The 57,162-nt window shown below is 68.8% G+C and carries 52 protein-coding genes and 2 CRISPR repeat arrays (1 of these 54 cut by a window edge); of the genes, 21 read left to right on the top strand and 31 right to left on the bottom strand.

The window, feature by feature from the left end:
• Positions 1-49: 49 nt before the first annotated feature.
• Positions 50-565, bottom strand: coding sequence for a CGNR zinc finger domain-containing protein (locus SM418_RS26805; RefSeq protein WP_371943881.1), 516 nt, complete (start codon positions 563-565; stop codon positions 50-52).
• A 37-nt stretch (positions 566-602) separates the two neighbouring features.
• Here SM418_RS26805 and SM418_RS26810 point away from each other — a divergent pair, with 37 nt between their 5' ends.
• On the top strand, positions 603-1,262 hold the full coding sequence (locus tag SM418_RS26810) for a GNAT family N-acetyltransferase (protein WP_371943880.1): 660 nt from the start codon (positions 603-605) through the stop codon (positions 1,260-1,262).
• A 127-nt stretch (positions 1,263-1,389) separates the two neighbouring features.
• Here SM418_RS26810 and SM418_RS26815 read toward each other — a convergent pair whose 3' ends face one another.
• The 5 genes from SM418_RS26815 to SM418_RS26835 form a co-directional block, all read right to left on the bottom strand.
• Complete coding sequence (locus SM418_RS26815) at positions 1,390-2,010, bottom strand: dihydrofolate reductase family protein (protein WP_371943879.1); 621 nt, start codon at positions 2,008-2,010, stop codon at positions 1,390-1,392.
• On the bottom strand, positions 2,010-2,516 hold the full coding sequence (locus SM418_RS26820) for an SRPBCC family protein (RefSeq protein ID WP_371943878.1): 507 nt from the start codon (positions 2,514-2,516) through the stop codon (positions 2,010-2,012). The genes SM418_RS26815 and SM418_RS26820 overlap by 1 nt, the downstream gene beginning before the upstream one ends.
• The gene (locus SM418_RS26825; RefSeq protein ID WP_371943877.1) at positions 2,513-2,860 is read right to left on the bottom strand and encodes an ArsR/SmtB family transcription factor; all 348 of its coding nucleotides are present in this window, start codon (positions 2,858-2,860) and stop codon (positions 2,513-2,515) included. The genes SM418_RS26820 and SM418_RS26825 overlap by 4 nt, the downstream gene beginning before the upstream one ends.
• Before the next feature lie 50 nt (positions 2,861-2,910).
• Positions 2,911-3,234, bottom strand: coding sequence for an oxidoreductase dimerization domain-containing protein (locus SM418_RS26830; RefSeq protein WP_371943876.1), 324 nt, complete (start codon positions 3,232-3,234; stop codon positions 2,911-2,913).
• Positions 3,235-3,504: 270 nt separating this feature from the next.
• Complete coding sequence (locus tag SM418_RS26835) at positions 3,505-4,536, bottom strand: quinone oxidoreductase family protein (protein WP_371943875.1); 1,032 nt, start codon at positions 4,534-4,536, stop codon at positions 3,505-3,507.
• A 182-nt stretch (positions 4,537-4,718) separates the two neighbouring features.
• On the opposite strand from SM418_RS26835, the gene SM418_RS26840 reads away from it, so the two are divergent.
• Complete coding sequence (locus SM418_RS26840) at positions 4,719-5,345, top strand: TetR/AcrR family transcriptional regulator (protein ID WP_371943874.1); 627 nt, start codon at positions 4,719-4,721, stop codon at positions 5,343-5,345.
• Positions 5,346-5,360: 15 nt separating this feature from the next.
• Here the strand turns inward: SM418_RS26840 and SM418_RS26845 are convergent, their stop codons facing one another.
• From SM418_RS26845 to SM418_RS26855, 3 genes are read right to left on the bottom strand one after another with little or no spacing between them, the layout of a single operon-like run.
• A complete protein-coding gene (locus SM418_RS26845; protein WP_371943873.1) occupies positions 5,361-6,125 on the bottom strand; it encodes a class II aldolase/adducin family protein in 765 nt (254 codons plus the stop codon).
• 1 nt (position 6,126) lies between these two features.
• The gene (locus SM418_RS26850) at positions 6,127-7,140 is read right to left on the bottom strand and encodes a methyltransferase (protein ID WP_371943872.1); all 1,014 of its coding nucleotides are present in this window, start codon (positions 7,138-7,140) and stop codon (positions 6,127-6,129) included.
• Between the two features lie 14 nt (positions 7,141-7,154).
• Positions 7,155-8,561 carry an NAD(P)/FAD-dependent oxidoreductase gene (locus tag SM418_RS26855; RefSeq protein WP_371943871.1) on the bottom strand — a complete coding sequence of 469 codons (1,407 nt, stop codon included), beginning with the start codon at positions 8,559-8,561 and terminating at the stop codon, positions 7,155-7,157.
• A gap of 539 nt (positions 8,562-9,100) precedes the next feature.
• Between SM418_RS26855 and SM418_RS26860 the strand changes: the two genes are divergently transcribed.
• From SM418_RS26860 to SM418_RS26870, 3 genes are all read left to right on the top strand, one after another.
• Positions 9,101-10,246 carry a type III polyketide synthase gene (locus tag SM418_RS26860; protein ID WP_371943870.1) on the top strand — a complete coding sequence of 382 codons (1,146 nt, stop codon included), beginning with the start codon at positions 9,101-9,103 and terminating at the stop codon, positions 10,244-10,246.
• A complete protein-coding gene (locus tag SM418_RS26865) occupies positions 10,243-10,770 on the top strand; it encodes a cupin domain-containing protein (RefSeq protein ID WP_371943869.1) in 528 nt (175 codons plus the stop codon). Before SM418_RS26860 ends, SM418_RS26865 begins: the two co-directional genes overlap by 4 nt.
• 457 nt (positions 10,771-11,227) lie before the next feature.
• On the top strand, positions 11,228-12,175 hold the full coding sequence (locus tag SM418_RS26870; RefSeq protein WP_371943982.1) for a LysR family transcriptional regulator: 948 nt from the start codon (positions 11,228-11,230) through the stop codon (positions 12,173-12,175).
• A 60-nt stretch (positions 12,176-12,235) separates the two neighbouring features.
• Here SM418_RS26870 and SM418_RS26875 read toward each other — a convergent pair whose 3' ends face one another.
• The 3 genes from SM418_RS26875 to SM418_RS26885 form a co-directional block, all read right to left on the bottom strand.
• Entirely contained in the window at positions 12,236-13,474 is a 1,239-nt protein-coding gene (locus tag SM418_RS26875; RefSeq protein WP_371943868.1) for an MFS transporter, read from the bottom strand.
• Positions 13,475-13,855: 381 nt separating this feature from the next.
• Entirely contained in the window at positions 13,856-14,743 is an 888-nt protein-coding gene (locus tag SM418_RS26880) for an NAD(P)-dependent oxidoreductase (RefSeq protein WP_371943867.1), read from the bottom strand.
• A gap of 33 nt (positions 14,744-14,776) precedes the next feature.
• Positions 14,777-15,769 (bottom strand): aldo/keto reductase, encoded by a 993-nt coding sequence (locus tag SM418_RS26885; RefSeq protein ID WP_371943866.1) that lies wholly within the window; start codon positions 15,767-15,769, stop codon positions 14,777-14,779.
• Positions 15,770-16,230: 461 nt separating this feature from the next.
• On the opposite strand from SM418_RS26885, the gene SM418_RS26890 reads away from it, so the two are divergent.
• The 3 genes from SM418_RS26890 (at position 16,231) to SM418_RS26900 (ending at position 20,135) form a co-directional block, all read left to right on the top strand.
• Positions 16,231-17,727, top strand: coding sequence for a class I SAM-dependent methyltransferase (locus tag SM418_RS26890; protein WP_371943865.1), 1,497 nt, complete (start codon positions 16,231-16,233; stop codon positions 17,725-17,727).
• A gap of 59 nt (positions 17,728-17,786) precedes the next feature.
• Positions 17,787-19,214: an MFS transporter gene (locus SM418_RS26895; protein ID WP_371943864.1), complete on the top strand. Its 1,428-nt coding sequence runs from the start codon at positions 17,787-17,789 to the stop codon at positions 19,212-19,214.
• 186 nt (positions 19,215-19,400) lie between these two features.
• On the top strand, positions 19,401-20,135 hold the full coding sequence (locus SM418_RS26900; RefSeq protein ID WP_371943863.1) for an SDR family oxidoreductase: 735 nt from the start codon (positions 19,401-19,403) through the stop codon (positions 20,133-20,135).
• 201 nt (positions 20,136-20,336) lie between these two features.
• Here the strand turns inward: SM418_RS26900 and SM418_RS26905 are convergent, their stop codons facing one another.
• Positions 20,337-21,578, bottom strand: coding sequence for an NAD(P)/FAD-dependent oxidoreductase (locus SM418_RS26905; RefSeq protein ID WP_371943862.1), 1,242 nt, complete (start codon positions 21,576-21,578; stop codon positions 20,337-20,339).
• Positions 21,579-21,825: 247 nt separating this feature from the next.
• Here SM418_RS26905 and SM418_RS26910 point away from each other — a divergent pair, with 247 nt between their 5' ends.
• Positions 21,826-23,328 carry a cryptochrome/photolyase family protein gene (locus tag SM418_RS26910; protein WP_371943861.1) on the top strand — a complete coding sequence of 501 codons (1,503 nt, stop codon included), beginning with the start codon at positions 21,826-21,828 and terminating at the stop codon, positions 23,326-23,328.
• A gap of 317 nt (positions 23,329-23,645) precedes the next feature.
• On the opposite strand, the gene SM418_RS26915 is transcribed toward SM418_RS26910, so the two are convergent.
• The 7 genes from SM418_RS26915 to SM418_RS26945 all read right to left on the bottom strand — a co-directional run bounded on the left by SM418_RS26915 (position 23,646) and on the right by SM418_RS26945 (position 27,612).
• Entirely contained in the window at positions 23,646-24,386 is a 741-nt protein-coding gene (locus tag SM418_RS26915; RefSeq protein ID WP_371943860.1) for a class I SAM-dependent methyltransferase, read from the bottom strand.
• 129 nt (positions 24,387-24,515) lie between these two features.
• On the bottom strand, positions 24,516-24,821 hold the full coding sequence (locus SM418_RS26920; RefSeq protein WP_371943859.1) for a hypothetical protein: 306 nt from the start codon (positions 24,819-24,821) through the stop codon (positions 24,516-24,518).
• Positions 24,818-25,003: a hypothetical protein gene (locus SM418_RS26925; RefSeq protein WP_371943858.1), complete on the bottom strand. Its 186-nt coding sequence runs from the start codon at positions 25,001-25,003 to the stop codon at positions 24,818-24,820. The genes SM418_RS26920 and SM418_RS26925 overlap by 4 nt, the downstream gene beginning before the upstream one ends.
• Before the next feature lie 197 nt (positions 25,004-25,200).
• Complete coding sequence (locus tag SM418_RS26930; RefSeq protein WP_371943857.1) at positions 25,201-25,500, bottom strand: hypothetical protein; 300 nt, start codon at positions 25,498-25,500, stop codon at positions 25,201-25,203.
• Positions 25,501-25,859: 359 nt separating this feature from the next.
• Positions 25,860-26,063, bottom strand: a complete 204-nt coding sequence (locus SM418_RS26935; protein WP_131737330.1) for a cold-shock protein — start codon at positions 26,061-26,063, stop codon at positions 25,860-25,862.
• A 189-nt stretch (positions 26,064-26,252) separates the two neighbouring features.
• Positions 26,253-26,540: a MerR family transcriptional regulator gene (locus SM418_RS26940; protein WP_371943981.1), complete on the bottom strand. Its 288-nt coding sequence runs from the start codon at positions 26,538-26,540 to the stop codon at positions 26,253-26,255.
• Positions 26,541-27,324: 784 nt separating this feature from the next.
• Positions 27,325-27,612, bottom strand: a complete 288-nt coding sequence (locus tag SM418_RS26945) for a hypothetical protein (protein ID WP_371943856.1) — start codon at positions 27,610-27,612, stop codon at positions 27,325-27,327.
• A 543-nt stretch (positions 27,613-28,155) separates the two neighbouring features.
• Here SM418_RS26945 and SM418_RS26950 point away from each other — a divergent pair.
• Positions 28,156-28,785 (top strand): hypothetical protein, encoded by a 630-nt coding sequence (locus tag SM418_RS26950; protein WP_371943980.1) that lies wholly within the window; start codon positions 28,156-28,158, stop codon positions 28,783-28,785.
• Between the two features lie 983 nt (positions 28,786-29,768).
• A CRISPR array of direct repeats spans positions 29,769-31,870; the repeat unit is 28 nt; unit sequence GGAGCATCCCCGCGGGCGCGGGGCCGAC.
• A 44-nt stretch (positions 31,871-31,914) separates the two neighbouring features.
• Here the strand turns inward: SM418_RS26950 and cas2e are convergent.
• The 10 genes from cas2e to SM418_RS27000 all read right to left on the bottom strand — a co-directional run bounded on the left by cas2e (position 31,915) and on the right by SM418_RS27000 (position 44,193).
• Positions 31,915-32,217: a type I-E CRISPR-associated endoribonuclease Cas2e gene (gene cas2e, locus SM418_RS26955; RefSeq protein ID WP_371943855.1), complete on the bottom strand. Its 303-nt coding sequence runs from the start codon at positions 32,215-32,217 to the stop codon at positions 31,915-31,917.
• Positions 32,214-33,236: a type I-E CRISPR-associated endonuclease Cas1e gene (cas1e, locus tag SM418_RS26960; RefSeq protein WP_371943854.1), complete on the bottom strand. Its 1,023-nt coding sequence runs from the start codon at positions 33,234-33,236 to the stop codon at positions 32,214-32,216. Before cas1e ends, cas2e begins: the two co-directional genes overlap by 4 nt.
• Positions 33,237-33,240: 4 nt before the next feature.
• Positions 33,241-33,993: a type I-E CRISPR-associated protein Cas6/Cse3/CasE gene (cas6e, locus tag SM418_RS26965; RefSeq protein WP_371943853.1), complete on the bottom strand. Its 753-nt coding sequence runs from the start codon at positions 33,991-33,993 to the stop codon at positions 33,241-33,243.
• Between the two features lie 5 nt (positions 33,994-33,998).
• Complete coding sequence (gene cas5e / locus SM418_RS26970) at positions 33,999-34,793, bottom strand: type I-E CRISPR-associated protein Cas5/CasD (protein ID WP_371943852.1); 795 nt, start codon at positions 34,791-34,793, stop codon at positions 33,999-34,001.
• The gene (cas7e, locus tag SM418_RS26975) at positions 34,793-35,932 is read right to left on the bottom strand and encodes a type I-E CRISPR-associated protein Cas7/Cse4/CasC (RefSeq protein WP_371943851.1); all 1,140 of its coding nucleotides are present in this window, start codon (positions 35,930-35,932) and stop codon (positions 34,793-34,795) included. Before cas7e ends, cas5e begins: the two co-directional genes overlap by 1 nt.
• 54 nt (positions 35,933-35,986) lie before the next feature.
• Positions 35,987-36,601, bottom strand: a complete 615-nt coding sequence (casB, locus tag SM418_RS26980) for a type I-E CRISPR-associated protein Cse2/CasB (RefSeq protein ID WP_371943850.1) — start codon at positions 36,599-36,601, stop codon at positions 35,987-35,989.
• A gap of 71 nt (positions 36,602-36,672) precedes the next feature.
• The gene (gene casA, locus SM418_RS26985) at positions 36,673-38,313 is read right to left on the bottom strand and encodes a type I-E CRISPR-associated protein Cse1/CasA (RefSeq protein ID WP_371943849.1); all 1,641 of its coding nucleotides are present in this window, start codon (positions 38,311-38,313) and stop codon (positions 36,673-36,675) included.
• 195 nt (positions 38,314-38,508) lie between these two features.
• On the bottom strand, positions 38,509-38,682 hold the full coding sequence (locus SM418_RS26990; RefSeq protein WP_371943848.1) for a hypothetical protein: 174 nt from the start codon (positions 38,680-38,682) through the stop codon (positions 38,509-38,511).
• Positions 38,683-38,926: 244 nt separating this feature from the next.
• Positions 38,927-41,836, bottom strand: coding sequence for a CRISPR-associated helicase Cas3' (gene cas3 / locus SM418_RS26995; RefSeq protein ID WP_371966117.1), 2,910 nt, complete (start codon positions 41,834-41,836; stop codon positions 38,927-38,929).
• Positions 41,837-41,940: 104 nt separating this feature from the next.
• Positions 41,941-43,740: a CRISPR direct-repeat array (repeat unit 28 nt; unit sequence GTCGCCCCCGCGCCCGCGGGGATCGTCC).
• Positions 43,741-43,953: 213 nt separating this feature from the next.
• Complete coding sequence (locus SM418_RS27000; RefSeq protein WP_371943847.1) at positions 43,954-44,193, bottom strand: hypothetical protein; 240 nt, start codon at positions 44,191-44,193, stop codon at positions 43,954-43,956.
• 13 nt (positions 44,194-44,206) lie between these two features.
• Between SM418_RS27000 and SM418_RS27005 the strand changes: the two genes are divergently transcribed.
• From SM418_RS27005 to SM418_RS27055, 11 genes are all read left to right on the top strand, one after another.
• Entirely contained in the window at positions 44,207-44,563 is a 357-nt protein-coding gene (locus SM418_RS27005; protein ID WP_371943846.1) for a hypothetical protein, read from the top strand.
• 890 nt (positions 44,564-45,453) lie between these two features.
• Entirely contained in the window at positions 45,454-46,038 is a 585-nt protein-coding gene (locus SM418_RS27010; protein WP_371943845.1) for an SAF domain-containing protein, read from the top strand.
• Between the two features lie 2 nt (positions 46,039-46,040).
• Positions 46,041-46,856: a hypothetical protein gene (locus SM418_RS27015; RefSeq protein WP_371943844.1), complete on the top strand. Its 816-nt coding sequence runs from the start codon at positions 46,041-46,043 to the stop codon at positions 46,854-46,856.
• A gap of 98 nt (positions 46,857-46,954) precedes the next feature.
• Positions 46,955-48,229, top strand: coding sequence for a TadA family conjugal transfer-associated ATPase (locus tag SM418_RS27020; protein ID WP_371943843.1), 1,275 nt, complete (start codon positions 46,955-46,957; stop codon positions 48,227-48,229).
• A complete protein-coding gene (locus SM418_RS27025) occupies positions 48,229-49,110 on the top strand; it encodes a type II secretion system F family protein (protein WP_371943842.1) in 882 nt (293 codons plus the stop codon). The genes SM418_RS27020 and SM418_RS27025 overlap by 1 nt, the downstream gene beginning before the upstream one ends.
• A gap of 2 nt (positions 49,111-49,112) precedes the next feature.
• A complete protein-coding gene (locus SM418_RS27030) occupies positions 49,113-49,997 on the top strand; it encodes a type II secretion system F family protein (protein ID WP_371943841.1) in 885 nt (294 codons plus the stop codon).
• Between the two features lie 35 nt (positions 49,998-50,032).
• The gene (locus SM418_RS27035; protein ID WP_371943840.1) at positions 50,033-50,257 is read left to right on the top strand and encodes a hypothetical protein; all 225 of its coding nucleotides are present in this window, start codon (positions 50,033-50,035) and stop codon (positions 50,255-50,257) included.
• Complete coding sequence (locus SM418_RS27040; RefSeq protein WP_371943839.1) at positions 50,254-50,649, top strand: TadE family protein; 396 nt, start codon at positions 50,254-50,256, stop codon at positions 50,647-50,649. The genes SM418_RS27035 and SM418_RS27040 overlap by 4 nt, the downstream gene beginning before the upstream one ends.
• Positions 50,650-50,675: 26 nt before the next feature.
• The gene (locus tag SM418_RS27045) at positions 50,676-51,098 is read left to right on the top strand and encodes a TadE/TadG family type IV pilus assembly protein (protein ID WP_371966118.1); all 423 of its coding nucleotides are present in this window, start codon (positions 50,676-50,678) and stop codon (positions 51,096-51,098) included.
• A 62-nt stretch (positions 51,099-51,160) separates the two neighbouring features.
• Complete coding sequence (locus SM418_RS27050; protein WP_371943837.1) at positions 51,161-51,556, top strand: pilus assembly protein TadG-related protein; 396 nt, start codon at positions 51,161-51,163, stop codon at positions 51,554-51,556.
• A 62-nt stretch (positions 51,557-51,618) separates the two neighbouring features.
• A complete protein-coding gene (locus SM418_RS27055; protein ID WP_371943836.1) occupies positions 51,619-54,294 on the top strand; it encodes a BTAD domain-containing putative transcriptional regulator in 2,676 nt (891 codons plus the stop codon).
• Positions 54,295-54,305: 11 nt separating this feature from the next.
• Here the strand turns inward: SM418_RS27055 and SM418_RS27060 are convergent, their stop codons facing one another.
• Positions 54,306-57,162 carry the 3' portion of a trypsin-like peptidase domain-containing protein gene (locus tag SM418_RS27060; RefSeq protein WP_371943835.1) on the bottom strand. Its footprint extends 227 nt past the window's final position, so only the last 2,857 of its 3,084 coding nucleotides appear in the window; the start codon falls outside the window, past its right edge; the stop codon is at positions 54,306-54,308.

A 57,162-nucleotide genomic window follows, 5' to 3' on the forward strand; every position in this document is an offset into this window, starting at 1 on the left:
GGCGGCTACAAGGGCCCGGCGGTCGATCTGGCGAACCCCGTCCGCAGGGTCATCGCGTGGTGCCCGCCTTGCGGCGGGCGCGGTGGTTGGCGACGGTCGTCCGGCTGGCACAGGTGTTGGAGCAGAAGCGGCGGCTGCGGTTGCGGGAGTCGTCGACGTAGAAGCGAGCGCAGCCGTCGGCCTGGCAGCGGCCTACGGTCACCTCCGGGTCTCCGCAGATCGCGTGTGCGAGGGCTGCGGCGCAGCTGCGGCCGAGCCAAGTGACGGGCTCCTCTCCGTCGCGGGCGAAGTGCAGGTGCTGCTGGCCCTCCCCGTCGTGCTCACTGACATAGATCGCGGGCGGGAAGCGCTGCAGTAGCAGGTTGACGGGGGCGGCCGGTCCGCCGTCCGCGACGGCCGCGACGGCCTCGCGCAGGGGCCGAAGGAGACCCTGCAGTTCGTCGGCGTCCGGTTCGGCTATGTGGTGCTGGCCGAAGAACTCTCGCCGCAGCTCGCTGGGCTCGTCACCGTTGACGAGTTCGACGGCCAGCCGGGTCAGATTGCCGATGTAGGCGACATAGCGCACTTGACCACCTACCTCCTCTGCTCTCATAGTAGGCGGCATGGACATGAACGCCGACTACACTATGACGCCTGCCGGAGATGCCGGGCGGGCCCTGGAGGACAGTCCGCGAACTCGTCCCGACCTGGCCGATCAGGGCCATGAGGAAATGATCGCCGAAATCGACCTGGGCCACGGCCTGCGGTTGCGCACCTTGACGACGCATGACGTGGCCCTCGTGGTCGAGGCCACCAGCACCGAGACGGCTCGGGCCCTCTGGGGGCCGCACCTGGGGCCTTACACGTCCAGGGACGCGCGCGCGGCGCTGAGCGCCTGGGATCCGGCCGCAGAATCCCAGGCGTCCTACGGGATCCTCAAGCACGACCGCCTGCTCGGTGCCCTGGGGCTGATGATCGACGGTCCGCGCAGCGCCGAACTCGCCTACTGGGTGCGACCGGAAAGCCGTCGCCAAGGCCTGGCCCTGCGCGGCATCACCGCGCTGACCCGCTGGACGCACGACGAACTGGGGATAGACCGGGTCTGGCTTGAGATCGAACCCGCCAACACCCCCTCGCTAGGTCTGGCCGGCCGCGCCGGCTACCGGTTCGAGCAACGCATCCCAAACCACTGCCGTGCCTGGACCTCACCCGACCCCGGCCACGACACCTGGCATGACTGCATGATCTGGGAACACACCGACCCCAGGACGTCCGCCATCTGAGCTCGACCACACCCGCCTGAAGATCGCGTGGCTGGGTGAGACCACTGGACGTCCAACTGGCCAACGAGCTGATCGAAAAGGCGGAGGCCGGGGAGCCTCGTCGATCCGGACGGGCTGCTGTTCGGTGTCACCGCTCCCGGACGGCGTAGGTCAGGTGCGTCGCTCTCGGAGAGGGCTCCGCGCGGACCTGCTCCAGGGCCACGCGGCCCGCGTCCACGCCCTCGAACAGGCGGATCCCGGAGCCGAACAGCACGGGCGACAGCGCGATCGAGAACTCGTCGACCAGGCCGGCGTTCACGTACTCAAGGATCGTGGCGCCGCCGCCCGCGATGCGGACGTCGCGGTCGCCGGCGGCCTCGCGGGCCTGGTCGAGCGCGGACTCGATGCCGTCGTTGACGAAGTGGAAGGTGGTCCCGCCCGGAGGCTCCCAGGGGTCGCGCTTCTCGTGCGTCACCACGAAGACCGGCGTGTGGAACGGCGCCTCCTCCGGCCACATCTGCTCGCCGGCGTCGAACATGCGCTTGCCCATGACGCTCGCGCCGGTGCGCTCGTAGATCTCTCGGACGATGTCGTTGTCGCGCCCTTCCTCGCCGCCCTCGCCAAGCTTCAGGTTCTCCCGGAAGAACCGCTGCGGGAATATCCACTGCTGCAGTTCCATCCACTGCTGCCCCATCAAGTCCCCGAGGGACTCGGGCGCGATGAACCCGTCCAGCGACATCGACACGCTGAAGAACACTTTCCCGGCCATCAGCCCTCCGCTCCCTTCTCAAGGGTCTCGGTGACGTAGGCGGCCAGGTTGCTCAGGGTCTGCTTGCCGCCCTCGATCGCGTGGTACTTCTCGACCGCTTCGTCGCGCAGTTCCTTGGTGGGGAACACCGTGCGCATCTCGATCCGGGTCGCCGCACCGGCGGGCGCGAACGTCAGGACCGACTCGAAGGCGTTCGGGTCGTTGCGGGACTCACCGTGGAGCAGCGCGATCCGCTCCGGCGGGGCGATCTCGGTCCAGGAGATCCACTCGTCGTAGTCCGTCCCGTCCGGTCCGTGCATCACGAAGTCCCACTCCCCGCCGACGTGGAACTCGAACGACTGCGTGGTCGTGGTGAACCCCTCCGGTCCCCACCACCGCGACAGGTGCCGGACCTCGGTGAACGCCTCGAACACCAGCTCTCGTGGGGCGTCGATGACCCGGGAGATGACGATCTCTCGGTCGGCCGTCGCGGACTGCGTCGCCGCTCCTCGTTCCGTCGCGCTCATGGCTGCTCCTCCTGACTTGCCTGCTTCAGTTCCTGCACGTATGCGTCCAGCCGGTCGAAGCTCTCGCTCCAGAACCGCTCGAACCCGCCGGTCCACTCGTGGACGGGCCGCAGCCCGCGGGCGTCGAGGCCGTACAGGCGCTGCTTGCCTTCCCTGCGGTCCCGCACCAGCCCGACCTCCCGGAGCACCCGAAGGTGTTTGGACGCCCCCGGCTGGGTCATGCCCAGCTCCCGGGCCAGCTCGGTCACCGGCCTCTCACCCGCCCGCAGCAGCGCCAGGATCTCCCGGCGCTGCGGCTCGGCGATCGCGTTGAATACGTCCGACGTCGTCGCTGCTCGTGCCATGACCTCATCATATGCCTATATCGGTATGCGTCAACTGAGAGGAAGCCCGGCTACCCGGAACTGGTCGCGCGGTAGGTCTCCAGGAGGCGGAGCCAGATCTCGCTGAGAGTGGGATAGGCGGGGACGGCGTGCCACAGGCGAGAGATGGGCACTTCTGCGGTGACCGCGACAGTGGCCGAGTGGAGCAGCTCGGCCACGCCCGCCCCGACGAAGGTGACGCCGAGAAGCGTCTCGCGGTCCAGGTCCACGACCGCCCGGGCGCGGCCCTGACAACCGTCGGCGTGCAGAGCGGCTCCGGCCACGTCGCCGAGGTCGTAGTCGACCGCACGCACCCGGCGTCCCTCCCGGGTCGCCTGCTCCGCTGCGGGTTTCATAGCGGGCGCAGACAAGGGGTCCAAACGGGAGATAACGAGGGGCAATCAGGCTCATCCGCGACGCGGCCGACCGGCATCCGGGTTGCAATGCCAGGCATGGCAGTAGGCGCTCGCCCATCGCGTTCCGTCCGGGGATCCTCCCTCAGGTAAGGCGATCGCGGAGCGGTTCGGGCGCCGCCAGCGGCGGGGACGCCTGGTCGAACAGGCTGGAGCAGCCGGCCGCCCGGCTCCCGGGGCCACGCCGTAGTCTTCGCCGTCAATTCGTTCTGGTCAGGAGACTTCGAGGACGGTTTGGCCTCGGGCTGTTCCGGCTTCTACCCGGTGGTGGGCCAGGGCGGTGTCTGCCCAGGGCAGACGTTGGAGGTGGGACGCGGGCGGGCGGAAACCGTGCTGGACGTCCCGCCACAGGGCCGAGATCTGATACCGGTTGCCGGTGCGGACTCCGATGATCGACTGGCCGCGGAGGTAGAGCGGGAGCAGCGGGACGGGGACGGGGGAGTGTTCGACCGCGCCGGAGACGACGACGCGGCCGAGGGGGGCGAGCGCGGGGAGATAGGACTCCGTCAGGTGTGTGATGCCCAGGTTGTCGATGACGCAGTCGATCCCGTTCTCTCCTGCGGCGTCGCGGATCTGGTCGGAGAGGGTGTCGGCGTCCAGGGCGGCTGTGAGGGGGAGGCCGTCGAGGGCGGCCGGGCGGCGGGAGACGCCGAGCACCGTGGCGCCTCGATGGGCGGCCAGCGCTGCGACCGTCGAGCCGAGCGAGCCCGCCGCGCCGAGGACGAGGACGACGGTTCCCATCCGGACGTCACCGGCGTCGAGTTGGGCGCGGGCGACGGGGCCGTTGGCGGCTAGGGACGCCGCCTCTGCGTCGCCGACGTCATCGGGGAGGATGTGCACGTTCTCGGCCGGGGCGACGCAGTGTTCGGCGTAGCTGCCGGCGCGGTGCACGCCGATGAGCGCGAGGCTTGGACACGCCTCCTCGTGGTTCTGGCGGCAGGCGCGGCAGCCGCCGCAGGGCAGGATGGCCGATACCGCGACGCGGCGGCCGACCAGGGCGGGGTCCACGGCCGTGCCGACCGCGTCGACCGTCCCGGCGTGCTCGGTGCCGAGAATGTGCGGGAAGGTGGTGATGAGGGGGCCGAACGGGGGGCGCCCGGCACGCGTGGCGACGTCCTTGGTCCTGGCCACGGCGATCGCGCGGACCTTGACCCGCACCTCGCCGGGGCCGGGTTCCGGCGTCGGCGTCTCACTCAGCCGCAGGACGTCCGGGCCGCCGAACCCGGTGAGGAGAATGGCCTTCACCGGACGCGGCTTTCTGTGGGAGGGAGTTTCGCCGACGTTGCGCCGGGCTTGTGGGCCACCGGTCGGTGTTCCTTTCCTGGAGGGGACGGGTCGTTTCGATTGCCGGAGGTGGCTGGCGGTAAGGGAAAACGCGGTTGCTTGGGGGCGATTCGGCGACTAGTTACAGGTTGTAGCATGAGTGCGTGAGCGAAAGGAGCGCGAGCGAGGCCCCGCAGGGGCTGCGAGCGGCGGGGGTCACGCGTACTCGGCGCGCCATCGTGGCCGCCGCGCGCAAGCATCTGATCGAGGCCGGTTATCACCGGCTGAGCCTGGAGCAGGTGGCCGCGGACGCCGGGATCACCCGGGTGACGATCTACCGTCAGTTCTCGTCCAAGCTCGGGCTGCTCGACGCGGTCGCCGAGGACCTGGCCCAGCGTGCGCGGCTGGTCAGCGGCGTCGAGGCGGCGCTGACCGTCGACGATCCGGTGGCGGCGTTCCAGGAACTGGTAGTGAAGCTCTGCCGATTCTGGGACACCGACCCCGACCTGCTTCGCAGACTGCTCGGCCTCGCCACCGTGGACCCTGAGGCCGGGCACGTCGTGCAGAGCCGTGAGCAGTGGCGCTTCGACCAGATCGCTGCGTTCGTCCGCCGGCTGGATGCGGCCGGACGGCTGCATGACGATCTGGACGTCGAGCAGGCCGTCGCCGTCATCGGGGCCGTCACCGGTTTCCCCGCGTGTGACGAGATGGCGACACGTCTCCGTCTCAGACACGCCGAACTGGGCCCGTTGGTCGTCACACTCCTCAGCGGCGTCATCCGGCTCGACTGAGCGCCTCCGCACCACCTATTCGAGGAGATCCGGCTGGCGGCTGACGATATCGCGGTAGATCGGCTGGAAGTTCAGCCAGCCGACATATTCGCTGCCGAGTTGCTGATGGGTGCGGGCCGCGTTCTGGTCGTCGATGCGGATCGGTTCTCCGGCGGCCTTCGCGAGCAGTTGGGCCTGGCACGAGCGTTCCATGGAGATGAACCACCACGTGGCCGCGTCGACCGAAGCGCCCACGGTGAGCAGCCCGTGGTTGCGCAGGATGACGGCCTTCGCCTCGCCGAGCGCCGCGGCGAGGCGCTTTCCCTCGGCCTCGTCGAGCACGACCCCGGTGTAGTCGTCGAGGTAGCCCTGGTCGCCGTAGAAGGCGCACGAGTCCTGGGTGATGGGCTCGACCGGTTCGCCGAGCGAGGAGAGCGCCCGGCCGTGGATCGAGTGGCTGTGCGCGGCGGCCTGGATGTCGTTTCGCGCGCGGTAGATCGCCGAGTGGATCGAGAATGGGGCCTCGTGGGTCTGGTGGTCTCCCGAGACGACCTCGCCCCGGTCGTCGACCAGGATCAGGTCACTCACCTGGACGAGCGAGAACGGCATGCCGACCGGGTTGATCCAGAACTGGTCGCGGTGCTCCGGATCGCGCGTGGAGATGTGGCCGGCCACGCCGTCCTCGTACCCGTGAAGCGCGAACACGCGCAGCGCGGCGGCGAGCCGTTCCTTGCGGTGGAGGCGTTCGGCCTCCACCGAGTCGAACGTGGGCGGGCGCAGGTCGATCCTGCGGTTGGCCATGTCAGCCCTCCTCGGGACGGCGGAGCGCGATGACGGAGATCTCGCCCGCCGCGTGGACGTTGGACAGTCCGAGGCCACAGTCCTCGGCGAGTTCCAGGACCTCGCTGGCGCGGCGTTCCCGCCCGTCCACCAGGACGAGCATCCGCAGGTCCATGGCCGTGCTCGGGGACTCGCCGTCCGGGCCGAACTCGCCGATGACCAGCACCTGCCCGCGGTCGCCCGCGGCCTCGGCGCAGCGCCGCAGGATGATCTTCGAGGTGGAGTCGTCCCAGTCGTGCAGGACGTCGGAGAGCAGGTAGGCGTCGGCGCCGGGCGGGAGCGGGTCGAAGAAGCTGCCGGACACGACTTCGACTCGGCCGGCCAGCCCGGCGGCGGCGAAGGCGCTCTCGGCCGCCGCGGCCGGTTTGGGGAGTTCCACGAGGGTGCCGCGAAGGTTCGGGTACTCGATGAGGAGGGCTCTCAGCAACGCCCCGTTGCCGCCGCCGACGTCCACCACATGGTCCAGGGACGCCCAGTCATAGGCCGCCAGGATCGAGTCGATCACCCCGCTGAGGTTGAACGCCATCATCTCGTCAAAGGACTTCGACAGGGCGGGGTCGGCGGCCAGGTCCTCCCAGAGGGAGCGGCCGTACCGCGTGCCGTAGGCGTTCTTTCCGGATCGGATGGTTCCCAGCAGTTCCACGAACGCCAGCTCCGCCCGGCCGAGCGCACCGTCCATGTCGAAACGGGCGCGCAGCCGGGCCGGATGGTCGTCCCGGAGAGCCTCGCCGATGGCGGTCAAGGCGTAGCGGCCCGTGTCATCCCTGGTGAGCACGCCCGCCGACGTCAGATGCCGCAGCATCCGGTCGAGGGGCCCAGCGTCCACGTTCGCTCTGTCCGCCAGGTCGGTCGCGGTGAGCGCGCTGGCGGCGATGTGGTCGGCGACGCCCAGGGTCGCCGCCACGCGGATCGCCATCGGGACGGTGAAGTCCGCCATCGATCCGAGGGCGGTGCCCGGTCCGTTGTGCTGGGTCATAGCGGTCGCTCCTGTCATGTGTGCCGGGCCGGTCGGCCCGCGACGAGTCGTTCGAACTCCGGTCGGCCGGGTCCTTGGGAGGGGTCCACGGGATCTCCATGGGCGCTGAGGTAGTCCTGGACGCGCGGTGCGGCGACCGGGTCGTCGACGAGGGCCCGCGGCGTCATCAGCATGTTGAAGAAGCGCAGCTGGACCGTGTTCACCTCGGGGTCGGCCTCGCTGACGGCGGCCAGCGCGGTGACGAACCGGCCGATGCGGTCGCGTGGCGGCGGGATCGGCGCTCCTCGGACACCCGCCTCGATGTGCTCCCGCTGTTCCCGGGTGCTGGCGACCTGGGCGTTGTACCAGACCCCCAGGTTCCGTCCGGCCCACTCCTCGAAGCGCGCGACGAATCCGGCCGGGTCGGCGGGGGCCGTCTCCACGGTGTCGGCGAGGTGCTGGGCCTGGAGGAAGGCGAGCGGGACGCCGCGTCCGAAGGCCGGGTTGGTCTGTAGCGCGGCGTCACCCAGCAGGACGTAACCGGCGACGAGCGGCGCGCCCTTGTCGGTGAGCCGCCGCCACCTGTCCTCTAGACGGCCCATCGGGTGCGGGTCGTCGATGGGGACGCTGCGCTCCAGCCACGGGGCGGCCATCGGGACGGTCTCCAGAAACCGGTGGTAGACGCCGGGATCCCGGAGCCGGTGCCGCAGTGGGTCGTTGGCCGCCACCGTCATGGACACCTGGAAGCAGCCGTTGTCCCCGGCGAACAGCACCAGCTTGGTGAAGTCGAGCTTCACGTAGATCGGGACGCTCAGCACGGGGAACTCCTGGCCGTCGCGGAGCCGGAAGTGCTGAGTGAGGTAGTGGAAACCGCACGGCTGGGCGATCTCCACCGGAGGCCGGCCGCCCACCTCGGCCAGCCACCGGGCGGAACGCGTCCGGCGGCCGCTCGCGTCGACGACCAGGTCGGAAGTGAGGTCGGCGGCACCGGCCAGTCGCACGCCCACCACGTGAGGGACACCGGAGCGCTCCCCGCACACTCGCAGTCCTTTGACGGTCACCCCCGACAGCACCTCGATGCCGGGTTCCGCTTCGACGATCCGGCGCAGAGCGCCCTCGTAGACGAGCCTGCGGGACAGCACGTTCTCGTCGCCGTCCTCGCCGGGGATGGGAATCCGCGGTGCGCCCCGGGCGGCGACCGCGTCCAGGACGTCCGGTGCCTCGGAGCGCATGATCCTCGTGGAGAGGCCGAGGAAGTTGTGTCCCTGGCGGGCATGCGGCACGCCACCGCGCTCCCAGGATGTGAAGTCCTCGTCGGCCGTCGCGTCGGGCTTTGGCCGTCCGTCCCGTTCGATCACGGTGACCGTGTGGCCGCGCCGGGCGCAGAACAGCGCTGCGGCCAGTCCGCCCATTCCAGCACCGATCAGCACTATTTCCGCCATCGACCTGGCCTCCCTTTTCTCGCACGAAGGTGGTTCTGACCAGCCGGTCCCCGTGTTCCACGAGAGGCCGGCATTCTGCGTTGGCGAATCGGGCGGGGTGACGGTTGTGCGCAGTTTAACTGCTATCAGACGGCGCTGGAATGACGCAAGATTCTCATCTCGGATGCGCGGCGGCTGAGAAGCCATCTGATTTCACCGCGCGCAAGGCCGGGACGCTGAATGCACATGTCCGGCCCCGATTGCCGCGGCGTCAACTATTGCCCGTGATCGTTGTGTGCGGATCAATTCTCCTTCTCAGCGTCCGATTCCGCTGTCCGCCGTGTGATCCGTGCCACAAAACGACGGCTGCCGGGGCGGATCAGATCTGAGTCGATAAGGGTTGACTGATCAACGAATGCGGATGTAAAGATGATTTTGTTATGTGTGCGTCCCCAGCCGAATGGGATCGGCCATCGGCGTTCCAGGGGCAGTCCGATGCAGGCGAGGCCAGGCTCAAGCGGAGCGGGCCGCCGCCCCCTCCCTCCCGGGGTGATTTTACGATGCCAATCCTCTGCAAGCCGGCGGTCGATGTGCCCGAAAACATCGTCACGCTGGACGACACCCTCCGGCTGGCCAGCCGACTGCACGCCGATCACCCTCGACTGGATCTGGCGCTGCGTCTGATCCGCAATACCGGTGTGTTGAAAAGGCACACGATCCTTCCGCTGGAGGAGACCCTCCGGCATCCGGGCTTCGAGCAGCGCAATCTCGCCTATGAGCACCACGCGAAACTGCGGGTGCCGGCGGTGGTGGAGCGGGCGTTGAAGAACGCCGAACTGGACGTCTCCGAGATCGACGTCATCATCTACGTCTCCTGCACCGGCTTCATGATGCCGTCGCTGACCGCCTGGATGATCAACTCCATGGGGTTCCGCCAGGACACCCGACAGATCCCGATCGCCCAGCTCGGCTGCGCGGCGGGCGGGGCGGCGATCAACCGGGCGCATGACTTCTGCACCGCGCACGCCGGCGCCAACGCCCTCATCGTGTCCTGCGAGTTCTGTTCCATGTGCTATCAGCCCACCGACGACGACATCGGCACCCTGCTTTCCAACGGGCTGTTCGGCGACGCCGTTTCGGCTGCCGTCGTACGCGGCCAGGGCGGCACCGGAATGAGACTGGAACGTAACGGCTCCTATCTCATTCCCGACACCGAGGACTGGATCTCCTACGCGGTGAAGGAGACCGGATTCCATTTCCAGTTGGACAAGAGGGTGCCGGGCACCATGGAGCCGCTGGCACCGGTGCTGCGAAAACTGGTGGGGGAGCACGGATGGGACGCGTCCGGGCTCGACTTCTATGTCATTCACGCAGGCGGCCCTCGGATTCTCGACGACCTGTGCCGCTTCCTCGACGTCGAACCGCAGGCGTTCCAACACAGCAGGGCCACTCTGACCGAGTACGGGAACATCGCCAGTTCCGTCGTCCTGGAGGCGCTCCGCCGCCAGTTCGAGGCGGGCGGCCTCAGGAGCGCGGACACCGGAATCATCGCCGGGTTCGGCCCGGGAATCACCGCAGAAATGTCGGTGGGCAGCTGGGTCGTCGACCCGAAGAACGAAGTAGCGGGTGACCGGGACCGGAGTGGTCCCGTCCCCGTCTCCTGGTCATCCGCCGTCAGTTCGACCCGCACAAAGGAGCGTGCATGACCGACGGTATCGTCCTACCCCCCGGCGGCGGCCGAAAGCTTGTCACGGAGGCCCAGGAGGTGACCTTCAAGGTGACGGGCGACTCTTCACGCACCGGCTCGCTCTTCGAAGTGCTCGTCCCTCCGGGATTCGACGTCGGCGCGCATGTCCACACACGCAGCGAGGAAATCTTCTACGTTCTCGAAGGAGATCTGGAACTGTTCGCCTTCGAACCGGACGAGCGCACGCCGGACGACTGGCAGCAGTGGCGAGGGAGCGGCGGCCTCAAGCCGATCCAGGCCGGTGCGGGGAGTTGCATGTTCGTGCCTGCCGGCTGTCCGCACGCCTTCACCAACCTCGGGGACGAGCCCGCGCGGATGCTCTTCCTCTCCGCGCCGCCGCCGGACCACGAGCGGTACTTCGAGGAATTGCTCGAGATCCTCGGCGTGGGTGCCGCCGACCACGAGTCCGTGGCGCGGCTCCGCGAGAAGTACGACATCCACCAGATCACTCCCCTGCGGTACGCCGCCCGACAGACACCGTGACAGCGCACTGAACCCGAACCCGGACGCGCTGCACGGTTCGCCGGGACCGTTCCACCGGAGCTCTCTCGACGAACCCGCGCCGCCGTCAGCACCACGAGCGCACGGCCGTATCACCACGAGCGCGCGGCAGACACCTGCAGCTCGTCATCGGGCCCGGACACGCCCTGTCCGGGCCCGATCTCATGTATCCGTGAATGCACGCGCCATTCGCGCAGCAGCTTCACTCCACTCGGGCTCCCGGTCAGTCATTGCATCTCAGTGGTTTCCGAGTCTGTAATCTGCTGGAAACATTGGCTCGGCTGAATCGGCTTTCACGGTCACCCGGTCGATCGCGAATTTCTGATTATGTGATTCTGGACCGATCCACGGTATCGGTTAGGGGTGATCCGAAACAACATGGAACCAAAATATGAGTTAACGTGGTCAGGTGCTCCCGGTGTAAGGAGACTCGTTGATCATGGTCACGTCGAATGACAAACCCGAGTTGTCGCTCATCAATGATTTTCGGCTGCTCGTTGCGCTCGATGCGCTTCTCCAGACGGAGAGCGTCACCAAGGCGGCGAAACGCCTACGGCTCTCACCGTCCGCCATGAGCCGTGCACTCCGCCGTATCCAGCAACGGCTGGGGGATCCGATACTGGCACGGGCCGGACGTGGCATGGTGGCCACTCCCAGGGGCACGGAACTGCGGGAACGTGTCCACCAGCTGGTCCAGGAGGCCGAGGTGCTGCTCTCCTCGGGGGAGCCGGACGCATCGACCGGCGCCTGGCGTAACTTCGCGTTGATCATCGAGGACGGATACGCGGGCGTTCTCGCCCCGCATCTTCTTTCAGACGATCATCCACAGGCGTCGCGTGCGACATTCTGTTTTCTGCCGGAGGGGCAGGCGGGTGACACCGCACTGCGGGAGGGAACGGCGGCGCTGGCAATTGGCAGAGTCCACTCGCCCTCTCCCGAGCTTCGGGTGGAGAATTTGTTGTTGAGTCGTTACGTCGGATTGGCTCGGGCCGGACATGAGCTCGTTCACTGCCCACCGGATATGGAAGTGTTCGCGGACGCCTCGCACATCGAGATCCTGGAGGCCGAGTCGGTGACCGAAGCCGTCGACGCGACCCTGGCGAAATACGAACTGCGTCGCCGGGTGGCCGTCGCGACCCGCGATTACACCTCCGCCTTCTCCATGATCAGCCATACCGACCTGGTGGCGGTCGTGCCGGAGATCATGATCCATCCGGGGCTGCTCGCGGCGGGGATTCGCCCATTCGAGCTTCCTCTCCTGGTGTCGTCCGTCACGGTCCGCATGGCATGGCATCCGCGTAGCGAAGCCGACCCGCTGCACGCCTGGCTCCGCGCTCGCGTCCGGGACACACTGCGCAACGCTCCGGCGAGCATCGCGTCCGACTGACCCGTGCCAAGTCGGCCGGCCATGTGGTCCGTGCGGTGTCCGGGGCGGTGCGGGGCATGGTCAGGCTCGTTCCGTGCTCTCGGCATCGCCTTCGGGACGGCGTGGTTTCCAGAGCGCCCAGACGGCCAACGCCAGGGTCGCAAGGGCGGCGCCGAGGACGCAGATCCCGGACCAGCCGCCCGCGTTGTAGACGATCGCGGCCAGTGTCGATCCGGCCACCCCGCCGAGGAAGAAGGCGAACATGTAGGCGGTGTTGACGCGGCTGCGCGCCGCGGGCTGGAGCGCGAAGACGGTCCGCTGGTGGTTGATGTGGGCGCCCTGGAAGCCGGCGTCCAGCAGCACGATCCCGGCGATGAGCGCTATCAGCGAACCGTCGCCGAGGGCGATCAGCCCCCAGGCGGCGAGCATCACGACCAGCGACACGGTGACGGTGAGCCCGCTGCGGCCGCGGTCGCCCAGCTTCCCCGCCCACGGGGCGGCCAGCGCTCCGGCCACGCCGAACAGTCCGAACAGGCCGATGACCGTCGGCTCGTAGTGGTACGGCGAGCCGGACAGCAGGAAGGCCATCGGAGCCCACAGCACCGTGAACCCTGCGAACTGGAGGAACGCCAGGGCCATGCGCCTGCGCAGTTCGGGCTCGCGGGCCACCAGCGTCAGCACCGACCCCAGCAGCGCGCGGTAGCCGGTCTGCTGGGCCGACGGCAGGGCCGGCAGGGCCCGGTGCAGCAGCAGCGCGAGCACGACCATCGCGACGGCCGCGACGACGAAGATCAGCCGGAACCCGGCCACCCCCGCCGCGAACCCGCTCACGGCGCGCGCGCCGAGCGTGCCGACCAGCAGCCCGCTGGTCACGAAGCCCACGACGTGGCCGCGCTCCTCTGGAGCCGCCAGGGTGGCGGCGAGCGGGATCAGGATCTGTGCGCAGACCGAGAGCATCGCAAGGCCGGCCAGCGCCAGTGCCAGCAGTGGCAGCCCTGGCGCGGCGGCACACCCCAGCGCCAGCACCCCGGCGCCCAGGAACATGCCCGTCAGCAGCCGACGCCGCTCCAGCAGGTCGCCGAGCGGCACCAGCAGGATGAGGCCGAGGACGTAGCCCACGTTCGCACTCGCCACCAGCAGCCCCGCCGCGGTCGGGGACACCTTGAACGAGTGCGCGACCAGGCTGAGCAGCGGCTCGATGTAGAACCGGTTGGCCACCGCCGCGCCGACCGCCGTGGCCAGCAGGATCATCAGCAGTCGCGACAGCCGGTCCTGTTCGACCTTGGTGGTCGGGACCGACTCCTGTTCGCTGGTCGCCATGGATGAATACCTCCGGATGATACAGCCAGTATCATACGTTACTACTTGTATCACATCCGGGTCGAGCGGGGAAGCTGGGGCAGCGGCCCACTGCGCACGCCACCAGACGACCTGCGGAAACCTCCACGAATGGGCTGCGAAAAGCGCCACGAACATTCGTGGAAGGTGGTTATCGCCCCCGGCGGCGAGCGCCCCTGGGGGCTACGGAAGCGTCACGCTCCCTGCGGGAAGCGCACCGGGCCTGCGGAAGCGTCCGGAGTGCAGGAAACGCACAGAGCACCTGAAGGAACGCCCAGAGCACCCACGGGAAGCGTTATGGGGTTCCGCGGGAAGGGCGTGGCCGGGTGCACGAGGCGGCCGGGGGCGGGGCCGGCCGTGTGGTCAGGCCGGACGAGGGGCGTCGCGGTTCCCGACGCGCAGGAGGGCGAGGGCCTCGGCCAGGTCTTCGGCGGGCCGGTCTTTCAACGGGGCCCATCGTGCGAACACGTCGGCGACCGCTCGGGGGAGTCCGTCCGGCAGATCGGTGGCGTCCAGGGAGCCCGCGATCTCGTCCATCTCCAGTTCCCAGCGCCAGCCGCGCGTTGCGGCGGGCAGCACATAGCCCTCCGGGCTGCTGAAGGGTGACCGGCCGGTCCGCTCGGCCTCCGCGTCGGCCTCGGTCTCGGCCTCGGCGCACAGCCGCTCGGCGACCTCGTATCGGTCGGCCAGGGCGTAGGACACCGCCGCGAGTGCGCGGGCTCCCTTCTGCCACAGCGCGAAGGCCAGTTTCAGGGCAGAGGCGGTGCCGACCCCGCCGTCAAGCGGGATCGCCGCGACGTCGGTGCCGTCGAACAGCCGCGCGACGGCGGAGACCCCCGGAGCCGGGCCGGAGAGGTAGAACCGCATCCTGGTACTCGCCGCGCCGAGGATCCCGGCGTCCACGACCGTGGCCCCGTTCGGTTCGAACAGCTTCGCGATTTCCCCGACCCGTTCCGGCCCGATCGCGTTGGCCTCGACGAAGGTCCCGGTGAACCCCTGGCCGGCCACTGACCTGGCGACGTCCTCGGCGGCGTTCGACGGGCAGATCGAGATGATCACCAGGCTGGTCTCGACCAGCGTCCCGATGTCGGGCACCGGTCGCAGCCCGGCGGCCTCGGCGCGTTCGCGGGTGGCCGCGCTGCGTCCGGTCGGAAGCCAGACCACGTCCACGTCGTTGCGGCGTGCCTGACGGGCGAACGCGGCCCCCATCTGCCCCGGGTGCAGGATCGCTGTCGTCGGTCGGTCGGCCATCTGCTCCTCCTTCTGACGGGGCGGGGTGTCCCGTCACTGTTCGTTGTCGGACGACACCATGGGCCGGCTGGGGTAGCGGTCGCCCACGGCCGCTCCGGCGGGCAGCGCCCGTTCGACGGCTTCGAGATCGTCTCGGGTGAGGTCGAGTCGCCGGGCGAGCAGCGATTCCGTGAGCTGCGCGCGGGTGCGGGCCCCGATCAGCGGGACGATGTCCTCCCCCTGAGCCAGCACCCAGGCGATGGCGAGCCGGGCGGCCGTCGTGCCTTTGGAGGCCGCGACCTTGTGCAGTTCGCGGGCCAGGGACAGGTTGTGTTCCAGATTCGCGCCCTGGAAACGGGGGAACCCCCCGCGAATGTCTTCGGCACCGCCTCGGGGACGGGTCCAGCTCCCGGTCAGCAGGCCGCGTGAGAGCACCCCATATGCAGTGATACCGATGCCATGCCGACGGCAGAACGGCAGCACTTCCGCTTCGATATCGCGGGAGAGAAGCGAGTACTCGACCTGTAGGTCGGAGATGGGGTGGGTGGCATGCGCCCGGCGAAGCGTCTCCACGTCGACCTCCGACAATCCGATGTGCCGCACATATCCAGCGGTCACCAGGTCGGAGATCGCTCCGACGGTTTCCTCGATGGGCACCTGCGGATCAAGGCGGGCCGGTCGGTAGACGTCCACGTGATCGGTGCCCAAGCGGTGCAGCGTGTAGGCCAGGGAGTTGCGCACGGCCTCGGGGCGGGCGTCGAGCCGCCCCCATCCACCTCCGGGTTCGCACATGACCCCGAACTTCACACTGACCGTGATCTGGTCGCGCTCACGACCGCGCAGGGCCTGCCCGATAAGAGTCTCGTTATGGCCCACGCCGTAGAAGTCGCCCGTGTCGAGCAGGGTGAGGCCGTCGTCCAGGGCCGCGTGGAGCATCGCGAGGCTCTCCGCGTCATCGGCGGGGCCGTAGCGTCCCGACAGGGCCATGCAGCCGAGTCCCAGGGCGGAGACCAAGGGCCCGCCCGCGCCGAGCCGACGTTGTTCCATTTTTCCTCCGGATGTCCGTCAAGGCGGCGGTCAAACCGACTAGTCACCCTAGCAATATCGCGCGTGACTTGGTGTTCGGGAGCGCGACTATCGTCATCCGGTCAATATTCAAAGACCTGTGACCAGTATCACAAAACGGTCCTCGAAACGTCTCTGACAGGCGGATTTCATCTTTCCACAACAATGCCCCCGATCCGTTGACCAATCTGCAACTCAGCAACTGACCTGCCCGGTTCCGGCGACTCGCCGCAGCGCCTCGAATTAGGCCCCTTGCACGTCGTCGACGCGCCCTGTTATAAGTGGGCGAAACCATCCAACCTTGGTATTTCCTCTGCTGGCTTCCAGCGGCGTCCGGCATATCCGTTCGACGCTTTTCTCCCGCGGCTCGCCCGGCATGGTCGGGCGTGCGCTCGTCATGACGCGGACCCACCGCGTCACCGGTGCTGAGGGGAAACACAGGCATGAGTCCACAGTCCGCCGCGTTCGGCGAACGACTGGGTCGGTTCTGCCGGACCAACGTGGAAGAGATCCATCCGCAGTTTCTCGACCTGCTCCACACGGTGTGGGCGGACGGGAGGCCCCGGCCCGACGCGTCCGAGTTGGCGCGGCAGACGGGGGAGCTCTTCCAGTCCGTCCCGGACGGGCGGCGCGGTCATCTCGCCGTCCTGCTCGGTCTGCTGACCGAGACGGCCGAATCCGACGACCACGGCCTGCGCGGGAGCGTCCGCGCCGGGCTGGACGGGTACCTGCGGCAGTTGGCCACGCTGCGGGAGGGCGACCCGTCCGGAGCCGCCCTGGTCTACCTCCTGGCGCACTTCCCCGAGGACGCCGCGCGGATCCTCCGCGTGGCCAGGAGCGCCGCCCTGGACCAGGACGATCTCTCCCGCCTGGAACGATGCCTGGCCGCGTTCGACCCGGACGCGCCGGCCATCGGCCGGACCTGGCCCTCCCCGATCCGGTGGGCGCTCGACGACGCGGAGCGCGACCAGGAACGGAGATGGTTCACGGCCCTGGAACCCGACGCGGTGTCCACGTTCTGGGAGAAGGACACCCGGACGCTCCTCGCCTACATGGGCGGCAGGGCGTGCGCTGCGATCACCACCGGGCGCGTTCTGCCGGAGGTTCCACCTGAACCGGGGCCGGAGGTTCACCGCGAGCCCGCCGGACCGGCCTCTCCACCACCCGGCGCGCACGCCGACCTGTTCCGGTGCCCGGCGTGCGGCGGACGGCTCGCGCGGGACGCCGCGATGCTGGCCTGCCGTTCCTGCGCCGTCGACTATCCGTCCCGGGACGGATACCTCGACCTTTCCGGTGAGCCGGTGGGGGCCGGAGACCAGATCGCCGGGAACTCCCCGCTCTACCTGTCGAGATACGAGTCGCTGCTGCGCCCGGCCTTCCTGCGCATCAACGGGACGAACTGGAACGGCGCGCTGTCGGTCGCCGATGAGGACGGGTACCTCGCCGAGCACGTCCGTCCGGCCGACGGCCCGCTGCTGGACCTCGGAGCGGGGACGGGCCGCTGGACCCGGGTGCTGGCCGACCGGCTCGGTGGCGAGCGGGTCATCGCCTTCGACCTGGCGGCCGCGATGGTCGGCCGCCTGCGGGAGGTCGTGCCGGAGTCCCTGGTGGTGCGCGGCGCGGGCGGGCGGCTGCCCTTCGGCGACGCCTCGCTCGGCGCGGTGAACTGCTGGAACACCGTGCAGTCGATCGAGCGCCCAGACGCGACGCTGCACGAGGTCGGCCGCTGCCTGCGACCGGGCGGCACGTTCACGATGCTCACCTACCGGCCCTCGCCCGACCCGCTCTACCGGTACTTCCAGCGCTGCCACGAGTCGTGCCTGGGCGTCACCTCGTTCGACCAGAAGGACATGGAGGAGACGCTCGCCTCGGCCGGAATGACCGTGGTGGACGAGTACACCCCCGGCACCTTCCTGATCGTCACAGCGGTGCGCCGTTGAACTCCCCGGACGGACCAGCGGCGACCCGCCGGAGGAAGCGGTCGGTCATCGCGGTGGTCATGACCGGGGTCTTCCTCTCCGGGATGGACACCACGATCGTGGTCTTGGCGCTGCCCACCCTGGAGCGGAGCCTCGACGCCGCGCTGACCTCCCTGGTGTGGGTGGTCATCGGCTTCCTGCTGGTCAACACGCTGCTCACGACCCAGGCCGGACGGCTGGGCGACCTGTACGGCCCGACCCGCGTCTACCGGGCGGGATTCTTCCTGCTCACCCTGGGGTCGCTGCTCTGCGGCCTCGCCTGGGACCCGGTCTCCGTGGTGGCGTTCCGGCTGCTCCAGGGCACCGGCGCGGCCTGTGTGACCGCCACCAGCGGAGCGATCATCGCGGCCGTCTTCCCCCCGGACGAGCGCGGCCGGGCCTACGGCCGGACCGGGGTCGCGTTCAGCCTGGGCGCGGTGCTCGGCATCGGCCTGGGCGGCCTGATCATCAGCTACGTGTCGTGGCGCTGGGTCTTCCTGATCAACGTGCCGGTCGGGGTGATCGTGATGGCCTGCGCCCGGGGCGTCCTGCACGGCGGGACGGGACGCCGCCGCGTCGGGCTCGACCTCGTCGGGATGGGCACGCTGGGCGCCGGCCTGCTCTGCCTGCTCTGGGCGATCATTGAGATCGCGACCGCCGAGCCCGGCCCCGTCCCGCGCGGAGCCGCGCTCGGCGGGATCGCGCTGCTCGGCTTCTTCGTCGGGCACGAGCGGCGGCAGGACGACCCGATGCTGCGACTGTCGCTCTTCCGCATCCCGGCGCTGTCCGCCCCGCTGCTGGCCGCGCTCTTCCAGGGGCTGGCCAACTACGCTGTGCTGTGGCTGGCGATCATGTATCTCCAGGGGCCCGAGGGGCTGTCCCCGCTGCGCACCGCGCTCGCGATCATGCCGGGCTATGTCATCGCCGGGATCATCTGCCTGTTCAGCGGTCGGCTGGCGGACCGGGCGGGCCCGCTGCTCCCGGTCGCCATCGGGCTGGGCGCCGAGGTCGCCGCCCTGGCCGGCTACGCGCAGATCACCACCGGCAACGGGCTCTGGCTCGTGGTCGCGGCCAACATCGTCAACGGGATCGGGCTGGGCTTCTTCATTCCCGCCAACAGCTCGGCGGTGATGAAGGCCGCGCCGCCCGAGTTCGTCGGGATCTCCTCCGGGATGCTGCGGACCTTCGCCGGCTTCGGCTGGGTCTTCTCCTTCCCGCTGGCCATCATCGCCGCGTCGTTGTCCATCCCGCGCGACCGTGCCATCGCGATCTTCGTGGGCTCGGCGGATCTGGACGGCGCGCTGGCCGTGGCGTTCACCGACGGGCTGCGCCACGTCTTCTCCACCCTGGCGGGGATCATGCTCCTCGCCCTGCTCGTCTCATTCGTCCGGCTGATCGGCGCGGACCGGCGAGAACGTCCCGTCCCGGCGCCCTCAGCGGAACAGCCGCAACTCAGCCGGGACGCGTGACCAAGGGGCCTGTGTACGACTACTGCTTGGCGACGATCCCGCGCGTCCAGGCTTCTCCCTCCCTCCCCTTACGTCCCCGCCCCTTCCACGCCCGCGCGACTCCGGATCGCATGCGATGTGATATAGCTTGTATCAGATGATACAGGCCGTATCATCTTCGAGTGTTGTCAAGGAACGGAGTGCGCTATGACCGACCGCCCTGTGGCGCTCGTGACCGGGGCGAACAAGGGGCTGGGCAAGGAGACCGCCCGTCAGCTCCTCGGGCACGGCATGACCGTGGTGATGGGGAGCCGCGATCCGGAACGCGGCGTCGCGGCCGCCGAAGACCTGTGCGACGACGGGTCGGCCGTCCCGGTCCAACTCGACGTGAACGACCAGGCCGGCGTTGACGCGGTCGCCGAACGGCTGCGCCGCGAGTACGGCCGCCTCGACGTGCTGGTCAACAACGCGGGAGCCGTCGTGGACCGGCTCGCCGCAGACACCACGGCGGCGGAGATGCGACACGTCTTCGAGGTCAACGTCTTCTCCGTCGCCACGATCGTCCACGCGATGCTGCCGCTGCTGCGCGCCTCGGCGGCCCCGCGCGTCGTCAACGTGTCCAGCACCACCGCCTCCCTGGGGCTGACGAGCGGCGGCACCGACTTCGGCGGGGACGCCGACCGCCGGATGGCGTACTCGGCGTCGAAGACCGCGCTGAACATGCTGACCGTCCAGTACGCGCACGCCTTCACCCGCGACGCCGCGCTGTTCCACATCAAGATCAATTCGGCGACCCCGGGCTACACCGCCACCGACATGACCGGTCACCGCGGCACTCGCACCGTCGAGGAGGGCGCCCGCGTCATCGTGGATCTGGCCACGCTCCCCGACACGGGCCCCACAGGCGGCTTCTTCAATGACCAGGGCCGCGTCCCGTGGTGACCGCCCCAGCGCTCTGACGACCAGAGCCTGCGGCCCACGAGAACCACGCCAGCCGAGTCCACCCGCGCACGGCGCGAAGACCGCCCCTCGGTGACACGGCCGGCCGTTCCACACGGGGCCGGAGGGGAGAGTTCTCCCTGACCTGCAGCTACGGGTGCTCAATGCTCAGGGAGCCTGGGAGCGCCGCCCGGCTGCCCTCGCTCATCCCGAGATCGGGACGGTCGCCCGCAGGCGGGAGTCGGCGAGGACGGCCTGCGCGGCGCGGCGTCCCGACACCAAGGCCCCCTGGATGGAGCCGGTGTCGCGGTGGTCGCCGCAGACGTACCGTCCCGGCCGGAGCCGCACCGGCTGCCGCATTCGCAGCGGGGGCGGCATCGCGGGGAGCGCCGCCTCGACCGGATAGGTCCCGATGAGCCGCCATCCGGAGGTGTCGCCGTAGATCTCGGTCAACCGCTCCAGCACGCGTGATTCGTCCGCACCGAGGCCGAGCACGGACGTTGAGATGAGCGCGCGGCTGTCCGGCGAGTAGCGCGGGGCCGCGTCGGTGAGGACCAGCGTGTCGGCGATGATCCCCTCGGCGTCGATGATCTGGATCGGCTCACGCAGCGGCGAGGAGGGAGCCGCGTGGTAGAAGGTCGTTACCGCGCGCATGACGGGTGCTTCGACCTCGGGCAGCAGCCTGGCCGCCTGGACGGGGTCGGTGGCGACGACCACGGCGCGGGCCTGGACGGTGGAACCGTCGCCGGTTCGCACGCCCGAGTCGGTGATCTCGTGGACGGGTGTGTTGAGCGAGATCGTCCCTTCGGGCAGCCGGTCGGCGAGCTGCCGGGGGATGCGGCCCATTCCCAACGCGGGGAGGCTGATGGTGCCGCGGACGAACGACCGCCAGATCAGGTGAAAGAACCGGCTGGAGGTCTCCAGGTCGCGTTCCAGCAGCACGGCGGCCAGGAACGGGCGCAGCAGCCGGTCGATCATCACATCGGACAGGCCCCGCAGGCGGAGTTCGTCGTAGGTGCTTCGTTCGGGACAGTCGCGCAGCCAGGAACCGGAGGCGGTCAGGTCCCGGGCGGTCATCGCCGCCAGCGCCGCCTTGTCGCCGATGGTGCCGATATCGGCGAAGGCACCGCTCAACGCGTGCTCGGGATGCTTCCATGGCAGCATCACCCGCTCCCGGCGGCCTCGGTGGAACACCAGCAGACCGGACGAGAACGGCTGGAGGTCCAGAGCCGCAAGGTCCAGGACCTGTCGGGCCTCGGGATAAGCGGTGTTGAAGACCTGAAAACCGCGGTCCAGGCGGAACCCTTCCACCACGTCAGTGCGCACCCGGCCGCCGATCCCGTCGGACGCCTCCAGCATCCGAACCGGCACACCGGCCTGGTGCAGTCGCACGGCACAGGCCAACCCGGCCAGTCCCGCCCCAACGATGATGACGCTTTCGGGCATCGCTTCTCCTCCCCCGGAGCGATTGTCCCGGCCACTTGGCGCCGGTTTCTCCTGCTCAGCACGACCGACGTGGCAACATCCGTTCATGGGGACCATGCCCGCCGTGTCCGTGGTCACTCCGAACCAGGCCCCGACAGAGGAACCCGTGCAGGTCTTGCCGGCCTCGCTCGTCAGCGCGCCGTCTGTGCCTGCGGCGGCTCGTGCGCCACACTGAGCGGACGTCCAGGCATCTCGGGGGAGGATGCGCGTGGGGACGCACGACCGCTCGAAGGCCGCGTTCCACTGGCTCTTCGGGGACCAGATGGGCCCGCACTTCCTGCGGCCTGACAGCCAGATCGTCATGATCGAGTCGCGCGGGGTCTTCCGCCGGCGCCGCTTCCACCGTGCCAAGGCGCACCTGGTGCTGTCCGCCATGCGGCACCGCGCGGCCGAACTCGGTGATCGGGTGCGCTACATCCAGGCGGAGACCTACCGTGACGGCCTCACCCGAGCCGTCGGCGACGCGCCCGTGACCGTCCATCACCCCACGTCCCACGGCGCCCTTCGCTTCGTGCAGGGGCTGGAGCAGGTGGAGGTATTGCCGCCGCGTGGTTTCCTCGTGCAACCGGACGCGTTCGGCCGATGGGCGGACTCCGCCGGGCACCTGCGGATGGAGGACTTCTACCGGCACGTGCGCCGAGACCACGACCTGCTGATGGACGGCGAACAACCCGCGGGCGGCAAGTGGAACCTGGACACCGACAACCGCGAGGCCCCGCCCAAGGACGCCGTGGTACTGCCGGTGCCGGCACCCTACCGGCCGCGTGAAGACGCCATCGACCACCAGGTCAGGGCCGACCTGGACCGGTGGGAGCGGCGCGGGGACGTATCGTTCGTCGGCCGGGACGGACCACGCCGGTTCCCCGCCAGCCGCGCCGAGGCCCGGCGAGCCCTGCGCGCATTCGTGCAGAAACGCCTGCCCACCTTCGGCCGGTGGGAAGACGCGGTGCTGGCCGAGGACTGGGCCATGAGCCACAGCCTGCTGTCCGCCTCGCTCAACCTTGGGCTGCTGGATCCGGCGGAGTGCGTCGAGGCCGCCGAGAACGCCTACCGTGCGGGGGAGGCACCGCTCAACTCCGTCGAGGGCTACATCCGGCAGGTCGCCGGATGGCGAGAGTACATGTGGAATCTCTACTGGTACCTCGGCCCCCGCTACCGCGAGTCCAACGCCCTGGGCCACCACGCGCCACTGCCGGACTGGTTCGCCCACCTGAACGCCGACGCCGTGCAGGCGCGCTGCCTGTCAACCACTCTGGCGCAGGTCCGCGACCGGGGCTGGGTACATCACATACCCCGGCTGATGATCTTGGGCAACCACGCCCTCCAACGCGGCTGGGACCCGGCGGCGGTGACCGACTGGTTCCACCGCTGCTTCGTCGACGGATACGACTGGGTGATGCTCACCAACGTGATCGGCATGTCCCAGTACGCCGACGGCGGCCGCATCACCACCAAGCCGTACGTCTCCGGCGGCGCCTACATCAACAGCATGAGCGACCTGTGCGGCCCCTGCGCCTACCGGCCCACCGAACGCGTCGGCGAGCTGGCCTGCCCCTATACCGCCGGCTACTGGGAGTTCATTCACCGCCACCGCGAACGGCTGGCGCGCAACAACCGCACTGCTCGCGCCGTCAAGCAGCTTGACCGCCTCGGAGACCTGGACGACGTGCTGCGCAACGCCCGGCGCCGCGACCCGGACGCGCCACCCTGACCGACTGAGGTGCCCAAAATCTTCCGGACGGCTCCTCGGCCAGGATCGGGGTGCCGTGCCAGCCCGGCCGACCAAGCGATCTCCAGCGACGGCTGGAGGAACTGTTCACCAGACCGGCGCACCCGCTCACGCCGTCGTCAACGCACACCCTGACGACAATTCGAACCTGTACCGGAAGCTCGGGCTCAAGACACGACGGGCTTGATCTCGTCGACGGGACGACCATGCACGGAGACCGTGCCGTAAATTCGATGCAACCGGCTAATCTCAACGCCGCTGACTCGATGGTAAACATTCACGTCTCGGTGCGGCGGCGTTTATGGCTTGTGGGTTATCCAGAGCATTTCTGCAGGCCAGTGGTGTGCCCAGTCGGGCGGATCGGTTTCGTTGTACCCGTTGGGTGTTCCGGGTCCGGGCCGCGGCTCGATGAGGTCGTCGATGACGAGGCCCGCGCCGCGCAGGGTCTTGATCCAGTCGCCGTAGGTGAGCTGATAGCTGGCCGCTCCGTGGTCTTCGGCGATGGTGTTCAGCCCGAAGTAGTCGTGGTGCAGCGTGGTGGTTACGCGGCGGGCCTCCTCGTCGTAGCAGGCTTCGAACCATGGGCTGGCTGTGTTGAACACCAGGCGCCCGCCGCGGCGTAGGACGCGTGCGGCCTGCGGGACGGCCAGATGCGGGGGCGCCCAGTTAAGCCCGCCATGGTCGCAGAACACCAGGTCGAAGCTGCCGGCGCGGAACGGGAGCAGTTCGGCGGCGCCTTGCACCAGCGGGTAGCGGGCCGCTCCCATCGCGCGGGCCGCTGCGGCGAGTTGGGCTTCGGACAGGTCGAGCCCGACCACGGTGGCGCCCTCGGCGGCGAGTGACCTGGACCACTGGCCCGCGCCGCAGCCGAGTTCGAGGACGCGCTTGCCCCTAACGTCGCCCAGGGCCCGCAAGTGCGCATCGGGGATGGCGTACATGCCCCACAGCCGGGGCGCGGCGCCGATCTGCGGGTTGTGCTCGTGCTGGTAGGCGCTGCTGATCTGGTTCCAGAACCGCCGGTTGGCGGGGATGCTGTCCACCTGCCGACTCCAGCACCGTCTGCCGGGGGCGGTCAACACGATTAGGGCACGGGCCGGGATCACTGCAGTCGTGGTCACACCGCGCACGTTCCCCCAGCAAGATCACTTTCCGCACCTGGGGGATACCTTCTAGTCCGCTGGTCGGCGGTAGGTGGTCGTTCGGCCTCTTCCGCCGTGTTGTTCGATGAGTCCCCGGTGACGCGACCCTCGGAGGGCCTGGCGGATGTTGGGGGCGGTCAGGTTCAGTTGGCCCTGGAGTTCTGCCACGGTGCGCGCGCCGGTCGCCAGTGCGTCGTAGACGCGCAGTTCTGTCTGGTTGAGGTCATCGCCGGGCCGAGTGGTGGAGGTGGTCCTGCGAAGGAGGACCGTGAAGCGGATGCCGACGTCGATGTAGTGCGCGGGCGGGAGTCCCGCTTCGGCCAGTGTCTTGGTCACGATGGGGATGCCGGTGGCGAGGGCTTCGATGACGCATGGTCGCGGTGCATGAGCGCGTTGGCGATGATCTCGCGGAAGGCGATGAGGGGGAAGGCCGGTTCGTCGTGGACGGTGCCGCCGGGTGCCGAGACGATCGCGGTGTCGAAGGTTCGTCGTGCCCAGGCGAGTGCCTCGTCGAGCATGCGGGGGATCGGGCCGGTGATCGTGGCCTGGTTGCGGGCGCGTGATCCCGCAGGGTCGTTCGGCAGTGGTTCGGCTGAGCGCTAACCCGCTGGGGCCACGCGCGACGCCCGTCTGGCAACATGCGGGCTCGAAAGGGAGCCGGCAGGACACCGTCGGCGAGGCGGAACTTTCGTCGTGCTGCCCGGTGCAGGCGTGTTCAGCCGCCCAGCTTCACGATCAGCGAGCGCAGGTGAGGTGCTGCGGCGTTCTCCTGGCCGCGCTTCACCCACGCTGCGATGTGTTCGCTGACCAACGCGGCGAGGCTCGCGCGCTCGTCGTCGCTGAGCTCGACCGTGGTCGTGGTGCTGGTCCGGCAGTCGTAAGCCGCGAAGAGGATGTCTCCGACCGCCTGTTCGGCCGCAGAGGGCTTGCGGTTGTGCTGAGCATGCCAAGCGGCACTGTTGTTGACGACGCCCCAGCCGTACAGGGCCTCGTAGTTGGTGAGCTCGAGCCTCATGGGGCCGGTACCTCTCAGTGCACGGGGGTGGCCACGCCCTATGCAGGCACCCTATGCAGGCACCCTATGCAGGTGCGGCCGCACTGACCGGCCGGACGAACGCCCGCCAGGCCGCCGTCCGTGCGGTTCGCGGGCCGACTTTCTCCTACACGCGGCAGTCCCCCGCGGGGACGCTTGCACTAGGGATCTGCCCGATCTCATTACCTTCGAGGAGGAGGGAGCTATTTCGATTGCTCAGGTGGGCACGGGGGCAATGCCCTGAATGGTCGGCGCGACCGGAGGTCGCCCCTTGGCTGCGCCGACGGGCAGGGCCGCTTGCGCGGTCCTGCCCGTCGGCGGTCTGTTCTTGGTGCGCGTTGTTAAAGCGCGCGGACCAGGTCGGCCTGCATGCCCTTGGGGCCGCGGATGGAGGTGAACTCCACCTTCTGGTCCTCTTCCAGGGTGCGGAAGCCGTCGCTGTCGATCACGGACTGATGGACGAAGATGTCGGCGGTGCCGTCATCGGGGGCGATGAACCCGAACCCCTTGTCGGCGTTGAACCACTTCACGGTTCCCTGAGTCATTTGGTGTCCTCTCATCGGGCGACGGACCACGCGGCCGCGTGGTCCGGGCTGCTGGCCGTACGCCCGCCTGGAGTCGCCCCCAAAGACAAAACGCCCGCCGGAGGAACTCCGCGGGCGTTCTCACGTTCGCAAAACTCGACTACAACCATTGATCCCCACCGTACACCAGATCAGCGGAATCCGCCGAGGTCAGCCCCCTTCGGTTGCCTGGGCGGGGTTCTGGTCGAGGCGTGTTCGGAGTTGGGCGTTGATGCGCTGGGCTTCGGCGAGCTGGTCTTCCAGGATGATGATGCGGCAGGCCGCCTCCAGGGCGGTGCCCTGATCGACCAGGTCACGGGCGCGGTGCGCCAGGCGCAGCTGGTAGCGGGAGTAGCGGCGGTGGCCGCCGGCCGAGCGTTGCGGGACGAACAGTTTCGCGGCGTCCAGGCCGCGCAGGAACCCGGGAGTGACGCCGAGGATCTCGGCGGCCCGGCCCATGCTGTAGGCCGGGTAGTCCTCATCGTCAAGCTTGTCTTCGAGCTCGCTATCGATTTCGGTGGCGGGGGTGCTCTGCACCGGACCCGGCTCGGCGGGACGCGGGTCGCGGTGTGCTGGTCGGGTACCGGGCTGAACCGGCTGGGGTGCTCTCACAAAACCTTCCGTACTGTTCGTCGCTGCACGTGCGTCGGCTGTCGGTGGCGGATTTGGTCGGGAAGAACGACGAGGCCCCGGCGCCCAAAGACGGCGCCGGGGCCATGAGGTACAACACCATCTATCCGGCGCTGCGGCCGGGTGTCTTCCGCGCCGGCCTGTTCTTGCAGGGGCGCGGGGATCGCGGATGCGTGACCGTCAACCACCGTCCAATCCGTGGGGCTGCGGTACCCGCCCGGCATGACTGAAACTGCCTGCGACGGGCGATCCCGATGGTGCCGAGACCCTCCTTCCATGTTCTCTCTACCGATGTTTCCCGCGTTACCTGTGTTGTTGCCACTTGCCTTGGTGCTCACGACGACCCGTTGGCCGCCGCCCGCAAGACCGGCTGCCGGAGTCCCTTCCACTGCGTTGACCCCGGCACGCCCGGCCTGCGTCATCCATCTGTGCGGGCAGTTCGTCCTCTGCCGCGCCTGTCGGACTCGTTCCTTTCGATGACAGGAACGATACCCCACCCTGCCGCGAATATCTACCTCGACCATCATAGGTTTTCGGAGATCCGCCGGTGCGGTTGTATGCGTGGGGTCGCTCCATGGCCGCGCGGTGACCGGGGCGTCGCCGCTGGGAGGGTTCACTCACCGACACCGGCCTGTACATCGGCGGCGTCGGGGCCGTCCGCGTCGGAATGGGTGGCGTCGGCCGCGGCCAGCGCCCGGTTGAGGCTGGTCAGCGCGGCCTCGCATTCATGGTGGCTCATCAGCCAGCCCGTGCCCCAGTGGGAGACCAGGAACCGAGCCCGGGTCATCAGTTTGCGGCGGGTTCTGGCGTCGGTGGCGGCGCCGCTGTCGAGGTACTCCTCGATCGTCAGCTCGCACAGCTCGGCCGCGCGAAGCCACGATCTGGCGCCCTGGGCCGACATCCCGGACGCCCGCCGCCGGCGGCGGCCCTCCGGAGGAGGACCAGGAAGCGGATACCGGAGCCACGGCCTCCCGACGCGCCGAAGAACCTCTACCTCCGTGAAGACCACCTGCTCGCCGAACTGACGCAGCAACTCTCGGAAGTCCACGAAGCCGAGTCACCGCACGGTCTCGTCTCTTATCTCAGAGCGAACGGCCTCGCCGTCGTCTGCGCCCGGTCGTCCTGCGCTGTGATCCGCGCGAACGAGAAAGAGCCCGCCCCGGGAAAGACCTCCCAAATCGAGCTCTTCGCGGTACCTATGGGGCAATCCTGTGTCCGAGACGGTACGAGGCCGCTACCCCAAAGCCGGGTTCCCTTATCCGCCACCCTGCCGTTTGAGTACGCACGGTAGCCACACCGGCACGGCGCTCAGGCGCGGGTCAGGGAAGTCTCGGTCCACATGACCTTTACCTGCAGCCCTGATCGTGCCGCTCGGCGGGATCACGTCCGCGGAAAACGTGAGGTGCCGCCGGGGGGTGTGAGACAGACTTCAAGGGTGATTGAGATGCAGCCGGTCTTGGAGGTGTACCGGCCAGAGGACTTCACGCTCTGGCCGGTCGCCGGGTCGGAGCCGTTCGGCTACCTGCCGCTCAGCGGCACTCTCCTTCCGATCGAGGTCGGCACGGCGGTGATGAGGATCGCCGAAGCTAACGACATCGATCCCGAGGACGGTCGTCCACCTCGTCCGGCTGATCCGCTCGGGGCCTTCCTACATGGCCTTCTCACCATGGAGCCGCTCTTCGCACCCGGCGGGTTGCGAGTCATCGATACGGCGACGGGCATCACCCTGCTGCCCGGTTGCTGCAGCGGGATCGAGGACTGGCGCGAATGGTGGAGCGTCGTCGACGGCCGTGCCTCGAGCGGCTTCCTTGGACACGATCCCGATCCATGCGCTGAACGTCACGGCGACGTAGTCCGGATGATCGTCGACGTCGAGCGCGATGACAGTCCGATGATCGAGTTGCCCACCGCCGACCTGCGGCGTCTGTTGGCCGGCGTGGAACGCGACTTGATCGCCTTCCACCGCCTGGCCGCTTCGTGGGCCGAGCGGTACGTTCCCGACCGCGCCGCCCCGCTCGCTGCCGCCCTCGGCCGCGCTCTGGACGTTCTGCCCGAAGGTTCGCAACGGGTCTGATGAACGTACTGGCGCTCTTGGATTCAGCACCAGTACTCCGCCAAGTGCAGAAACCACAAAGTGGGACAGATGTGAACCTGTCCCACTTTGTCGTGAAGTGTCCGAGGGGTGATCGCTTCCAGTTGCATATGCCGACAGCAACCCTGATTGGCGACGTCTACCGCGTCCGGGTGGGATAGCTATCCCCTGCACGTCATAGCAACATCCAGGCCCGTACGCAGCGTGACCGTGTACGGGCCCAACACTATCGGAGAGCTGTCCGGCCTGAGTGTCAACCGGCGCCAAAGATGCGGGATAGATCTTCCCGCGCCGGTTCGAACCAAGTAGAAGGTGCGGTACCTGCGGATCTCGCTGTGCCGGGTTCCCTTGCGGGCACACCGGGCGTGCGGACCGCGACCCGGACCTCTTTCTTGTGCACATCGATCACCGCGACCCGCTTATAAATCAGGTGCATGACGGGCCTCCCTTCGAGCCGGAACGGTGGCGCGGCCGACAGCGAACGCACCGCCCGCGGAGCCCGAAACGATTAAAGACACGTACACACGCGCTTGCAGCGGCAACCGCCAACACCCGAAGGCACAGGCTCCAGCGTAAACTAACCCGCGGCCACGTCCGGACCAAGGCGAGACGACGTCAGCAGGCGCTACGCCCCGCACCCAGTTTCATCCACCAGCACCCTGTCGGGGCATCAAGAACTAACCGCGCGGGAGGAGCAACTGGGAACGCCCACAGAGCCTTCCCGCGTACGACGTGGCCGACGCTGACAGATGTGCGGTCATCCTCACTCTTACCCAAGCATGCGAACCATCCTCGCGGGCGCGGGCCGACGGGCCGTCAAGCGGACGCTCACAGCCCGCCTGGGAAGCCATCCCCGCGTGCGCGGGGCCGACTTGCGCGGCGCGCGCCCCCCACCGCGCGCGGGGAGCATCCCCGCGGGCAGTGGGGCCGACGACGCCGACAACGTGGCGACGTACGTGGAACTCGGGGCATCCCCGCGGGCGCGGGGCCGACCCTGGGCGGACTGAGCGCCGTGGTGGCCAGTGGGGAGATCCCCGCGGGCGCGGGGCCGACGGGCAGGTCGTCACACCGGTGTACACGGTGACGGGAGCATCCCCGCGGGCGCGGGGCCGACAGCGCGGTGGTGCCGGGGCCGACGCGGGAGGTGGGAGCATCCCCGCGGGCGCGGGGCCGACGCCGGGGCCAGAGCGACGGCGAACATGACGGCCGGAGCATCCCCGCGGGCGCGGGGCCGACAGGTGGTCGAGCAGCTCGAAAATCAGCGTCGTCGGAGCATCCCCGCGGGCGCGGGGCCGACCGGAGACCGTAGCGGACTCCTGATCCTCATGGGGGAGCATCCCCGCGGGCGCGGGGCCGACGCCGCTCCCCCCCCGGGTGACGAGGGGGTTTGCGGAGCATCCCCGCGGGCGCGGGGCCGACATTAACCGGGACGATCACCCGTGGAAATACTGAGGAGCATCCCCGCGGGCGCGGGGCCGACGCCTTGGGGATCGACTACGGCACGACGAACCCGGGAGCATCCCCGCGGGCGCGGGGCCGACCAGTGGGCCCCGAGTCAAGGCATCCTCGTCCCGGGAGCATCCCCGCGGGCGCGGGGCCGACGCGCTTGGTGAGCTGGCTCGGGTCGTTGGAGCCGGAGCATCCCCGCGGGCGCGGGGCCGACACCCTGGAGGTACGTGATGCCGGTGAGGATCCCGGAGCATCCCCGCGGGCGCGGGGCCGACCGGGGGGGTAGGTCATGGTCATCCGTCCAGGTAGGAGCATCCCCGCGGGCGCGGGGCCGACCCGCCGCTCTCCGGGGTGGCGACGAGGGTGGTAGGAGCATCCCCGCGGGCGCGGGGCCGACCTCACGAAGTTCATGGAGGGCTCGCGGAAGAAGGGAGCATCCCCGCGGGCGCGGGGCCGACCCGGCCGCCTACGCGCTGCCGTCCTGATCGTCCGGAGCATCCCCGCGGGCGCGGGGCCGACCCCGGCTACACGCCCGGCACGGACGTCCACCGAGAAGCATCCCCGCGGGCGCGGGGCCGACGGTTGATGGCGCGCACCCGGGGCCGCAGTCGGCGGGAGCATCCCCGCGGGCGCGGGGCCGACGTGTCGGTCAGGGCGAAGTACAGCGGGTTGACGGGAGCATCCCCGCGGGCGCGGGGCCGACCGGCCTTCGACGAGCCGCGGGGACGGGCCGGTGGGAGCATCCCCGCGGGCGCGGGGCCGACGTGGAACGCCTGCAAGAACATCAGTGGCTGTATAGGAGCATCCCCGCGGGCGCGGGGCCGACATCGAGCTGCCGGGCGCCATGGTGACGCGAAGCGGAGCATCCCCGCGGGCGCGGGGCCGACGTCAGGGACGTGGTGTGTCTGCTGCTCGGCATGGAGCATCCCCGCGGGCGCGGGGCCGACGCGCACCCCCACCCTCCTCGCGGGCTGGGCCGATGGAGCATCCCCGCGGGCGCGGGGCCGACCCCCGGCCGCGCGGACCGCAATCCTGACCGCTGGAGCATCCCCGCGGGCGCGGGGCCGACGCGGACCGTCGTAGTCCTGGGCACTGCGCCCCTGGAGCATCCCCGCGGGCGCGGGGCCGACCACTCCTCGCAGGTGTTGCGGCCCTGGCTGCGCGGAGCATCCCCGCGGGCGCGGGGCCGACGACTACCCCACGGCGCAGGCGGGGCGGCACGCCGGAGCATCCCCGCGGGCGCGGGGCCGACAGCACCCTGGACAAGTCGTCGATCGACATCCGGGGAGCATCCCCGCGGGCGCGGGGCCGACACGTCGTACTCGTGGCCGACGAGACCCTCGGCAGGAGCATCCCCGCGGGCGCGGGGCCGACCCCCGACCCTCCACATCAACCGCCCGGCGAGCAGGAGCATCCCCGCGGGCGCGGGGCCGACGACGGCAGCGACGTCACCGCGACCATCGCCGACGGAGCATCCCCGCGGGCGCGGGGCCGACGCCTGATGGGCCGCGAACTCACCACCGCTGAGGGGAGCATCCCCGCGGGCGCGGGGCCGACGACCTCGCGGTACTGAACCCGGAGGGCCTGTACGGAGCATCCCCGCGGGCGCGGGGCCGACACTTGCTGAGCTGGGACGTTGCTCGGGAAGGAGGGCGTTTTCGTTTAGTTGGTTTGCTGCGCTGATTCGGGTCGGCGTCGGCGTGCTGACAAGATGAGCCCGTCGAAATCGACCGGGCGCCAGCGGTCTCGTCCGGCAGTGCGGACGGCCCAGCCCTGTTCGTTGTTGGCGGGCTCGACGAGGATGGCTTGGCCGTCGCCTATGCGGGTGGCGAGCAGCTCCCAGAGGCGGTCACGGATCCGGCGGCTGGGATTGCCGACGAAAACACCGGCGTTTACTTCGACCATCCACCGAGTGAGGTGACCTCGGAGGCCCTCGGGGGCGGCGATCAGCACGATGACTGTCACGAGTCACCCGGCTTGGGGGTGGGCTGGTCGAATTCGGGACCGATTACCGCAATGTGATCTTCTCCCATGGTGGGCTGTACCAGGTCGAAGTCAGAGTCGTTAGCCCAGTTGACGCCACCGGATACGGTGCCGTCTCTTTCGTCCCACAGCTGGTTCGCATCCTCCTCGGAGAGATCAGCGTCGTCCGCGGTGAGGAGGGCCTTGACGTCATCGACGATGCGTCCGAGCAGGCGATCTTCGGCGATTCGGTCTCGAAGCGCGAGACGGGCATCGCGTTCGTCGGTGAGTCCCCGGGCAGCGAGGTCGAAGGCGAGCGGGATCGTGTAGTCGGCTTTGTAGAGATCGGCGATGTCCAGGACGAAGGAAACGGCTGATCCGGTGTGGACGAACCCGAGACCGGGGCTGGTGCCGAGGCCGACGATCACGGCGTGGCAGATGCCGTAGAGAGCAGCATGTGCTGCGGAGAGCAAGCGGTTCAGGTCGTCGCCTGCCGCGAAGGCGTCGCCGGCTCGATAATCACGTCCTTGCCAAGGAACCCCGGTGCGAAGGGAGTGTTGGTGATAGAGCTTGCGGATGCGAGCGCCCTCCCGGCCGCGGAGTTGCTGCATGGTCGCCGTTGACACGTCTTCTCCTGGGAAGCGCATGCCGTACATGGCGCGGGCGACGTTGAGCCGTTCTTTGGGCCGCGTGACCAGGTAAGCCTGCCGGTTTAACAGGGCGGCGCCGCGGGCCGGGCCAAGGCCGCTTGCGTACATGCGGACGCCTTGTTCGCCGACCCAGCAGACGGCGGTGCCGGAGTCGGCGAGCAGCCGGATCGCACCATGGGTGACCCGGGTGCCAGGTCCCAGGAGCATGACAGCGACCATCGCGGCGGGCACGCGAACGGTTTCACGCTTGTTGATGATGACGACGGCGTTCTCATCACGGTCGAGGTGGCTGCGTTCGACGTAGACGCTGGATACGCGGTCAGCGATCCTGTGCAGGTCGTGGGGGTGGGCTTTCCACCAGATGTCTGGCATGGGGTCATCCGGTTGGTGTGAGGGGGGCGAGGGTGAGGAGGCCGCAGCCGTATGCCTTGCTGGGGCCGATTCCTGCTAGCAGTGCTTGGGTCACTTGGTCGGTGTCGGTGATGCGGAGTCTGCCCTCGAAGGTTGCTGTGTAGAGGGTGATGGGGGCGCCGCGACCGTTCTTGGTGAACGACTGGCGGTCGCGGGCGATGATCCGGATGTCGGGTGCGGGTCGGGGCGGCCGGTTGTCGAGTCCGGGCGCCGCGGGATCGGTGCGGGCTTCAGGGATGTTGAAGCCCCACTTGGCAGTGCGTTCCAGGAACCAGGCGAGCTGGGCGGCGGCGGTGCGGTGGGAGATGCGATGGGCACGCCGGTTGCCGCGGGCGGTGCGTTCGCGTTGCGCGGGCGTGGGCTTTATCGGGTTGAAGGTGTTTTGTACGGGGTGCGCGGTGACTCGGAAGTGGAATTCACGACCGAGTGCGAGTTGGGCGAGCAGCGGCTTGTAGTCGCGGACGGCCGCATGCTCGCCGTCGGCGTCGGGCCAGCCGGCGGTCTCGACCAGGTGGGTCCAGTCGGGACGAGACGAGCTGAGGACGAACAGCATGGGCCGGTGGGGGTTGTCGGTGTCCAGCCGCCACAGGGCTCGTTCGGCGTCGGGCGGTGTCGGGATTCCGCCGACGACGGCGGAGTGCATGGCGCGTGGGCTGGCGAGGAGCTTGCGGCTTTCGGCGCGCAGGGGGTTGATTCGGATGCGGGATAGGTAGGTCATCGCGTTCACCAGCCCAGCAGGGCGAAGGGATCGTGGCCGCCGCCGTCTGCAGATGAGGGGGCGGGGAGGCCGGTAGGGACCGATACCCAGTCGTGCCGGACGCAGCGGCTGGTGAACTGGCGACTGCGGGGGTCGAATGACAGCGGCACGTCATGCTGGATGTCGTCGCCGTCGTCAGCTTCGAGGGTGACGGGCAGCCTGATGTGGGATGGGTTTCCGTTGCGGCTCCCGTGCTTGTCTCGGGCGTATTGCGACGCCTGCCAGGGCAGCGTGGTCAGCACCTCCTTGAGATCCCCGTCATGCAGGCCGAGAGAGATCGGCTGGGTGGGGACGCAGGCGCGACGGCCGAGTGCCAATGGGAAGGCAGGGTTGGTGACCGCGTTGGCTAGGGAACCGATTAGGGGCTCGTCACCGGCGACGGCGGCGACGAAGACCGCGTCCTGTAGGTAGAAACGCTGTGTGACATGGGTGTACTTGGCCGGGGACGTGGGTTTCTGGACGCCCTTGGCCGTGACCCCGGACTGGGGGAGCGGGCGCCCTCGGTGGTCGCTAACGGTGTGATAGTCGCGCAGGATGGTGCCGGGCTGGTCGACACGGACACCCAGACGCAGCGCGATCAGGTCGTCCAGCGGGTGCTCGCGGGGGCGTCCGGCAGCGGCGGCCAGAAGACCAAGGACGCCGGACTTGGTGGGTTCCGGGCGCGTTTCACGGCGGTTGAAGGCGCTGCTGTCGCCCCACGATTGCAGGGGGCCGGCCAGGCGCAGGGCTAGGACCGTGGTGCCGCGGCGGATTCTTGGCATCACGCCTGCTTCCAGGTCCGGACGAGGACGTCCTGAAGTCCGGTCAGCAGCTCGGGGAAGGTCTGGTTGGCGCCGAACGCCTCGGCGAGCTGGGCGATGTCACCGTTCTCGGCCGTAAGCATGTGGCACACCGCGGTATGAACCGGGCTGCTGCCCCATTGGCGGCAGGACACGGTGAACTCGGATGCGAGCCGGACGGCCGAGGTGGCGGCGATGCCATGGGTGTCTGGCACGGGGCGCTCGAACGCTGAGACGAGGTTGACGGGCTGGTCGTCGCGGACCACCACGGCGACCAGGCTGGGCAGGGTGCGGTGGGCGAAGGCGTTGATGTGCCCAGTCGGCATGGAGCGGGCGAACGCCTCGGCGAACCTGCTGGTGGCCTCTAGCGCAGCGTCAGTGCCGCCCAGGTTCTCGGCGAGCTGGTGCAGGCTGACGGTTGCGTACCGGTAGAGGGTGGCGGAGTTGTATCCGACGTAGCCGATCATCCCGGCACCGGTCTCGTCGACCTTCTGGCTTTCGTCGTCGACGGCTGTGTAGTAGTCCGACTCCAAGACCACCTCGTGGGTGGATAGAGCGTGCGCGACCTGGACAGCGGCGTCCACGTTCAGGGACGGGATGTCGGCGACCATGCGGCCGAAGAGCGCGACTTCCATGGGGTGGCCGCTTTGCAGCTTCTCCTTGACCGCGAGATCCTGCGCTGCCTTCTTGAGCGCGTCGTCGTCTAGAGTCGACAGCTCTTCTGCCCGCCCGGTGATCAGACCGGTGATGTCGTCGAGCTGCTGGTAGCCGAAGAACAGCAGGTAAGCGGTGTCTCCCGCCTTCTTACCGGCCTTGATCCCGAGCGGTTCGAGGACAGCTCCGGCGATCCGCGCCGCCTGTTCGGCGTCCAGTTCGGTGCGGTCCTCGATCCGCTTGGCGAGCTGCCCGGCGATCCGCTTGGTGCGGGTCGCGTGCTGTGCCGGGGGGAGATGCTCGGCGAAGGTCATGCGGGTGGCTCGCTTCCACGCCTGCGAGGAGACGCGGGACCGCCGCTTGCCACCGAAGTATGCCTCTTTGGGATTCCCTTGGTCGTCGCGGTTGAGGTTCGCGGGCGGGACGGTCTGCAGGATGTGGAAGTCGACGTACTGGCGCTTGTTCATGGTCTCTCCAACAGCATTGGTGGGGACGAGACGCCTCGGTCTCCCGAGGTGTCGTCAGGAACCGGCTGGCGCGTCGGCCTGGGCAGATTGGGGGCTGCTCTCCGTGCCGTTTTCCGCCCGGTCCGGGGCCTCGATCCAAACCTGGTAGTCGACGGCCCACTTGCGGCGTGCACGCTGCCTGCCGTCAGTGAAATGCCAGTCGTGGATGAGCTTCATCAGCTGGTCGTAGTCGAGTGGTTGGTTGATGGTGCGGAGCTGGTCGATCAAGCTCCGCAGTCGCATCAACAGCGCCGTGACATTGGTGGCGGTTGCAGCAGCGTCCACACGGGCGTCCACGGCCTGCTGGCTGAACTTGCCGTCCTCCCGCAGCTTGCGCAGCGCCTTCCCGAGTGGGACGCCGGGACGGTGCATGGGCCGGGTCTTGGACTGCTGATGCAATCCGAAAAGAGCCAGTGCGGCATGTTCGGCCGCCTGTTCGATGGACACTTCTCCGCGCCGTGCGGCCCAGTCGTCGATCTCACAGGTGTAGTAGCGGCACAGGGCCGGGACCATGCCTGCGTCGCGCCCAAGACCGGTGCGCATGACCGCCAGATCTTCACCCGGGGGCCTGTGTTTGTCTCGCCAGGTGCCGTCATGTCCGACGTACTTGTTCCAGTAGCGCTGTGCCATGCCAGACCTCCCGTTCAGGTGGCCGTGTCGACGGTGTCGGCGCGGTCGGTGGATGTAGACATCGCCTGCTCTCACCGTGCGTCGGCAGCGGCGGGAAGGATCTTGTTGACCTGCGTCCGGAAGTTGTGCTCGGCGGTGCCCAGGGAGTACGTCGAGGTCGATGCCCCGTCCCCCATACCGCGGCGGAGTTGGCGGCCGGCGAACACGCTCTCGGGGACGGCCGCGAACAGTGGCTCGGCTACCTCTCGGGCGGCTCGATAGGCGGTTATCTCCCAGGCGAGCAGTCCTTGCTGGATGACGTCCCAATCCTGCTCGGTTTGGATTCTGGCGAGGACGCGGCGCACCACCGGGTCCAGAGCGTGCAGTATCTGCTCCCCGGGACGCTGTGCTTTGTCCCACGGGATCGGGGCCAGCCCAGCCGCTCGGCGTAGATCCCCTGACAGGTGGTTGACGGCCCGAGCGAGGTCCTCGGCCTGCTGCACCATGCCGAGTAGAAGTCCGTAGGTGTCCGCGTCCCTGCGCAGGCCGGCCACCGGCAACGGAATGTCGTCGTGGTAGACGTCCTCGATGACCGCAGACTGGTTTCCATAGACGATGCCGTATGCGCTCAACCGGAGCGGGTACTCGTCGGGGAGGATTCCCTCCGCCTCCAGATCGCCCACTTGCACGAGCAACCTGCTGGTTTCGACCGACCCTCCGGCCGAGGCGTCCGCGCGTTCCATGGCCAGCAGGGCTTCCAGCCCTCGCCAGATCGCTTTGCCGCTGGCGTGGCGCCGTGGCCGCCGGTCCGCGGCCGAAGCCTTCTCTGCCGACTTCTTGAACGCCCAGGCGGTGTGCGGTTCCCATTCGGGGATCGTCCGCATCCGGTCGCCGGCGGCCAGCACGATCCGGACGACCCGATCGCCCTCTGGACCCGGTTCTGAAATCAGGCGTATCCGACGGGACTGCCACGTCCACAGGTCGAGCAGCCCGTCAGGAACGCGGATCTCCCAACCTGCCTGGGCAGGTTCGACGGCACGCCACTGCGGCGATCCGGCTTGAGCCCGGCTACCGATCGGCATGTTGAGGAGCAACGTCTCGTACAGCGTCGGCGCCATCGGCACGAGCAGCCCCAACTGTCCGAGCGGTCCGGTGGGGTTCCCGGTCGTCTTACCGGCCTTGACGTGTGCTTCGTCGCCCTTGGCCCCGGGCTTGATGGCCGCGGTATCCCAGCAGTGCGCGTGCACGAGCCACCGCGCCGCCTGCGCCGGTGTCAACGGCAGCATGTCGCCTTCGGTCCGGGACGCAAACAGCGGCACATTGTTGCCCGTCGCCTCGGTCGGCACGATCAGCCCCGACCCCTTGGTCTCCCCGTTCGTCGCCTCCAGCCCGGCGACCTGAGCGAAGGGGGCAGAGGAGCTGAACAAGTCGAACCGCGCCCGGTGCTCGTCCAAATAGCCGCGAAGCCGGTCGATTTCAGCCTGGCTGAACCGCCCGGCGGCGAACCGAAGGTTCCACTCCACCCGGTCCGCCGGAGGGCCCAACGCGTCCATCACGATCGGGAGGAGAACCTGACGCAGCAGCGCCGGAACCTGGGTCGGCAGTTCAACCACCAAGTCGGCGAACTCGTGCGAGTCGAGCAGCGCCTCAGCGATGCCGACATCGACGACCGTGCCGCCGCCCTTGCGGCGCAGAGGCAGCCAGCCTTCGTCTATCAGGTCGAAACGCGCCATCACGTCGTTCCTTGCCGCCATGCCCACTGCTGGGGTGTGGACTGCCGTCGGTTGCCTGGAGCGTAGGAGTCGACTCTGACACTCCCGACTGCTCACGTTCCGGAGTTGCCCGATCCCGGCCGGTTCCGGTCGAGATCGGGCTTAACCGCACCAGGCGGAACGCTTGCAGCTAGCGAGTCACTGACCGATGTGAGATCAGGCTGTACTTCCGGCCTTGTGTGCCGCAGCCACCCCGATCACCACGATCGGTAGCAGGACGGCGGCGAGATGCAGGCCCCCGGCCCGGTAGCCGACAGCTACACAGGCGAGGACGGAGGAGCAGGCAAGGAGAGCGGCGGCCTCGACATTCGCTCGGATAACGATCTTCACCAGCGACCTCCATGGGTCAATTGCTTATGTCTAGAGCGAAACGATAACACGGAGCGCATGCCGACGCCGCTAGAGAAGTGAGACAGTGGGGCCTAGAGCCCCGCCAAGTCAGTCCCGAAGGGCGTGTTGAGTTCCGAGGGCGTGCGGGGATGGCTCCTGCTTGTGACTGGAGCGCACGTTGACCCCGCGAATGCGGGGATGACGTCCGGGGTCGTCTGGTCAACCACCAGACGACCCCGGGCGGTCAGCGGGTTCGGCCCGGTCTCCTGACCACCAGACCGAGCGACTCGTCGTAGCTCACCTGTGCCTCGCCGACGGTGGCGATACCGGACTCGGGGATGACCAGGGCCCGGCTGTGGCGGAGCCAAGGGTGGTCGCGCCAGCCGTCCAAGGGGCTGAGTTCCCGTTCGGCTGGCCTGGTGAGTGACGACGGAAGACGGACTGTGGCGCCCAGTAGTTCATCCAGCAGTTCCGGTGCAGGTTCCTCCCCAGTGACGGCGATCCGCCGGCCCTGGAGGGTGTTGAACGTCGCTCCGTCATGGCGGACGAGGATGGCTTCGATGCTGGGCTCGCCATCTCGTACAAGTGCCTGGAACTGCTCGTCGCCCAAGCCCTCCTTGGAAGCGCCGATGTGGACGCCCGCCAGGGTCGGGCGGTCGTGCTCGCCGAACCTGGACAGGAGGAACGGCTGGGCATTCTCCGCCCGCTGCTGCTGTTCCTTCGCCCATCTCGCGTAAGCCTTCCGCTCCGCGCTACGCCAGGTCTGCGGAATCCAGCCGACGTCGTCGCCGTACACGCGTGCCACGAGCTCGGGAACCTGACTGGGGATGCCCCACTCGGTCGGCTCCGTCTCCAGCAGGGCCGCCGTCCGGAGCAGCAGGCAGCGCCCGTAGATAGCCTCGCTGCCGCCGATGAAGCTGGGCTCTTGTCCTTCAACGGGCGCAAAGCCCGTGATGACCACGCGCGGCGAGCGCATTGGTGCAGGTCTTGGCACCTGGGCATGGCGGTGCAGCCGACCGATGCGTTGCAGTAGCAAGTCGACCGGCGCCAGGTCCGTGATCAGCAAGTCGACGTCCACGTCGAAGGACTGCTCAGCCAGCTGCGTCGCGACGAGTATCAACGGCGGCCGTGGACGATCACCAGCAGCTCCTGTCCTGGGGCCGAGCAGTTCTAGTGCCTGTTCGGTCCGTTCGGCTCGGTGGGAGGCGTGCAGACGACCATGAAGCAGACGCACATCCTGGCCGAACCTTCGCCGCAGAGCTTGATAGGTCTCCTGCGCTCGGTCGACGGTGTTGCGGATGACCAGAGCACAGCCGCCCTCCCGCAACCGCGCGTCCAACAACTCGGCGACGGCTGCGGTGCCGGGGGACCCGCCCCGCCCCTGAGCCGTTGTGGTCTGTTCTGTCTCAGCTAGGACCTCGATCCCCACTGTCAGGTCCGCTCGCCATGACGAGGTGCTGCAGACCAGCACCCGTGGCTCAGGTCCCTCCTGCCACGCGGCGGTGACGCTCGGATATCCCTGCGGTTCTGGGATAGCGATGTCCGGTGCGTCTTCCCGGGAAGCAGCGCCCGCGAGGTATGCCTTCACCAGTGCCTGGCGCTGGCCTGGAGGGAGGGTCGCCGACAGCAACACCACTGGTGTTCTCGCCTGCCCTAGCCACCACAACCCCTCGGCCAGGAATTGGGACATGTAGACGTCCGCCGCATGGACCTCATCCAGCACCACGACCTTGCCGGCCAAACCAGCCATGCGCAGCATCACATGCTTTGTACGAGTCGCCGCGAACAGCAACTGATCAATCGTTCCCACCACGAACGGGGTGAGAAGACCCCGCTTCGCCCCAAGGAACCACTCCGCTGGCGCGCGGCGCTCAGGCTCTTCGCACGATTCAGCCGGAGCCGGACCCATGCCGTACTGCGCGTCCTCCTCGATCGTGCCGTACAGGTCATCGGGGGTTTGGCCAGCGTCCTCCAGGAGCGATTGCCACTCCTTGTTGAAGCGTCGCTTGCCGTGTAGCAGTGCGACCTCTGCCCCCAAGCCGGGCTCGATGCGCTCGACCCATTTCCGCACCTGCGTGAACATCGGATCGGCCGTCGCCTGAGTCGGCATGCCGACGAACACACCGTCCGCGCCAAAACGAGCACCGAAGATCTCAGCGGCTCCCAACGCGGCCTTGGTCTTTCCTTCTCCCATCGGGGCTTCGACGATCAGGAGGCCAGGCCGGGGCATTTGCCGCGCTACTTGCATCACCAGCATCTGAGACTCACGAGGAGATTCATCGAAGCGATCCTGGAAGAAGGTGGGCTCGGGAACCGGGCGGATTCCCCAGCCGCCTCGCAGACCCAACGCCGACCAGGCGGCTGACGCGCGATCGCGAGCCCGTGCCAGACTTATCGACGGAAGATCGCTTATCCCCTGGAAGTGGTGTTCGTTGCTGGCGATCCAGTCGGCCATTACGATCAGGCCGCTCAAGTGAAGCTGCTGGGCACGGGTAGGAACCAGGTGAGGTTCAACTGCACTTGGGGCGCCGAACCCTAGCTCTTCAGTCAGGATCTGGACCAACGCGTCTTGAACACGCGCCCACTCCTGGCCTCTCCCTTGATGATGGCCAAGCCCCGCCTTTGGCGGCCGCAAGCCTGCTAAAGGCGGAAACAGGCCATGGTGTCCCGCGATGAGCGGCCATACCCACTCGATCTGCTCGCCAGCCCACCCGGCCGTGGCCAGAACCTCTCGGACCAGCCGGCCTCCCGCCCGGTCGTGCCGCCACCGGCCCTTCGCGAGCATGTGCGGTGCCCACCCGAGCCCAGCCTGGCGCACCGCGGCGGCTCCGGCATCGTCCATGCATTGGAAGGCGGGCGTCGCCTTCCCACAGTCGTGCATCCCGCACAACCAACTGAAGAAGCCTCGCCCCCTCCCTGCTCCGCCGGCCACCCTGTCGAGCCACGATCGCGTCCCTGGGGCCAGATAGTGATCCCAGATCTGCTCGGCCACGGCTGCTGTGTCGAGCAGATGGGAGATCAGCAAGTTTGGTCGGCCGCCAGCCTTCCCGGCTGACTTCCCCCACAGTGCACCGAGTTGAAGATTTAGCGGGCCGTTCGGGTGTTCCACGCTCACCACCAGGCCCTCATGTAGAAGACGACTTCCGGCATGCACCGACGTATACCCGATGCTCCTTAGTCGCAGGGGAAAACGGGCAAGCTCGCATCCAACCGAGTAAAAACCGGCCTACCATCGCCTAACATTGCAGGTCAGCAAGTGTCGCCCCCGCGCCCGCGGGGATCGTCCCGACACTTCGTTGGTCGCCGAGTTGCCCAGGTTGTCGCCCCCGCGCCCGCGGGGATCGTCCGGCGGGCGCTATGACGTTCTTCCACAGCCACGTGTCGCCCCCGCGCCCGCGGGGATCGTCCTGTTGGCGTCGGTCACACTGACCTGGCCGGCCGAGTCGCCCCCGCGCCCGCGGGGATCGTCCCCCCGAGCAGTCCCAGCTTGGGTTGCCGTTGCCGTCGCCCCCGCGCCCGCGGGGATCGTCCCCTTCTTCTTCACCCACTCCAGGACGGACTTCTGTCGCCCCCGCGCCCGCGGGGATCGTCCCGCGATGCTGGAGCTGCTGGACGAGACGGGCGGGTCGCCCCCGCGCCCGCGGGGATCGTCCTGCTAGAGCCTCCCCCTCAACACGCCAACCGCCGTCGCCCCCGCGCCCGCGGGGATCGTCCGTCGGGGTCGAGGTGCTCCCCCCCGGTGTTCACGTCGCCCCCGCGCCCGCGGGGATCGTCCTCTCGTCCAGGCTGTCGGAGTCGGCCATGGGGAGTCGCCCCCGCGCCCGCGGGGATCGTCCGCCGCTCGTCGAGCAGGCCGCCCACCTCATGGGGTCGCCCCCGCGCCCGCGGGGATCGTCCTGGACGACATATTCGCGTCCGGCGGCTGGGCGTGTCGCCCCCGCGCCCGCGGGGATCGTCCGACGACCCCCTTCAGGGCATGGCGGCGCGCGGCGTCGCCCCCGCGCCCGCGGGGATCGTCCCACCTTGCCGCCCCAGTCGGTCAGGGTCCACTCGTCGCCCCCGCGCCCGCGGGGATCGTCCGAGCTCGACCTGTCGACGCTGCGGCGAGGCCGCGTCGCCCCCGCGCCCGCGGGGATCGTCCGCACGACGCGTCCGAGGCGCTCGCCGACTATGAGGTCGCCCCCGCGCCCGCGGGGATCGTCCGCTGCCCTTGTACTCGCCCGTCTCGGCCGGCGCGTCGCCCCCGCGCCCGCGGGGATCGTCCTGGATCGGGGGCGAGTGGCTCAAGCCCGAGCCAGTCGCCCCCGCGCCCGCGGGGATCGTCCCGCCTTCCTCGGTCTCGGTCGTCGCCCAGGACCGTCGCCCCCGCGCCCGCGGGGATCGTCCCCCGAACGCCCGCTTCCCGCCGCCGATCGGCCGGTCGCCCCCGCGCCCGCGGGGATCGTCCGAGCATCGGCAAGGGCCTGGCACGGGCCGGGGCGTCGCCCCCGCGCCCGCGGGGATCGTCCCATCCGGGCCGGGCGCGGCGCCGACCAGATCTGGTCGCCCCCGCGCCCGCGGGGATCGTCCGCCCAGGCCCGCGCCAGGATCGCCGCGAGCCCGGTCGCCCCCGCGCCCGCGGGGATCGTCCCGGGTCGGACAGTCTCCCGGTTACGGTCGCGAAGTCGCCCCCGCGCCCGCGGGGATCGTCCCCGTGCGAGGGGCCAGCGAATCCCCGCGAGGGAGTCGCCCCCGCGCCCGCGGGGATCGTCCGTTCTCCCCGTGCACCAGCACATCGGTGCGGCGGTCGCCCCCGCGCCCGCGGGGATCGTCCGAAGTTGGCGGGCACCTGCCTGTCGCAGATGGCGTCGCCCCCGCGCCCGCGGGGATCGTCCGGACATGGACACCGCCCACGCGGCCGGAGTGATGTCGCCCCCCGCGCCTGCGGGGATCGTCCGAAGCCCATGATGCCCGCGGTGATGAACGTCGGGTCGCCCCCGCGCCCACGGGGATCGTCCACACATCTTGTAGAGCAACTTGTGGAGCGCGGTGTCGCCCCCGCGTTCGCGGGGATTGTTCCGCCTCCTGCGCGTTCTTCGCCAGCCTGGCGGCATGCCTCGATGCTACTTCGCCATACCCCGGCCGCGCGCTCTCGTAGCGTCGTATCGATATTAAGCCCGAGAGGCAACCTTGCAAATATGCCCCACTTGTGAGGGTTGATCCATATTCAATTGTGGCAATATTTATTTTGCTGATGCTGCGAGGTGTGGCGAAGTACTCGGCCTGCATCTACTATCGCTCGACGTTGATGTCGCGTGATGCCCGCAAACGATCAAGTGCTTGAAGGTGAGACTTGTCTGGTACTGGCAAGCGGATGGCGCATCGGTTCTGCTGGCCCGTTGCCGCGGTCGCGGTGTTGATCTGTTCGGGCTGCGGTGGTGGTCCAGAAGCTGTTGCCTTGCCCTCGTTGACGGATTCTGTTGCTCCGTTGCCCTCGACGAGCGCGACGGAAGAGGATGTCGTGGCGTCCACTTACACAAAGTTCGTGGCGATGCTCGACCGCGCGGATTCACTTCCCGCCGAGTCTCGTAAGCGGGACCTCGCTACGATCATGGTCGATCCCCAGCTTTCGCGTGTGTTGCGACGTATTGACGTGATGAAGAGGCAGCACATTACGACCTATGGCCACGTCGTCGTTCACATAAAAAGTGTTCAGCTGACTTCGACTGGTGCTACGGTTTTTGACTGCCAGAACTCAAGTGGCGCTGGAATTCGAAACTCAATTACGGGCAAGAAAATTAAGCGTGGGGTTGGGGAGGGGGATACCAAGGCACTCTTGGTGAAGGGACCTGATGGGAAGTGGCGGGTCAGGAAGTCCATCACGATCGGCGAAGGGTGCTGACGAGTGGAAGTCGTTGCTCCCATGCTCGGGGTTGGTCTTCTAATTTCCTCTTTCGTCGCGGCGCCGCCGCCGCAGGATCCAATTCCGCCAGACGCGAACTTTTACAGTTACAACTTCGGTGCCCAGGACGGCGGCCGACCCGCGAGCGGACGGCGACCACCTGCCGCTGAGTCGGGTGGAGGCCACGCGGAGGTGCCGCAGGAGCCGGGCCGGCGTGATTGCCAGGCGCTCAATGAATATGTGCAGGTGGTCTGCCCGGAAGCGGGTGAGGGCGGCGGTGGGGTCTCTCCGGCTGAGTTGGCGTTGACCGAGTGGGCGCGTATGCCGATTCCGGCGCCGACTGTACGGACGGCGCCGCCGCGTCAGAGCGGCGGACTGGTGGGGCTGCCGGAGTGGTTCTGGGTGACCAACTGGCGTTCGTTGAGCGGTCGTGTGTCGGCTCGGAGCGTGTGGGTTGAGGTGACTGCTCGTCCGCAGAGCATGACGATTGCGCCGGGACCTGGCGAGCCGGTCGTCCGGTGCTCGGGGCCCGGTACGGCCTATGACAAGTCAAGGTCGGCCGCGTCGCAGCGCACGGATTGTTCCTACACCTTCGCGCGGTCGTCGCTGCGTGAGCCCGGTCAGGCGTATCGGGTGCGGGTGACCGTGCTGTGGGGCGGTACGTGGCGCGGTTCGGATGGGTCCGGTGGTGTGCTTCCGCCGTTGAGCCGGTCTACGACGTTCCGGTTGCGGGTGGCCGAGGCGCAGGCGCTTTACGGGTGAGGGGCGGTATGAAATCGAGTGGCCGAGTGTTGTCGAGGCTTGCTGCTTCGAAGGCCGTGGGGGGTGTGGGGGCGCCGTCGTCCGGGCGGCTGGCGCGCCAGCGCCGTCCAGGCGTGATTGTGGCGGCAGTGCTGTTGTTGGTGCTGGCCGTGGTGACCAACGTGTATCTGTTTCGTTCCTCGGGTGACCGGGTGTCGGTCGTCAGGGTGGCGCGTGATGTCGCCTTGGGGCACAAGATCACCCAGGCCGATCTCGACAGGGTTCGGGTCGCGGTGGTGCCGGGCGTGACGGTGATCCCGGGACATCAACTCCAGCAGGTCGTCGGGCAGCGGGCGGCAGTGGGGCTGCGGCAGGGGACGCTCCTGGCGGCGTCGCAGCTGACGACGGGGCAGAGTCCTCCGGCGGGACGGGCGCTGGTGGCCGTTCCGTTGAAGGCTGGTGCGATGCCGCCTGGGTTGGCCGCTGGCTGGGGTGTCCGAGTGGTGTTCACCTTCGGCAATCAGGGGCAGGAGCCCGTGACCGGCGCGGCGCAGGGCCGAGCCCAGAGCACCGTCCTGCGGGATGTCGCCGCGGTCGTCGATGAGGTGAGCGGCCCGGACGCCGAGGGCGCAATGACGGTGTCCTTGATCGTGCCTGATGCCGACAGCAGTGCGGTGGCACGGCAAGCGGCTGCCGGGCTGGTCGTCCTCGTGGTGACGGAAAGGCGGGGCTGATCGTGGCGCTGCATTGCCTGGTCTCGCCGGGCGGATCGCCGGGCGTCACGACCACCGCCCTGGGGCTGGCCCTGACATGGCCGAGCGAAGTGCTGCTGGCCGAGTGCGACCCCATGGGGCGTCGTGTGCTCCCGGGTTTCATGGCGGATCGACTCCGCGAGTCGGCCGGTGCGGGGCTGCTCGGCCTGGCGATGGCCGCCGAGTCGGGCCCGGACGTTCGGCTTCCGCTTGAGGATTATGTGGTTCCCATCCCGGGCGCGGACTCCGCGGCCTTGCTGCATGGTGTCCGTGATCCTCGGCACGGGGTGCGCCTGGGACCGCTGTGGGGTCGATTGGCCGAGGTGTTGGCGTCGCGGCCAGGCGATGTGATCGCGGACCTCGGACGCATTGGCGGCCGGGACACACCAGACGCTCTGTTGCGGTCTGCCCAGAGCGTGGTCATGGTGTTGAAACCGACGTTGACGCAGGTCGATGTCGCCGGCCCACGACTCGACGCACTGAAGGACCTGGTGGGCGATCGCGCGGCCGTCGGGTTGTGCCTGCTCATGGATGGGCCGTACAGCGCGGCGGAGGTCGAGCGCGTTCTTGGGACGCCGGTGATGGCTGAGCTGCCGTGCTCGCCCGCCGATGCCCAAGTCCTTTCGGACGGTGCTCGGCCCCGCAGGACCTTCAGGACTTCGCTGCTCCTGCGGTCGTTCACATGTCTTGGTCGGCGCCTCCGCGCGACCGCCGTGGCATCGTCGACGGACATCGGGAGCGAGAGCGGCGCGGTTCTGTCCGGTGCCGGTGCCGGTGCCGGTGCTCGGGGCGACCGGTGAGCGCGTCCGGCTGGACGTTCGCCAGGCCGGAGGGAGTCCTCTACGCCGACCCCACGTCCACTGGAGCGGCACCACCTGAACAGGCGGACGAGGCGAACGTGTGGGCGGCGGTCCGCGAGGTGTCGGCGCAGCTCGTGGACGTCCTCACCGACGGCATCGACCGGATACGGGCACGACAGCTGATCGACGCGCAGGCCCAGGCGTGGTCGCATGGGCTGCTGGCGTCCGGTCGGGTGGTGTCGGCGGAGACGCTGCGTGAGATCGCTCGGCTGGTCTTCGACCGCCGGTTCGGGCTCGGGCCGTTGCAGCCGTACCTGGACCGTTCCGATGTCGAGAACATCGTCGTCAACGGCTGCCGACAGACCTGGATCAGCTACACCGACGGCACCAAGCGACCGGGGCCGCCGGTCGCCGAAACCGATGACGATCTCATCGAGTGGGTTCAACTGCTGGCGCGCCGTGGGAACACCGGCCGCGAGTTCTCCCACGCTTCGCCGCTGCTGGACGCCGCGCTGTCCGATGGTGTCCGGCTGGCCGTGGTGGGTTGGGTGTCCAGGCGCCCGCATCTGGCGATCCGGGTACACCGGCTGGTCGATGTCACGCTGCGGCAGCTCACCGACATCGGCACCCTGACCGCGCCCTTGGAAGCGTTCCTGAAAGCGGCGATCCGGGCCCGACGCAACGTCATCGTGTGCGGGGAGGTCAACACCGGCAAGACGACGCTGGTGCGTGCGTTGGCCAACGAGATTCCGCCCGAGGAGCGGGTCATCACGTTGGAGAGCGACTTCGAGCTGTTCCTGGACGACCCGCGCCTGGCGCACCGCCATCACGACGTCGTCGCCATGGAGGCCCGGCAGGCCAACGCCGAGGGCGCGGGCGAGGTCCGATTGCAGGACCTGGTGCCGGCGTGCCTGCGCCTGAATCCCGACCGGGTGATCGTGGGCGAGGCGCGGCATGGAGAGCTGGCGCCGATGCTGGAGGTGATGTACTCCGGGGCGCGCGGCTCGATGTGCACCCTTCACGTCCACCGGCCGGAACACGTGTTCAGCCGCGTTGTCCAACTCGGCCGCCGTGCCGATCTCGGCCTCGGGGCCGATGACGTGCACCTGATGTTCGGACTGGCCGAGCCCGTGATCGTCTATCTGGAGCGGGACCAGACGAGCAATGAACGGTTCGTTTCGCAGGTGATGGAGATCGGGCCGCCTGCGGACTCGATCGAACCGACCCGCAACCTGATCTTCACCCCCGGGCCCGATGGACGAGCCACCCCGGCGGGTGGGCACATCAGCGCCGCCCTGCTCGACGAACTTGTGGCCCAGGGCCTCGATCCGGAGATGCTCAAGCCCGGTCCGGACGCTGGGGGTTGGCTGTGATGAGCGTGCTCGCGGCCCTGGCCGGCCTGTGCGCCGCCGGGGCCGTCCTCGCGTTCGTGGTTGGGCTTCGGGCACCCGAACCGACGGAACGGCGAGTGCGTCCGCCGTCGCGGTTGCAGACGGTTCTGCGTTCGTCGGCCTGGCCTGGACGCCGTAACCGGTTGCTCGCCGCTGCCGTGGCGGCCATCGCGGTGTTCCTGCTGTCCGGATGGCCGGTCGCCGCTCTCTCGATGGGTGCCGGGGCGTACGCGGTTCCGCCGATGCTGTCTGGACGGGCACCGCAGCGCCGGATTGCGCGGTTGGAGGCGCTGGCGCAATGGTCCCGGCGGCTGGCGGAGATGATGGGCGCCAGCCGCGGCTTGGAGCAAGCCTTGGCTGACAGTGCCCGCATCGCGCCCGAGGCGATCCGCGCACCGGTGTCCGTGCTGGCGGAACGCCTGAACAACCACGCCAACACCGAGCAGGCGCTTCGGGTGTTCGCCGACGAGCTGGACGACCCGATCGCCGATCTGATCGCGTGCGCGCTGGTGCTGGCCTCGCGTCGGCGTGGTCCCGGGACGCGGGAGGCGTTGCGCCTGCTGGCCGACGCGGTGGAACACGAGGTCCTCGTTCGCCGGGATGTCGAGGCTGAACGCGCGGGGCTGCGGACGACGCTGGTCGTCATCGTGGCGTCCGTTGTCGTCCTGAGCGCGCTGTTCGCCTCGTCGCAGACGTTCGCCGCCCCTTACGGCACTGCGCTGGGGCAGACGGTGATGGCCGTGGTCGCGGCGATATACGCGGCGGGGCTCTGGTGGATGCGGCGGCTGGCTGTCCTTTCGACCGGTTCAAGGTTCATGCACGCCACCGGTCGCGTGCCCACCGAGCTGGGGGCGGAGCTGTGACTGTGGTCGCCGTTGTTGCCGGGTGCCTGGGCGCCGTCGGCCTGCTCGTGCTCATCAGCGAACTGCGTCCGGCGCCGCCGCGCCTGGACGCCGCCTTGGCCCGCGTCCAACCCGTGCCGAACCATCTGCCGACCGCTGACGGTCTGAGCGCCCGCGAAAGTGTCGGACGGTGGCTGGCGGATCGCGTCACGCGTCCGGCCGGGCTGCTCGCCCTGCCCCGGACTGATCTGGCGCTGCTCGGGCGTCCGGTCGAGCGGTTCATGCTCGACAAGCTGACCCTGTTCACTACCGGGCTCGTCGTTCCGTCCGTCTTCAGCGGCTTGGTGGCGTTGGCCGGCGGCTCACCGGGCTGGACGTTCCCGGTCGTTGCCGGGCTCGCCTTGGCCGCGATCCTGTGGCTGGTCCCGGATTGGAACGTGCGGTCTCAGGCTCGCCAACGCCGCCGCGACTTCCGGTATGCGTTCACGTCCTACCTTCAGCTCGTCGTACTGGAACGCGAGGCCGGGGCCGCATTGAACGCCGCGCTGGAGAACCCCGCGAAGATCACCGAGGGGTGGCCGTTCCGGCGCGTCCACGAGGCGCTGACGCGCGCTCGCCATGCCCAGCAGCAGCCCTGGCGGGCCCTCGCCCAGCTCGGCGAGGACATCGGCGTCCGCGACCTGATCGACCTAGCGCACACCGCCGAGATCGCTGGCAGCGAGGGCGCGAAGATGCATGACGTCCTGGTCGCCAAGATCACCTCGATGCGGCACGAGGCGTCCGCCTCCGCGCGCGCCGAGGCCAACTCCCGGACCACCGCCATGTGGGTACCGACCAGCTTGCTCATGCTCGGCTTCGTGATCCTGGTCGGCTTCCCGTTCTTCTCCAAACTCTTGGCGTCCGGCTGACCGCCCGGACTTCCGCACCAACGCATCGGGGGACCATGAACACACTCAACGCCGCGGCGATCCGCGCCGCGCTCGCCGTTCACGACCGGGGCCAGCGGATCGCCGCTGACGTGCGGGGCCGTGGTGACCGTGGCTCCGGGGTGGTTGAGACGATCATCATCGTGGCGGGCTTTGCTGGGCTGGCGTTCGCCGTCTACCTGGCCGTGTCCAGCAAGGTGAACGGCTGGATCGACAAGATTCCCGGCGCCACCGGCCCGTGAACGTGCCTGAACGAGCACGACGCCGGAGGGACGAGGGATCGGCGACCGTCGCGACGGCCATCACCTTTCCCGTCGTCGGTTTGCTCTTCCTGGCGCTCGCGCAGGCGGTGATGGTGTCGGTCGCACGGGACGTGGCGCAGTCGGCCGCTGAAGAGGGGCTCCGCGTCGCACGAGCCCGCCAGGGCACGTTCGCCGCAGGACGCGACGCCGCAGCATCCTTCGCGCGCCACGAGCCCATCCTGGAAGCGCCCGCCGTCACGGTGTCCGGTACGAACACCATCACCATGCAGGTAGCCGGACGCGCTCCGTCGCTGTTGCCGGGCGTCAACATCACCGTTACCAGGACCGTGCGCGGCGCCCGTGAACGCTTCACCACTCCAGGGCCAGCGTGAGCGTGGGGAAGGGCACGCCAGTTCGAGTGGACCGTGCACGGGATGCGGGCAACGCGGTTGTAGAGACCGCGATCCTCGCGCCGGTGTTCATCACGCTCCTCGCCGGGCTGCTTGTGGTGATGCGGGTGACGCACGGCAGTGCCGTAGTCGCACAAGCCGCCGCTGACGCCGCGCGGCAAGCGTCCATTGCCCGCACCGCCCCCCAGGCGCGGGCCGAGGCGAGCACCAGCGCCATGTACACCTTGCGAGACCGGGGCCTGCACTGCACGCCGTCCGTCCGACTCGACCTGTCCGGCTTCAACCGCCCGGTCGGGCAGCCGGCCACGGTATCGGCGCAGGTGACCTGCGTGATCAGGCTCAGCGACGTCGGGCTACCCGGGATGCCCGGTGCCCGGACGGTCACCAAGACCCACCGGTCCCCAATTGACCCCTACCGGGGCACTCGATGACCACCACTACCCGGACGCGATCACGCATACACCCACTCCGGCGACGGCCCGAGCGCGGAAGCGTGAGCGTCTTCGCCGTCATCATCACGCTGGTCGTCGTGGTGTTCTTCGGCGCGGTCGTCGACTTCGAGCAGGTTCTCGAAGCCCGGCAAGACGCCGACACCGTGGCCCAGGAAGCCGCCCGCGCCGGAGCCGGACGCGTCGACCCGAACCGCGCCTACGCCCGTGGACAGTTCGTCGTGGACCGGGAGGCCGCGATCCGAGCGGCGCGCTCCTACCTGCGATCCGGCGGCTACAGCGGGACCGTGGCCATGGCCGGAACGCGCGCCATCCACGTCCACGTCACCACCATCCGTCCCGCACGGTTCCTGTCGGTGATCGGGATATCCGTCCTGCGCGCCGAAGGCACCGCGACCGCGAACCTGACCACCGGAGTGGAAGGACCTCACCAGCCGTGACCTACACCGGACGCAGCCGCCTGGCCGACTTCGCGCGCGGCCTCGGCGCTCTCGTGGTCTTCGTGTTCCTCCTGGTCGGATGCCCGGTCGCGTTGTACGCCATGGGCGGCTCGCCCATCCCGGACCGGATCCCGTCCTGGGAGGAGGTCCACGCGACCCTGATGCGGCAGGACACCGACCAGAGCGTGTTCCTGGCCACGATGTTCCTCATCTGCTGGGGCGCGTGGTGCCTGTTCATCGTCACCGTCTGCGCCGAGGCGATCAACTACCTGGCCGGACGATCCAGACCAACCGTGCCGCGCACGGTCCTGCCCCTGCAACACCTGGTCCGAGACCTCGTCGCCACAGCCACCCTCACCTTCAGCGCCGCCGCGTCCCTCGCAACCTCCACCTCGGCCTCCGCCGCAGCGCACACGCACGCCGCGACCGAAATCCACAACGCCGCTGTTCCCGAGCTGGGTTCTCACCATCAGTCGTCGCCCAGGCAAGACACACCGCCACAGGACCCGACCGAACCCGAGTGGACACCGCTTCTGGCCAACGAGCCCACAGCCCAGCCCAAGCCCGACCAGGCCGCTTGGCAGACCCACGTCGTCAAGCGAGGCGAAACCCTCTGGGACCTCGCCCGCCGCACCTACGGCTCCGGCGACCGATACCCCAAGATTTTCAAGAAAAGCCGGGGTATTGACCAGCCTGACGGGCTTCCCGCCCTCACCGACCCCGACATCCTCCACCCAGGCCAGCGCATCCGGCTCCCGCGCCCCGGCGCGCCGAACGCCGCGCCTTCACCGTCGCGAGCAGCCACGCCGCGTGCAAGCGCGCACTCGGCCCCTTCCGAACAAGGGAAGCAAAGCGGTACCCGAACCCCAGCGCCGCCTGGTTCAAGGTCCGGCAAGTCGACGGCGTCATCCGTGCGGAGCCCGGTCGTGGCGCCGCCCGCCGACCACTCCGTCAGCCCGGTGCCAGCGGTACCGAACGACCAGGACGATGCAGGCTCGCCCCTGGCGATCTCTCTGCCGTCCGGTTCCCGCATCGGCTTCGGTCTCGCCGCGGCGCTCTCTGTGGCGGTAGCAGCCACCCGCCTGCACCGACGCCGCCGGCGTCCGCTGAAAAGCGACCCGGACTCCTCCGTGTACATCCCCGAGCCCCCGATCGCGGCCCCGGTCCTCAAAGCCCGCAAAGCGCACCTGGACACCTACGTTGACCGCGAGGTCCCTGTCCCGTCCGACCCGGAACTCGTCCGCGAGGACCTGCTGACCCCGGAACCCGACCACCTGATCGTGGGCACCCGTGATGGCCAGGGCGTCACCGTCCCTCTGGCCGGTCTCAGCCTCGGCCTGTCCGGGGACGGCGCGCACGCCGCCGCCCGAGCCATCACAACCGAACTCCTGGCCAAAGCCCACCGCTACCGCGCCGAAGTCGTCATCCCGCAGGCCGACGCGCAGGCGCTCTTTCCGGGCGACGACATCACCGACCTGTCCACGGCGCTCGAAGGCTTGATCATCAAGCCCTCCCTGAGCGAGGCCATCAACCATCTGGAGGCAGAACTCCTCCACCGTGGCCGGGTTCTGGAAGCGACTGAGCAACCCGACGTCGCCGCCCTGCGCGCTGACGACCCGGCCGAGCCGCTGCCGACCGTTCTCCTGGTCGCGTCCATACCCGCCAACAATGCAAGAGTGCAGGCACTCACAACACTCGGGTGCCGCTTCGCCATCGGAGTCCTGGCGCTCGGTCCTTGGACGTCCGGCACCAGCGTGGAACTGGCTAGCGACGCGACCGTTACGGGCACGCACGGCCTCAATGCCGCACGGTTCACCGGAGCCCGCCTGTTCCACCTCACCACCGGCGACGCCGCAGACATGCTGCGGACCATTCGGACCGCCACCGGCACCGAAACAGCCGTCGCGTCCTGGCCGACGAACGCGGACGACCCGCAACCGGTGCCCGAGCTGCATCCTGCCGTGACCATCGTCCCGCCGCCGCGCCTATCTGATGAAGCACCGGGTCCCCCGGTCCGCCTTGAGGTGCTCGGGGACGTCCTCCTGGGCACCGCGGACGGCCCGATCAAGACGGGACTGCGTCAGCGTGCCCGTGATCTGCTCGCCTATCTCGCCCTGCACCCTGACGGTGTCACCAGAGACCGGGCCTGCGCCGACCTCTGGCCAGACGACAGCCCCGGGAGCATCGTCTCGACGTTCAACACCGCCGTCACCAACATCCGCAGCGTCCTCCGGACCGCTACCGGCCTCAGCGGCCCCATGTACGTCATCTGCAGCGGTAGCCGCTACCGCATCGATCCCGACGTCATCGACGTCGACCTCTGGCAGCTGACCACCGCCCTTGCCGACGCCCAGCAGGCCACCGACGACGCCGCAAGAATCCGCGCGCTCACGCTCGTGGCCGACCGTTGCGGCGGTGAGTTCGCCAGCGGCCTCACGCAGCAGTGGGCCGAGGTCCAGCGCGAGCACCTCCGCCGTGTCGTCGGCGACGCCCTTACGGAGCTCGTCCGCCTCCTTGAGGAAGACGATCCAGAGCAGGCGCTGACGGTGCTGGAACAGGCCATCACCCGCGACCCTTACGCCGAGCCCCTCTACCGAGACGTTATGCGGCTACAGATTCGCCTCGACCGTCCGGAGGCCGTCCGCCGTACCTACGGGCTCCTCTCGTCCCGCCTTGCTGAACTCGACGCCGAACCCGACGCCGAGACTTGCAGGATCGTGAATTCCTCGACGCAATAATTGAAACGAAATTATTCTTGGCTAGGTGGCTCCCGTAGCCATCTCGGAGCCTCTTTATCCGTGAGTTCTTGGAACCGTTCTGTCACCCCTTCTGCGTCCTGCTCGTAGGCGCGACGCAGAAGATCAACTGCAATCCTAAAAAGGCCCTGAATTTCTTCGGAAAGCGATTGTTGCTCAGAAAGCACTACCAGCAGAGGGTCAACCGCATCGACGGCATGTGTGTTCTCTATCAGAGTAAGACCGAGAACTACCAGGCTTCGGAGGTAAGCAGGCAGGTAGGCGTCGCGGTTGGTGTCGGCCAGTTCGCGGTAGGAGGTGACGGCTTCCTCTGACACGGGGAGTGCTTCGGTGCGGCGGCCGGCTTCCGCCAACTGGGCAGCGTGGTTGTTCAACGACGTTGCCAGGTTGGGTAGGTAGGCGTCGCGGTTGGTGTCGGCCAGTTCGCGGTAGGAGGTGACGGCTTCCTCTGACACGGGGAGTGCTTCGGTGCGGCGGCCGACCTCCGCCAACCGGGCAGCGTGGTTGTTCAACGACGTTGCCAGGTTGGGTAGGTAGGCGTCGCGGTTGGTGTCGGCCAGTTCGCGGTAGGAGGTGACGGCTTCCTCTGACACGGGGAGTGCTTCGGTGCGGCGACCGACCTCCGCCAACCGGAGAGCGTGGTTGTTCAACGATGCGGCAAGGTCGGGCAGGTAGGCGTCGCGGTTGGAGTGGGTGAGCGTGCGAAACAGTTTGGTGAGGATGCCGGTGATGGTGGCGCTGAGGTGGGCCCCGCTGACCGAGGTGCGCGGGAGTAGAGCGTTGGCGCGCCATACCTGGCTGGTCAGGGCGTCCGGGGCGTGTTCTCCCAGCCGTTGCAGCCCCGCCAGCAGGATGCCGCGATGAGCGGGGGTGGTGGCCAGGAACGGCGCGGCGGTGGCGAACGGATCGGGGTGTGCGGCGATCAGTTGAATGGTCTGTTCGCCGACCAGGTCATGGAACTCAGGGTGGGTGGCAGTACGCACCAATGCGAACAATGCTTGCTGTGCGGTGCCCAGGTCGTCCGCCAGCGCCGCGATCTGGTCGATCGGCGACACGGCACCCACAGCGGAGAGCACGGCGGGTACGCTGCCGGACCCGGTGCTATCAGAAGTGAGGATGGTTCCCAGCAATATCTCGGCCAGCCGATCGGGCTGCACCTCACCGACCACAAGCTCCCGGTTTCCGCCCGCCCCCGGTATGGGTGAGGGTGGGTAGAGGGCGGCCAGCCATTCGACGACGTCGGCGGCTCGGGCCGTGGAGGCCAGGGCACCGATGGCGGCGGCCAAGCCGTCATCGCAGGGACCCAGCATGATCAAGCCGGCTATAGCCCGGTCCAGTAACGCCATGGCGTGGCGTTCGCGGCTGTTGCGTGCCACTGTCGCTGACAGCACGTCACGTTCCAGCAGCCCTTTGCCGGCGGCGACTCGGCGGTGGTAGTCGCGTTCGTGCCGGGCCAGCTGCTGCTCAGGACGCTGGCCAGTGCCGCGATCCGGGGCCGCAGCCTGCCCGGATGCCACCTGCAGCAGGTCCAGTAGTGCCGTCATCTGCAAAGTCAGCGCGTTCCCGAACTCCACAGGCAGTACCGGCGGGGTCTGCGTCAGTTGTTGCGCCAAGGTTGGCCACTGATGACTTACGACCTCGGGCACCGCGGGCTCAGGCAACCGCTGCAGCCCCGTGGCCAGCCCCCGCACCGCTGCTCGGTATCCCTCGCGCCGCATGTCGTCATCGTCGGCCAGTGGCGGTAGCGGTAACAGCGCCGCCGCCTCGTCGCCGAGGAGGTCATGCAGGTCCTGCCACCATGCGCCGCTGGCCCGGGCCAGCAGGAGTACCCGCACTGGTCGGTGTGGCGGCCTAGCCAGTAGACCGGTCAGCAACGTCTCAACGAACAGTGGGGATGCCTCGGCGTAGTCACAGACCACCAGAACTGGCTCGACGCACGCCCGTACCCCGTCGGCCAGCCGCTCAGCCTGGGCTTGCTGTTGAGCATCGCTGGCCGCCCGCGACACGGTGACCGTGAATCCCCCCACCCAACCAGCGTCCAGGCTGTCGGCGATGAACTGACGCGCAAGTCGCGTCTTTCCCTGCCCGCCCTCACCGGTCACCAGCCGTACCGACACTCCTGCCAAGTCGGCGGCCCGGGGGCCGACCGAGCCGTTGTCGCGCCACTCCGCCAACATCCCCAGCTGAGCGGTGCGACCTTGAAAAGGAACCACCTCGGCGGCTGCGGCTAGCAACGACCCTGGTGTCGCAGCCCGCGCCGCCACTGGTCGTGCCTGCACCACATCAGCCAGCTCCACCGGCTCCGGCACTGGCTCCAACGCCGTGCCGTCGTGGACCAGCCGGACGAACTCTGCGTCGTTCAAACAGCGCGTGATGGGGACGGCCCGCAACCGGTTGTGCGCCCGCCGGTCGTCCACCGTGACCACACCCACCAGCCACGAGTCGACGAACACCGCCGCCCCCGACACGCCTACCCATGCCGAGTCCGCCACAGGCTCACCACGTGGACCGTGATCCTGGTTGAGCGCGAACCCGTCGTGGTCACGCGACACCTGATTCACATCGCCGGCCAGTGGTTCGATGAACCGGGTCTTGTCGTCGTCACGTGTCGCTCGTGGGAACCCCAGGCCGTTGTAGCGCAGCGTCGTGCTCGTCACCGAACGCCCCCACTGCACCGGCGCCCACTCCTCCGCGCCCGGCACCGATTCGTCCAGGCGCAGTAAGGCCACATCTTGCGAAGGGTGCTCCCACAGCAGCGACGCACTCACCCGGACGGGGAGCAGCGTCTCCCCACCCCCGGCGGTCTCCTCGCCTGCGCCCGCGTCAACTGGGGTGTCGGCGGGTTGCCCG

Origin of the sequence: Actinomadura chokoriensis, assembly GCF_041463665.1 — a bacterium.
Lineage (GTDB): Bacteria > Actinomycetota > Actinomycetes > Streptosporangiales > Streptosporangiaceae > Spirillospora > Spirillospora chokoriensis_A.

Coding starts and splice junctions, on each gene's coding strand:
- SM418_RS26810 (WP_371943880.1), top strand. CDS start 603: ATGGACATGAACGCCGACTACACTATGACGCCTGCCGGAGATGCCGGG.
- SM418_RS26815 (WP_371943879.1), bottom strand. CDS start 2,010: ATGGCCGGGAAAGTGTTCTTCAGCGTGTCGATGTCGCTGGACGGGTTC.
- SM418_RS26820 (WP_371943878.1), bottom strand. CDS start 2,516: ATGAGCGCGACGGAACGAGGAGCGGCGACGCAGTCCGCGACGGCCGAC.
- SM418_RS26825 (WP_371943877.1), bottom strand. CDS start 2,860: ATGGCACGAGCAGCGACGACGTCGGACGTATTCAACGCGATCGCCGAG.
- SM418_RS26830 (WP_371943876.1), bottom strand. CDS start 3,234: ATGAAACCCGCAGCGGAGCAGGCGACCCGGGAGGGACGCCGGGTGCGT.
- SM418_RS26845 (WP_371943873.1), bottom strand. CDS start 6,125: ATGGCCAACCGCAGGATCGACCTGCGCCCGCCCACGTTCGACTCGGTG.
- SM418_RS26850 (WP_371943872.1), bottom strand. CDS start 7,140: ATGACCCAGCACAACGGACCGGGCACCGCCCTCGGATCGATGGCGGAC.
- SM418_RS26855 (WP_371943871.1), bottom strand. CDS start 8,561: ATGGCGGAAATAGTGCTGATCGGTGCTGGAATGGGCGGACTGGCCGCA.
- SM418_RS26860 (WP_371943870.1), top strand. CDS start 9,101: ATGCCAATCCTCTGCAAGCCGGCGGTCGATGTGCCCGAAAACATCGTC.
- SM418_RS26865 (WP_371943869.1), top strand. CDS start 10,243: ATGACCGACGGTATCGTCCTACCCCCCGGCGGCGGCCGAAAGCTTGTC.
- SM418_RS26870 (WP_371943982.1), top strand. CDS start 11,228: ATGGTCACGTCGAATGACAAACCCGAGTTGTCGCTCATCAATGATTTT.
- SM418_RS26875 (WP_371943868.1), bottom strand. CDS start 13,474: ATGGCGACCAGCGAACAGGAGTCGGTCCCGACCACCAAGGTCGAACAG.
- SM418_RS26880 (WP_371943867.1), bottom strand. CDS start 14,743: ATGGCCGACCGACCGACGACAGCGATCCTGCACCCGGGGCAGATGGGG.
- SM418_RS26885 (WP_371943866.1), bottom strand. CDS start 15,769: ATGGAACAACGTCGGCTCGGCGCGGGCGGGCCCTTGGTCTCCGCCCTG.
- SM418_RS26890 (WP_371943865.1), top strand. CDS start 16,231: ATGAGTCCACAGTCCGCCGCGTTCGGCGAACGACTGGGTCGGTTCTGC.
- SM418_RS26895 (WP_371943864.1), top strand. CDS start 17,787: ATGACCGGGGTCTTCCTCTCCGGGATGGACACCACGATCGTGGTCTTG.
- SM418_RS26900 (WP_371943863.1), top strand. CDS start 19,401: ATGACCGACCGCCCTGTGGCGCTCGTGACCGGGGCGAACAAGGGGCTG.
- SM418_RS26905 (WP_371943862.1), bottom strand. CDS start 21,578: ATGCCCGAAAGCGTCATCATCGTTGGGGCGGGACTGGCCGGGTTGGCC.
- SM418_RS26925 (WP_371943858.1), bottom strand. CDS start 25,003: ATGCTCGACGAGGCACTCGCCTGGGCACGACGAACCTTCGACACCGCG.
- SM418_RS26930 (WP_371943857.1), bottom strand. CDS start 25,500: ATGAGGCTCGAGCTCACCAACTACGAGGCCCTGTACGGCTGGGGCGTC.
- SM418_RS26935 (WP_131737330.1), bottom strand. CDS start 26,063: ATGACTCAGGGAACCGTGAAGTGGTTCAACGCCGACAAGGGGTTCGGG.
- SM418_RS26940 (WP_371943981.1), bottom strand. CDS start 26,540: ATGGGCCGGGCCGCCGAGATCCTCGGCGTCACTCCCGGGTTCCTGCGC.
- SM418_RS26945 (WP_371943856.1), bottom strand. CDS start 27,612: ATGTCGGCCCAGGGCGCCAGATCGTGGCTTCGCGCGGCCGAGCTGTGC.
- SM418_RS26950 (WP_371943980.1), top strand. CDS start 28,156: ATGCAGCCGGTCTTGGAGGTGTACCGGCCAGAGGACTTCACGCTCTGG.
- cas1e (WP_371943854.1), bottom strand. CDS start 33,236: ATGCCAGACATCTGGTGGAAAGCCCACCCCCACGACCTGCACAGGATC.
- cas6e (WP_371943853.1), bottom strand. CDS start 33,993: ATGACCTACCTATCCCGCATCCGAATCAACCCCCTGCGCGCCGAAAGC.
- cas5e (WP_371943852.1), bottom strand. CDS start 34,793: ATGCCAAGAATCCGCCGCGGCACCACGGTCCTAGCCCTGCGCCTGGCC.
- cas7e (WP_371943851.1), bottom strand. CDS start 35,932: ATGAACAAGCGCCAGTACGTCGACTTCCACATCCTGCAGACCGTCCCG.
- casB (WP_371943850.1), bottom strand. CDS start 36,601: ATGGCACAGCGCTACTGGAACAAGTACGTCGGACATGACGGCACCTGG.
- casA (WP_371943849.1), bottom strand. CDS start 38,313: ATGGCGCGTTTCGACCTGATAGACGAAGGCTGGCTGCCTCTGCGCCGC.
- SM418_RS27025 (WP_371943842.1), top strand. CDS start 48,229: ATGAGCGTGCTCGCGGCCCTGGCCGGCCTGTGCGCCGCCGGGGCCGTC.
- SM418_RS27035 (WP_371943840.1), top strand. CDS start 50,033: ATGAACACACTCAACGCCGCGGCGATCCGCGCCGCGCTCGCCGTTCAC.